Raw genomic sequence first — 46,008 nt, forward strand, 5'->3', positions numbered from 1 at the left:
GGGTCAAGTAGTGCGCTCAGCCTGGTCATGCCGTCGGAGTTCTGAAACCAGGTCAGGGAACGCTTCGATAGGCGGTGTGCCTCCAGGTCAGCCACCGAACCCAAGTCGAGCTGGGCCCGAGCGGTGCGGGCGGCTTTGGCGATGTCTTCCGGTGCCGCCGCACCGATACCCGTGGAAGCGCCCGCGCGGGAAACCAGCACGGTGGCAACAACACCAAGATCGGCACCGGTGACCGTCTCGGAAGGCTTACCCAACCCCGTCATGATGGCCGCAGCGCCGGCTACCGACAGGGTGCCGTCGGTGACCGCGCCGGCCACGGTGGTAAGCCATCCGGCGTTGCCGCTGTGCACCGAGTCGAGAGCTGTCCCGGCGGTGATCATGGCGCGGGCATCGGAGAAGCTGACTCCCGTGAGCTTCTGGATCACTTTCTCGGGCGACGACTGACCCGTGCGTGCCGCTAGTCCCTGCTGGCCGAGGGCACGATCGGATCGTCGAGCTATCTCGCAGGCGATCACGGCAGAACTGGCATCCACCCGCCGACGGGCCGCACCCAACTCGCTCTGCAACGCCAACAACTGCACATCAGCCAGATCGCCGACCCCCGCCACCGACGGCAACACGATGATCGTGTCGCTGACAGAGCTGATCCGGGCCATGCCCAAGGATAGCAGTTATCGAACACAAATACTAGGGATACTGAGAATATTGGGCTATCCTTCGAACATTAATTCTAATTGACACGAACAGAGCCAAGGTTGGGATCCGTTCGGGCGCGACTTCGCTTTGTCGCACATGAGAGTGATATAACACGCATGACAACGGCGATGTCGGGCGCAACGTTCCACACAACCCGCGCTGCATCGTGACAACCGACCGACCCTTCGATCGAGTTCATTTGAATTATGGCGTGGCAGGCCATTTCGGCGTATGCTAAGAAGCTGCCCTCGGGCGGATTGGTAATTCAACAGTGCGATAGTGACCCGTTCGACACTGCGAAAGCAGCCGAATAAAGCATGGGGATGATCGGTTTCGACATTGCCTGCAAAACCGCGAGAAGCGGGTCGAGGACGCACGGTTATCTCGTAAACGATCCGTGCAAAACACAAGTGCCAATTCCAATAGCACTGTTTCTGCCAAGGCAGACCTCGCCCTCGCGGCGTAGTCTCCTCAGCAACTAAAGAAACCGTCAGGCCGGGAATGCTCTCTACCCGGACTCTGGCGTCATTCAGAGAGATTGCTGCGTTCCTGGGTCTCAGGGTAACGCGGGACTTAAACTGAGGCTGGGCCTGTTGACCTGGATGCTCGTTGCAAGGGCCAGGGCCGAGTAGAACGCTTTACGAGCTACACCCGTAGAAGGCGTGGAATTACAGCAGTGGACCGGGGTTCAATTCCCCGCATCTCCACCATGAGGTCACTATCGCATTGCTGGGCTGGCGAAAACTGTACAGACGAGAAAGGGCGCATCCCGCCGGATGCGCCCTTTCCTGCTTTGGCTGGAATCTATTTAGCGGCGCCCTCGAGCGATCCCGTGGTCTTGGCTTCCGGGTCGACGACGAGGCAAAGGATTTCGCGATCGCCCCCACCCCACCCTGCCTCGGTGGGAGTGTAATACGAGAAATCGAGCAGGGAAGTCTCCCAGTCGAGGCCAACGAAGCCGGCGAAGGCTTCGGTGCATCCGCTGACGGCCGCATCTTCGACTGCGGTGTCTCCAGGAAAGTCGCCATCGTCCATAGCGATGCTCTTGAACGCTTCGCTGTCATGGGGTTCGGTGCAGTCCACCGCCTTGACGCTGGTGACTTCGCCTTCGACGGCACTGTCGTTGAGGCAGTCGCCGACCTTCACTGTGAACACGTCGGTGTCGGTGCCCACGGGGGCATCGCTGCTCTCCGTCCCGTTCGACGAACCGTTGCCACCTCCGATGTTGCCGAGGAGGCTGCATCCGGTGAGGGAAGCTCCCGCGATGGCGATGACGGCAATCGCGCGGATGTAGGGCCTATTCATGCCAATCGTCATTGGGGTTCCTCACGTGTGCAAAGCTGCTGTGGTCGGGGTGCATTCTTCTCGATACTAGCGAATCCTGTGCCCTAAAAAGAGGCCACAACTAGTCGTCTGTTCGCGATCCAGCGGCGCCGAGGTAGCGCAGCACAGCGTCGTGCAGCACACCGTTTGTCGCCAGCGCACTCCCGCTCCAGGGCCCGTCAACCCCGTCGATCGAGGTGAACCGCCCTCCGGCTTCCGTGACGATCGGAATGAGCGCGGCCATGTCGTGCGGCTTCAGGTCGAACTCGCCCACGATGTCGATCGCCCCCTCGGCGAGAAGCATGTATGACCACATGTCGCCGATGGCCCTAGACCGCCATACCCGCCGTGTCAGCGCGACGATGTCGTCGAGCCTGCCCTCGCCATCCCAACCGGTGATGCTGTTGTAGCTCAGTGAAGCGTCAGCCAGCTCGCTCACGGCGCTCACACGTATCTGTCGCGGGCCTTCGCCCGTCGCCTGCGTCCACGCACCGTGCCCGGTCGCCGCCCACCAGCGCTTCCCGAGGGCCGGCGAGCTCACCACGCCCACAACGGGCACTCCGTCGACTGCCAGGGCGATGAGGGTGCCCCAGATGGGCACCCCGCGAAGGAAATTCGCGGTGCCGTCGATCGGATCGATGATCCATTGGCGTCGCGAGTCGCCTTCGGAGCCGTACTCCTCGCCCACAATAGAATCGGCGGGCCTCGCGGCTGCTATCCCGCTCCGGATGCCCCGCTCGACGGCCTGGTCGGCATCCGTTACCGGGGTTCGGTCGGGCTTCGTCGTGACGATGAGGTCGACCGCCCGGAAGCGGTCGAGCGAGACGAGGTCGGCTTCACCCGCCAGCGCGAGCGCTAGTGCCAAGTCATCACTCGGCGAGTATTTGGGGGCTGAAGTGTCGGTCACGCCTCCAGCGTATCGGCGGCACTCTAAGCCGCTGTACTCTAAGCCGCTGTGCTGCCGAGTGTGGTGATCAGCCTCTGGAACGAGTCGAGCCTGAGCCTGCCGATCTCTCCCAGGTCACCCGCCATCACGTGTTCGACTATGTTGCAGTCCGGCGCATCCGGCAGGTGGGTGCAGCCCCGAGGGCAACCCTGCGCAAGAAGTGCGAGGTCCGTGAAGGATTTCAGGATGTTGGTGGGGTCGACGTGCCCGAGCCCGAACGACCTGACTCCCGGAGTGTCGACGATCCAGCCGGATCCCAGGCGATACGAGACCGTGGACGATGACGTGTGGCGCCCACGCCCGGTCACGTCATTGACCCGTCCAACGGCCCGATTCGCCTCCGGAACCAGAGCGTTGACGAGAGTTGACTTTCCGACACCCGAGTGCCCTACCGCGACGGTCGTATGCCCGTCGAGAGCATCACGGATCTCGTCGAGCGGGAAGGCATCGGAGCGGCTCTCGAACACCGTTAAATCGAGCCCCGCGAAGTTGGCGAGGAAGTGTGAAGGGTCAGCGAGGTCGGTTTTGGTGATGCACAGGATAGGGGTGATCCCCGCGTCGTAGGCGGCCACCAGGTAGCGGTCAACCAGTCGCGGACGTGGCTCGGGATTGGCGGCGGCGACGACGATGAGCATTTGGTCGGCATTGGCGACGATGATCCTCTCCACGGCATCCGTATCGTCGGCGCTTCGACGCAGCAGGGTGCTTCGCGGCTGGATGCGGACTATGCGGGCCAGACTCCCGTCGTCGCCGGAAACATCGCCCACGAGGTCAACCCAATCACCGGTCACCACAGACACTTTGCCATCCTGGTTCTTGCCGAGCTCGCGCGCTTTCGCGGCGATGAGCTGGCGCTCCTCGGGCAAGCCCTCGGCGACCCACACCCCGTATCGGCCGCGGTCGACGCTGAACACCCGCGCACTGACCGCGTTGGCGTGCTCAGGTCGATTCTTACTTCTGGGCTTATTCCCCTTGGGGTTCGGCCTGACCTTTGCCGACGACTCGTCGTATTCCGAGTAGTCCCCGTCGTCTCCCTCGTCGGTGAGCCAGCTCATGGGGCCGCGCTCACTGGGCAGCGTTCATACTACGTCGATCGATTCGACCGGGCGCTGCGGTGCCCGAAGCATTTCGAACCAGAGTTCTGTGAACTGGGGGAGGGTCTTTGCGGTCGTGCCGATGTCGTCGATCTCGACCCCCTCGATCGCGAGCCCGATGATGGCACCGGCTGTGGCCATTCGGTGATCCTCGTAGCTGCGCCATGCGCCACCGTGCAGGGTCGCCGGGCACATCACGAGGCCGTCCTGCGTCTCAGTCACGTTTCCGCCGAGCCCGTTGATCTCGGCTGCCAACGCGGCGAGCCTGTCGGTTTCATGGCCGCGCAGGTGGGCGATACCGGTTAGCACCGTGTCGGAATCGGCGAGCGCTGCCACGGCCGCGACCGTCGGTGCGAGCTCGCTCGCTTCGTGCAGCGTAATGCCGTGGATGGCGCCTGTCCCGGTGACGGTCAGGTTACCGATACCGTCGCCGGTGGCGGCAAAATCCACCTTGCCACCCATGGTCCGCAGGATGTCCGGCATCCTGGCGCCGACCTGGGTGGTGTGGCGCGGCCAGCCCGTCACGGTCACCGAACCGCCAGCAATAAGCGCCGCCGCAAGAAACGGTCCGGCGTTGGAGAGGTCGGGCTCGATGTCCACGTCGCGCGCGCGGATGGCTCCCGGTCGCACGATCCACAGCCCCGGCTCCGGGCTGTCAACGCTGACGCCTCTCGCGATAAGAGCGGCGACCGTCATCTCGATATGGGGCAGGCTCGGCAGGCTCGGACCGGTGTGGCGAAGGCTCAGGCCGCGGGTAAACCTGGGTGCGGCCAGAAGCAGGCCCGAGACGAACTGGCTCGATGCGGACGCGTCGATCTCGAGGTCGCCTCCCTCAACCTCCCCGGTGCCGTAAAGGGTGAACGGCAGCGCACCGCGACCGTCGTCGCTTACATCGACGCCCAGGGTGCGCAGCGCGTCGATGGTCGTGCGCATCGGGCGCCGGTATGACGACGGGTCGCCGTCGAACGCGACGGGGCCGAGCGCGAGGGCCGCGACCGGCGGAACGAAGCGCATGACAGTTCCCGCCAGGCCGCAGTCGATTGATCCCCCGCCCAGCTCACCGGGGGTGACGAGCAGGTCGGGGCCGAAGGTGTCGGCGCCGGCGACCTCGACGATGGTGGTGCCGAGCGTGCGCAGGGCATCCATCATCAGGGCACTATCCCGTGAATGAAGGGGCGAGCGCAGCAGCGAGGGGCCGTCAGCCAGGGCGGCCAGCACTAGTTCGCGGTTGGTCAGACTTTTCGACCCCGGTAGACGCAGAGTTGCCGAGAGGGGCCCGGATGCCCGCGGCGCGGCCCACGAGCCGTCACCGACCTGCGGCAGGGCAGCATCGTCCCCATAGGGGTTGAACTGGGGTTGGGCTGCCTTCGAAATCGCCATTGGCCCCAGAGTATCTGCTCCCGCAATGGCGGCGGTATCGGAAACGGCAGCATCGACAACGGCGGCGGTATCGGCAGGGCGACAACGGGCCGCCGGAATACCCGCGCGCGCCTCACGGTTGTGCTCGTCAGACGATCACATTCATGTCAATCGAGAGGCACGGAAGCGCAAATGCCGACAGCACTTGCCGAGAGGCCGGTCATCATCCGTCTGGGCGATCTAGAATTGGCTCCGATGTCTAAAGACGAAGTAAAACTCGACGGTGTCACGACGGACGAAGCGACCACAAAGCGTGATCTCTTCGAAGAGCAGGCGCTGCCCTTCATGAACCAGTTGTACGCAGCGGCCATGCGGATGACCCGCAACCCCTCGGATGCGGCCGATCTGGTGCAGGAGACCTTCGTCAAGGCATTCCAGGCGTTCGGGCAGTTCCAGCAGGGTACCAACCTGAAGGCGTGGTTGTACCGCATCCAGACCAACACCTTCATTAACAATTACCGCAAGAACCAGCGCAATCCATACCAGGGCACCATCGACGAACTGGAGGATTGGCAGCTGGGCGGTGCGGAGTCGGTCACGCAGTCAAGTTCGACCCGGTCTGCCGAGGCCGAAGCGATCGATCATCTGCCCGACAGCGCAGTCAAGGATGCACTGCAGTCGATCCCCGAAGATTTCAGGCTTGCCGTCTACTTCGCAGATGTCGAGGGGTTCTCCTACCAGGAGGTTGCCGACATCATGAAGACCCCCGTCGGAACGGTGATGAGCCGACTCCATCGAGGCCGACGGATGCTGCGCGAATCACTCGCAGACTACGCACGCGACCGGGGCATCATTGCTGCTGCCGACGTCGCATCCACCACCAAGAGTCAAAAATTGTTCAGGAGCACGACATGACCGACTGCGGCTGCGACAAGGCTAAGGCCGAGCTAGAGGAATATCTTCACCGCGAGTTGAGCGTCACGGACAGTGCCGACGTCGCGGAGCACATGGAGAATTGCGATGACTGCTCGAGTGAGCACCTCGTAGGTATCGCCCTGACGCTCAAGGTGCGTCAGGCGTGCCAGGAGAAGGCGCCCGAAGAGCTGCTTGAGGCAGTTCGCTTGCGACTCGCCAACGCCTGAGCTAGTCCATTGCCGAGCTTGTCATCGGTCTGAGTTCGCACTGAATCACGCCCGCTGTGGCGCCAATCAGACCCAGGACTCGGTCAAGCTACCTGTGGCACCGTGCCATACGTTGCCGGCGTTCACCCCTCATCCGGTCCGAAATGACGGAGAAACACCTCGTCGTAGGATGACGAGTCGCGGAACTACGTGCCCGGGTGCTCCAGATCTCCGTCATTTCGGACGGCGAGCGGAGCAGCGCGAGCCAGCGGACGGCGAGCCAGCGGAGCGCGAGCCAGCGGATGGCGACGCCGACGGTGCCTAAATCGCCAAGGCGCGCTCGATCAGGTCCGCCTGCTCCTGCGCGCTGCGCTTGGATGATCCACTCGCCGGGGAGGCCGATGCCCTGCGGGAGGCGACTTTGATGGTGCGACCCTTCAGGTAGCGCGCCAATTCGAGGCAGATGAAGGGCCATGCACCCTGGTTCTCGGGCTCGTCCTGTGTCCACACCAGGTCGGCACCCGGATACTGGCTGAGCACCGCATTAATCTCCTGGATCGGGAGCGGATAGAACTGCTCCATGCGCACGACGGCGATAGCCTTCTCCTCGCGCTTATCCAGCTCGGCGACGATGTCGTAGTAGATCTTTCCCGCGGTCAGGATGACCCGTGTGACAGCCGACCTGTCGTCGAGCCTGCTGTCGTCGAGTACCGGTTCGAAACGCCCCTGGGTGAAGTCGCTGATCTCACTGGTGGCGCCCCGCAATCGCAGCATCGCCTTCGGGGTGAACACGACCAGCGGCCGACGCGGGCGCATGTACGCCTGACGGCGCAGCAGGTGGAAATAGGATGCGGGCGTGGAGGGGCGCGCCACGGTCATGTTGTTCTCGGCGCACAGCTGCAGGTAGCGCTCAATGCGGGCAGACGAGTGGTCGGGCCCCTGACCCTCATACCCGTGCGGCAGCAGCATGACGACGCTGGAGCGCTGGCTCCATTTCTGCTCTGCGCTGGCGATGAACTCGTCGATGACGGTCTGTGCACCGTTCGCGAAGTCTCCGAACTGGGCCTCCCAGAGTACAAGCGCATCGGGGCGTTCGACCGAGTAGCCGTACTCGAAGCCCAGGGCCGCGTACTCGCTCAGCAGCGAGTCGTAGATCCAGAGTCGAGCCTGCGAGTCAGACAGATTCGCGAGCGGCAGCCATTCCTGGCCATTCTCGCGATCGTGCAGCACGGCGTGACGCTGCACGAATGTGCCACGCCGGGTGTCCTGGCCGACCATGCGCACGGGAGTTCCCTCGAGAAGCACCGATCCGAGCGCAAAAAGCTCCCCCATGGCCCAGTCGATCGAGCCATTGCGACTCATCTCGAAGCGCTTCTTCAGGAGGGCCTGCAGTTTGGTGTGCACTGTGTACCCGGCGGGCGGGTTGTCGTGCGCGTCACCGATAAGTCGGATGACGGCTTCGTCGACACCGGTGGTTGCGGGTTCTCCTGCGGCCTCTTCGCGCTGCGACTCCGGCTTCTCGAGGTCGGCAACCGCGGCGCCACTCGCGGTGATGATCGGCATGGAGCCGGTCTGCGCGGCGTGGGTCTCAGCGAATGCGCGCTCCAGTCGATCCTGGAAATCCCGGTGGCTGGCCTCGTACTCCTCCTGTGTGATGTCGCCACGACCGACAAGACCTTCGGTGTAAAGAGTGCGCACCGAGCGCTTGGCCTCGATCAGGTTGTACATCAGTGGTTGCGTCATGGAGGGGTCGTCACCCTCATTGTGGCCGCGTCGGCGATAACAGACGAGGTCAACGACAACGTCGCGGTGAAACTCCTGACGGTAGGCGAACGCGAGCTCGGCCACGCGCACCACGGCCTCGGGGTCATCGCCGTTGACGTGGAAGATCGGCGCCTGGATGGTCTTGGCAACGTCAGTGGAGTAGGTGGAGGTGTGACCCTCGGCAGGCGGGGTGGTGAATCCAACCTGGTTGTTGATGTTCACGTGCACGGTGCCGCCTGTGCGGTACGCGCGCAGTTGCGACATCTGGAGTATTTCGACCACGATGCCCTGCCCTGACATGGCCGCGTCGCCGTGAACCATGATGGGGAGCACAGTGAAAGAACCGACCGGCCGTCGATCCTGCTTTGCGCGCACGATCCCCTCGAGCACGCCATCGACAGCCTCGAGATGCGAAGGATTGGCGGCGAGGTAGACAGGGATCTGATTGCCTGACGCGCTCGTGAAGCTACCCTCTGTACCGAGGTGGTACTTCACATCGCCCGAACCCTGGACGGTCTTCGGATCCTGGGTGCCCTCGAACTCGCGGAAGATCTGGCCGTAGGTTTTGCCCGCGATGTTGGTCAACACGCTGAGGCGACCACGGTGAGCCATGCCAATCGCCACCTCTTCGAGGTTTTCGTCCGCTGCTTTCTGGATGACGGCATCCAGTAGTGCAATGGTGGATTCGCCGCCCTCGAGACTGAAGCGTTTCTGCCCTACATATTTGGTTTGCAGGAAGGTTTCGAACGCCTCCGCCTCGTTGAGCTTGCCGAGGATATGCATCTGCTGGTCGTGGCTGGGCTTCGTGTAGGGCTTCTCGACGTGCTCCTGGATCCAGCGACGCTGCTCGGGATCCTGGATGTGCATGTATTCGATGCCGACGGTGCGACAGTACGCGTCGCGCAGCATCCCGAGAATCTCCCGCAGCAGTGCCGAGCGCCGGCCGCCGAAGCCGCCGGTCACGAACTCGCGGTCGAGATCCCAGAAGGTGAGACCGTGGCTGGAAATGTCGAGGTCGGGATGCGAGCGCTGGCGATACTCCAGCGGATCGGTGTCGGCCATCAGGTGGCCTCGCACCCGGAAAGAGTTGATGAGCTCCTGCACCCTGGCGCCCTTGCCGACGCTGTCCGCCAGGTCGACATTGATGTCGGCGGCCCAATGGATGGGGTCATACGGGATGCGCAGCGCAGCGAAGATATCCTCGTAGAAATGCTTCTCACCGATGAGGCGCTCGTGAATCTTCTTCAGGAACTCGCCAGAGCCGGCGCCCTGGATGACGCGGTGGTCGTAGGTGCTGGTGAGAGTGATGGTTTTACCGATGGCCAGCTCGGACAGCGTTTTCGGGCTCGCGCCCTGGAACTCGGCAGGGTATTCCAGCGCACCGGCTCCCACGATCGTTCCCGCGCCGCGCATGAGTCGAGGCACGGAGTGCTCAGTGCCGATGCCCCCGGGGTTGGTGAGCGAGATGGTGTTTCCGGCATAGTCGGCGCCGGTGAGTTTATTGGCGCGGCCGCGGGCGACAACGTCTTCGTAGGCCACCAGGAACTCGCCGAAACCCATGGTGTCGGCACGCTTGATACCGGGAACCACGAGGGATCGGGTTCCGTCGGCCTTCGGGATGTCGATCGCAATACCCAGGTTGATATGTGCCGGCGTGACAACGGACGGCTTACCGTCGGGCTCGTCGTAGAACACGTTCTGGCTGGGGAACTCCTTGAGCGTCTGCACGATCGCCCACGCGATCAGATGCGTGAAGGAGACCTTGCCACCGCGCGTGCGCTTGAGGTGGTTGTTGATCACAATGCGGTTGTCGATCATGAGCTTGGCCGGGATGGTGCGCACACTCGTCGCGGTCGGCACCGTGAGGCTGGAATCCATGTTCGAGGCGAGTGCCTTGGAGGCACCCTTCAGCGTGGCGACAGTGTTCTCAGGTTCGGGCTTCGCCGCTGCGGTTTCCGTAGGCGGGGTGGTCGGCGCCTTCGTCGGTGCGTCGGCAGGGATCGGCTGCGGCTTAGCCTGCACCGAGGTCGTGCGGGCGACGGGCTGGCTGCCCGTGGGTGGGCCGGTGGTCGGGGCTGCGGGGGCCGGAGTGGCGAGTTCGGGGGCGAGGGGTGCCGGGGCTGCTGCGGCGGCCACGTCGGTGTCGGGCTGTGCCTGCGCCGAGGCATCCGGAGTCGCGGTGATGGTGCTGTGGTAGTTCTCGAGAACCGGCCACCAGGACTTGTCGACCAGGTTTTTGTCTTGCAGGTAGAGCTCGTACATCTCGTCAACGAGCCATTCGTTGGCTCCAAATTCACCCGACGAGTCGCCGTCTGCTGCTATTCCGGTCACTTGGCTGGACACGGCTGACCGCCCACTTTCACTTCTTATCGAGGTCATAAATCCTTCGGTACGCGGTGAGGCGCACACCGTGACAAGCCTAATCACTTTTGCGTGGTGCCTGCTGACCCGACTGTGAGGGGTCTAGCGTAAATTTCATGCGCTTTTACGACACCGTGCCACCACACGACCTCACCTATTCCGATGTGTTCCTGGTGCCGTCACGGTCGGCGGTGAGTAGCCGACTCGACGTGTCGCTGGCGCCGAACGACGGCACCACAGCGAGCATCCCGGTCGTCTCGGCGAACATGAATTCGGTCACCGGGCCGCGACTGGCCGCAACCCTCGCCCGTCGTGGCGGACTCGGGGTGCTTCCGCAGGACATGCGTGGTCAGACCATGGATGCCGCGATTCGCTGGGTGAAGTCGCAGCCCATCGCCTTCGATGCTGCGGTCGAGCTCGCGCCACACGACACGGTAGCAACAGCGCTCTCGCTACTGCTGCCGGTGGCGGGAAATGGACTCGTCATCCATGACCAGCACGGAAAGTTTCTGGGCGCGATTCCCGCCGAGCGTCTTGCGCATGCCCTGCCCGGTGCGCCGCTGGGAGACCTGCTTGGCCAGCGACTCACCGCTATCGATGTCGACGAACTCGACGGGCCCCGCGCCGCGTTCGACCTCATGGTTGAGGCCGGCGCCACGTTTGCGACGGTGATGCATCAGGGAAAGGTGGTGGGGACGCTCAGCCGCACCGGTGCCCTGCGGTCGACCCTGTATACGCCGTCGCTCGACGGCCGTGGTCGGCTCTCGGTCGCGGCCGCGGTGGGGATCAATGGTGACGTCGCGGCCAAGGCCAGCGCGCTCGCCGAGAGCGGCGTCGACGTGATCGTCCTCGATACTGCGCACGGTCATCAGGAGGGCATGGTTCGGGCGATCGCCGCTGTGGCTTCCCTCGACCTGGGGCTGCCGATCGTTGCCGGCAATGTTGTCACGGCGGAAGCCGTCCGTGACCTGGTCGGCGTTGGTGCCACGATCATCAAGGTCGGTGTTGGCCCCGGCGCGATGTGCACGACCCGGATGATGACGGCGGTAGGTCGACCGCAGTTCTCAGCGGTGCTCGAGACCGCGGCAGAGGCAACGAGTCTCGGTGCGCACGTCTGGGCCGATGGCGGGGTGCGCTACCCGCGGGATGTCGCGCTGGCGCTGGCGGCGGGGGCCGCATCCGTCATGATCGGGTCATGGTTTGCCGGCACGATCGAAGCCCCCGGCGAGCTGGCGGTGGATGAGAACGGTCGCGCCTATAAGGAGAGCTGGGGCATGGCATCGACCAAGGCAGTGCGTGAGCGATTCGGTCGACTCGACGCCTATGAGCTGGCCCGTAAAACTCTCTTCGCCGAGGGAATCTCCAGCTCGAAGATCTACCTCGACCCGCTGCGACCGTCAGTCGAAGACCTGATCGACATGATCACATCGGGATTGCGCAGTGCGCTGAGCTACGCCGGAGCGACAAGCCTGGCGGGGTTCCACGATCGCGCGTTGGTCGGCATCCAGTCGGCGGCAGGGTACGAGGAAGGAAAGGCACTGCCGGTGAGCTGGTGAACCCGTACCCGTAGGCGTCCGTCTCGCAGTGATCACCGGTACACTTGGCTAGATAATGGACGACCCTCCCAGTAGCCGCCCTGTCGCTGGTCTCATATGAATGAACTGATCCTGCTCGGGGTCGGCCTTCTTCTTACCGTGGGCACGGGATTCTTTGTTGCCTCGGAGTTTGCTCTCGTGAACCTCGATCGCGCCGATCTGGAGGTGCGCGAATCTCGCGGCGAGCGCGGGCTCGGTATGGTCATTTCCGCGCTCAGGAAGACGTCGACTCACCTGTCCAGCGCGCAACTCGGTATCACATTGACGACTCTGCTCACGGGGTACACGCTGGAGCCCGCCTTCAGCGCATTGCTCAGGCCGGTCTTTTCCGGGTTCCTGCCTGAGGCGGCGGTCTATATCGTGTCGACTCTCATCGCCATCCTCATCGCCACCCTGCTGTCGATGATCATCGGCGAGCTGGTTCCGAAAAACCTCGCGCTTGCCCTGCCGCGGGCAACGGGCAAGATCGTGGTGCCGTTCCAGGTGGTGTTCACCACCGTATTCAAACCCGCGGTCAGCCTCCTGAACAACACGGCCAACGGCATCTTGCGCGCGATCGGTATTGAGCCCAAAGAGGAGCTCTCTGGGGCCAGGACTGCCGAAGAACTCACCTCGCTGGTGCGCCGTTCTGCCAGCGAAGGCAGCCTCGACCGTGACACCGCGACTTTGCTTGCACGTACCCTCGCCTTTGCCGACCACACCGCACAGGATGTCATGACACCCCGTCCTCGGCTGGCCAGCATCGATCGCAGTGACACGGCACAGGATGTCATCGACCTCGCCCGCCGCACAGGATTCTCGCGCTTCCCCGTGCTCGACGACAGCATCGACGACGTGGTGGGCTTCGTGCATGTGAAGCAGGCCGTGGCTGTTCCCCGCAAGAAGCGGTCGAAGGTTCCCGTGTCTGCGCTTCAATCAGAGGCACTGCGGGTCCCAGAAACGATGAAACTGGATTCGCTGCTCGCCGAACTCCGGGGTCGGGGCTACCAGATGGCCGTGGTGTTGGATGAATATGGCGGCACCGCGGGGCTTGCCACCCTGGAGGATCTCGTCGAAGAGCTGGTGGGCGAGGTGTCGGACGAGCACGACCGTACCAAGGCAGACGTGGTGCGCTCGCGCGACTGGTTCACGTTCCCCGGCATCCTTCGCCCTGACGAGCTGCTGGAACGCACCTCCGTGGTCGTGCCGGAGGAAGGCCCGTTCGAGACCGTGGCCGGATGGTTGATGAGCGAGCTCGGGCGATTGCCGATGGTGGGCGACACCGTCGACATTGCTGCGGGGACCTTCCGAATCGAGCGACTGGATGGCCGCAGGATCGACCGCGTGCGGTACACCCCCCGAAGCGAATCTGCCGGGGGGGAGCGCTAATGGATGCGTGGGGAATCGTCTGGCTGTTCGTGCTGCTCGGTATCAACGCCTTCTTCGTCGGCGCAGAGTTTGCTGTCATCTCAGCACGACGATCCCAGATCGAGCCGCTCGCCGAAGCGGGCTCCCGCCCGGCGAAGACCGCGCTCTGGGCGATGGAGCACGCGACCCTGATGCTCGCCGCCTGCCAGCTCGGTATCACGGTGTGCTCGCTGCTGATCCTGAATGTGTCAGAACCGGCCATCCATCACCTGCTCGAAATACCGCTGGCGCTCACCGGCCTGCCCGAAGAGGTGATGGGGACCATCGCGTTCATCATCGCCCTGCTCATCGTGTCATTCCTGCATGTCGTGCTTGGAGAGATGGTGCCGAAAAACCTGTCGTTCTCGGTTCCGGATCGGGCGGTGCTGATCCTGGCACCGCCGCTGGTGTTCGTGGCCACCGTGTTCCGACCCATCATCGTTGCCCTTAATGCGACCGCTAACGCCATCCTGCGGCTGGTCGGGGTCGAACCCAGGAACGAGGCAAACAGTGTCTTCACCCTCGACGAGGTGGCGACGATCGCCGCACAGTCGACCAGGGAGGGCGTGCTCAACGATTCCGGCGGCACACTCAACGCCGCATTCGAGTTCACCTCTAAGAAGGTTCGGGATATCGCCATCGCGATGACCGCGCTCGTCACACTTCCCGAGGATGCCACTCCGGCAGACGTGGAGAAGTCCGTCGCGAGGCACGGATTCTCCCGCTACATCCTGATCAATGATGATGGGGAGCCCACCGGTTACCTGCACCTCAAAGACGTTATTGACGTCGACGGTGACGAATACACCGAACCTGTCGCACCGAAGCGCATCCGGCAATTGATTTCGATCTTCCGCGGCACCGACCTCGAAGATGCCCTCGCCACGATGCGCCACTCAGGCGTGCACGTCGCTCGGGCCTTCGATGAGAACGGCGCCACCCGCGGAGTGTTGTTCCTGGAAGACATCATCGAGGAACTCGTCGGCGAAGTGCAGGACGCTACTAGGCGCAACTAGGCCGAATCCTCGGTCGCAGGCTCCCTCGGCGCTGGCACTGCGGTCTTCGCGGCGCCTGCGGAAACGCTGGCGCGTTTCTCATAGCTCCAGCGCGCCCGTTCGTACTGCGGCGGGTAATAACCGAGCTCGACGCCGAGTTCGGCGGCAGCCCGCCATGCGAAATGCGGATCACGCATCATTTCGCGACCCATCATCACCGCATCGGCTTGGCCGGACTCGATAATGTCGTTGGCCTGACGAGCCTCCGTGATCAGTCCGACAGCGCTGACGGGGGCGTCTGCGGTCTTATGCACGAACTCTGCGAACGGAACCTGGTAACCGGGAGTCAACGGGATGCGCACCCCGCTCACCAGGCCACCGGTCGAGATATCGAAGAAGTCGGCGCCTGCATCACGAGCCCAGCCCGCAACGGTCGCGGTCTGCTCTTGGTCCCATCCACCCTCGGCCCAATCGGTAGCGGAGAAGCGGACCAGGAGGGGAACCTCGGTTCCGACCGCGGCACGGATGGCCGCAACGATCTCCAGGAGCAGGCGGGCGCGATTCTCGAGGCCGCCGCCGTACTCGTCGGTGCGGTGATTGGAGAGGGGGGAAAGGAACTGGTGCACGAGGTAGCCGTGTGCCGCGTGGATCTCGATCAGCTGGAATCCGGAATCGAGGGCTCTCAGGGCACTTGCCACGAAGTCGGCGACGATACCTGCCAGCTCGGACGCATCGAGCGCACGCGGAGTGGCGTATCCGTCGAAGGCGATCGCCGACGGGGCGACAGGCTCCCAGCCACCATCCTCGGGCGACCAGGTGCCGCGATGGTGATCCCACTGACGCGCCGTGGACGCCTTACGCCCGGCATGAGCGAGCTGGATGCCTGCCACGGCGCCCTGCGACCTGATGAACGAGACAACGCGAGCCCAGGCGTCGCGCTGGTCGTCGTTCCAGAGGCCGGTGTCCTGCGGTGAGATGCGACCCTCCGGGCTCACCGAGGTGGCCTCGGTCATCACCAGACCGGCACCGCCGAGCGCGAAGGAGCCGAGGTGCACCAGGTGCCAGTCGGTGGGCACGCCATCCCGTTTCTCGACCGAATACTGGCACAGCGGTGCGACCCAGAGCCGGTTGCGAAAGGTGGTGCCACGAAGAGTGAGAGGGGAAAACAGAGAGGTCATGACGAGAGTGAACGCAGGAAGGCCCCAAGACCTTCCACACTCGTGAAATGGTGCACCGTCACTCCGAGTTGAAGCGCCGCATCGGTGTTGATCGACTTATTGTCGACGAAGACCATCTGCGCGAGATCGATACCGAGCCCGTCGGCGACCTCGACGTAAATCGCCGGATCTGGCTTGATCGCATCCATCTCGGCGCTGACAAAAACACGCTCGAAAAATCTGCCCATGGGCGAGCGTCGAAATCCGCTCGCGAAGTCGAAACCGGCATTAGAGAGGATCGCGAGGCGGGTTCCGCCCTCATGCAGTTGCTCGATCAGGTCGACGGTGCCGGGTTGGATGCTCCACCAACTGCGGAAATCGGCCACCCAGAGCTCATGCACTCGGGATGCGCGCCAGCTGACCCCGAGGTCTGCTGCGACGAGCGCCCAATACTCGGGGATGCTGACGGTGCCCTGGTCCAGATCGTCGCGGTGGGCCCAGTACGAGCGCCAGAACGGTTCGGCATCGCAACCGGAGATGGCCAGGAGTGCACTCGTGTCAGCGTCGCTCGGCGAGCGAGAGATCACCTCGCCATAGTCGAAAACGACTACGCGGTTGGGGATGCTGATAGCCACGACTCCAAACTATCGTGAGACCCATGGATGTATACACGGCGTGGACCGCAGAGGACGCCGCAGGGCGAATAGCCGTGCCGCGGGAGGGCGACGATAAGTACTCTCGAGGCGTGCTCGGAGTGATTACCGGTTCACTGATGTATCCGGGTGCCGCCGTGCTCGGAGTGGAGGCGGCGCTGCACACCGGCGTGGGCATGGTGCGCTACCTCGGCCCGCCGCGGGCCGCCGACCTCGTGCTGCAGCGCCGGCCGGAAGCGGTCACCAACGCCGGTCGTGTGCAGGCCTGGCTGATGGGCTCCGGGATGGATCACCTCGAGCGCGACAGCCTCGACCAGATGGTGCAGGCGCTCTCGCAGCCCGTAGCGGTGGTGCTTGATGGGGGAGCGCTGGACCTCCACGCCCAGGCTGCCGGGCCCGTCGTCATGACCCCGCACTATCGCGAACTGGCGCGGCTGCTGGGCGCCGACCGTGCTGCCATCGCGGCCGACCCGGCCGCGTGGGCGCGCACGGCGGCCGACGACCTCGGCGTCACGGTGCTGCTCAAAGGCCACACCACCTACATCGCCGGACCGGGAATCTCGCTCCGTGTCGCGACGGCGCCAACCTGGCTGGCGACGGCGGGGGCAGGTGATGCGCTCGCGGGCATCCTCGGTGCGCTGGTCGCCACTCACGCGCAGCAGATCCAGGATGACCCGGCAGAGCTCGCCCGACTGGCAGCGACCGCGGCAGTGGTGCATGGCCTCGCCGCCGAGCGTGCCTCGAGCGGCGGTCCGCTCACGATCCTCAGCCTTGCGGCCGCCGTGCCCGCGACGATCGCGGAGTTGCTGCGCGACTGACGCGACCTACGTGAGGAAGCGACCGAGGAACTCCTGGGTGCGAGCCTCGCGCGGCGAGCCGAACACCTCGGCGGGGGTGCCCCGCTCGGCGATGATGCCGTGGTCGAGGAAGACGATGGTGTCTGCGACATCCCGGGCGAACGCCATCTCGTGGGTCGCCATGACAATGGTCGCGCCATCGGCCGCCAGCGCACGCACCAGGTCGAGCACCTCGGTGACGAGTTCGGGGTCGAGTGCGCTAGTAATTTCGTCGAGCAGCAGCAGTTCGGGGCTCGTGGCGATGGCTCGCACGATGGCGGCACGCTGCTGCTGGCCTCCGGACAAACGATCCGGAAAGGCCTTCGCCTGCGCGGCCAGCCCCACACGCTCGAGCAGCTCGAGTCCCCGCGCCTCGGCCTCGGCGCGGGGCATCCTGAGCACATGACGCGAGGCGAGTGTGACATTGTCGAGCACGCTCAGGTGCGGGAACAGGTTGTAGCTCTGAAAAACCGCGCCGATGCGGGCCCGAACCGCATCCGATTTGGTCGTCGGGTCGCTGATATCGACACCCTGCAACCAGATTTGGCCGTCGTCGATGTGCTCGAGAAGATTAATGGTGCGCAGCAGTGTGGATTTGCCGGATCCACTGGAGCCGATGACGGCGACAACCTCGTGCGAGTTGATCGAGAGGTCTATGCCGCGAAGCACCGCGGTGTCGCCGAAGGACTTGTGAATGTTGTCGAGCCGCAGCACGGCGGTGTCGTTCATACGATGCCGCCACTTTGCTCGCGGGCCCTGAGTCGTGCCGAAACCCAGTCTGTGAGCCTGATGAGCGGGAGCGCCAGGAGCACGAACAGCAGCCCGGCCACCACATACGGGGTGTAGTTGAAAAAATGTGCGGTCTCGATCTGGGCGCCGCGCACCGCGTCGATGGCGCCGAGCACCGAAATCAGGCCGACATCTTTTTGCATGGCGACAAAATCGTTCATCAGCGCCGGGGTCACCTTGCGCACGGCCTGGGGAAGCACCACGAGTCGCATGGTCTTGCCGTGGCCGAGCCCGAGGGCACGAGCCGCCAGCCTTTGGGATGGATGCACCGCCTCGATGCCCGCCCGGAAGACCTCAGAGACGTAGGCCGAATAGGTGAGAACCAGCGCGACTGTTCCGAGCACTTCCAAGGGGATGCGAGGCCCATCCGCTCCCAGCAGCCCGGGGATGCCGTACCCCACAAGATAGAGCGTGATGATCAGCGGCAGGCCGCGGAACAGGTCTGTGTAGCCCGCCGCGAGGGCTCGGAGCGGGAAGAAGATCGACCCCCGCAGCGTCCTGATCGCGGCGATGATGATACTCAGAACGATCACTCCCACAGCGGCGAACAGCAGCACCCGCAGGTTCAGCAGGAACCCGTCCCAGACCCTGGGGAGTGATTGCAGCGCGACCGACGGGTCGAAGAAGGTCTGCTGTACCCTCGCCCAGCCCGGCGTGTTCACGATAGTTATCCACGCGACGGTCGCAAGCACGATGGTGCTGGCAAGGCTGATCGCCACTGAGGTCATGCCCTGGCGCCGACGGAAGGCCCGACGCCCGAGTTCGACGGAGCTCGGCTGCCGGGCCGGGAGGTCGCTGAAACTCACGCGTCCACGCTAGCCGAGGTGCGGGGCCTACTTGAGCAGGGGTGCGTCAGCCGCATCCGCCAGCCACGTGTCAGCAAGCTTTTGCAGAGTTCCGTTTTCTCGCAGGGCATCGACTGACGCCGTGACGCGCGCGGTGAGCGGGCTGTCTTTGGCGAGAACGAGGCCGAAGGCATCGCCTGAACCCTCCCCCCGGGGCAACTGGCCGATGATGATGCCGTCGGTCAGCTCCACGCCCGTGAGGTAAAAGGCCGTCGGCAGGTCGACGACGATCGCATCGACAGTTCCATTCTCGAGTGCGAGTTTCGCATCGTCGTTGGTGTTGAAAACCTGCGCGCCGGCCGTGGGCGCGATCTGCTGCTCAACGGCGTCAAAGCTGGTGGTGCCGGTCTGGGCACCGATCAGCAGACCTTTCAGATCGGCAATGGATGTCGCATCCGCCGCCTTCGATGCCGCCGTTGTGATGACCACCTGTGTTGTCTCGTAATACGGTGAACTGAAGTCGACGTTGGCCCTGCGCTCCTCGGTGATGGAGAACTGTTGGAGGTTGAAGTCGAAGTCTTTGGCCCCGGGAGCGACGGCCTGATCGAATGTTGAGCGCACCCAGACCACATCTTCTTTGGCGAAACCGAGATCCTCGGCCACGGCGTAGCCCACGGCGGCCTCGAAACCTTCTCCGGTTTCGGGCGCGTCGTCGATCACCCAGGGGTAGTAGGCGGGCAGCCCCGTGCCGATAGTCAGTTTTCCCTCGGTGACAAAGCCAGCGTCAGTTCCGGCAGTCCCTGCGCCCGGGGCGCACCCGGCGACGCCGAGGGCAAGGGCGGCAGCGCCTACTGCTGCGATGATTCGGAGGGTCGTTCGAGGCATGGGGGCTCCTTCGGGCGGCTGTGTTCGACAATCATCGCGCAGCAGTGATGTGTTGCGCGACCCAGGGTCGAATTATTACCGCGTTACGCTGTCGATATGACGGATGCCGCGCCTCGCACTGTCGTGGGCGCTGGCATTGTGCACAGCACTGTGGCCGCGTGGGCCGGTTTCGTGCTGGTGCATGCGTGGCTGGTGGGGCTCTGCCTGTATGGCCCCGGCTCCGGCATGAACGACGTGTCGATCGTGTACCGACAGTGGACCGAGCAGGCCGTCAACGCCGGAATCGTCGTGGGGATCGACGTTGCCTGGGTCTATCCCATTCTGGCTATCGTTCCGATGGTCATTGCGGCGCTGCTTGGCCCGGCGAACTATGTCGTCGCGTGGCTCGGCCTTGTCACAGTATTGAACGCCGGTGCATTCGCCTTCCTCGCGAAGAGAAATCGCATTCCTGCCGCTTGGTGGTGGCTCGCCTTTCTCCTCCTCCTTGGTCCGATCACACTCGCACGAATCGACGCGGTGACAGTCTCGCTGGGCATTATCGGTGTGTTGCTGTTGGCGACGCGGCCGCGAGTCGCTGGCATCGTACTGGCGGTCGCAACCTGGGTGAAGGTGTGGCCCGCTGTGCTCATTGCCGCCGGGCTGGTCACCCTGCGCGGCCGATGGCGCATCCTTTTCTCCGGCGCGCTGGTGTCTGGGGCGATTGTCACGGTGGCGCTGCTGCTGGGAAGCGGCGCGCGGCTGTTCAGCTTCATCACCGAGCAGACCGGTCGGGGGCTGCAGATCGAGGCACCGGTGACTACTTTCTGGATGTGGGCGGCGTTTGCGGGCCAGCCTGGCGCCGCGGTGTATTTCGACTCCCAGATCATCACGTACCAGATGAAAGGAGCGGGGGTGGATGTCGCGGCCAGCCTCATGACGCCGCTGCTGGTCGTCGTGGTGGCTGTCGTCGTGCTGCTCGGCGTGCGGGCGATGCGCGCCAGGGCGCCGGCGGCTGAGGTTCTTCCCTCGCTGTCGCTTGCCCTGGTGGTGGCGCTCATCGCGTTCAATAAGGTCGGATCTCCCCAGTTCATCGGGTGGATCGCGGTGCCGATCGTGCTCGGGCTCGCGACCAGCCTCGGGTCGCCCGACGCGGCAGCGTTCAGGACGCCCGCGATTCTGGCCCTGGCCATCGGGGTCCTCACCCAGCTGCTGTATCCGTATCTGTACGACTATCTGGTCATGCTGCATCCGGCCATGCTGGTCGCCCTTTCCCTGCGAAACCTGCTGGAATTTGTGCTGCTGGGCTGGGCGATACGGTCACTGGTCATGGCGACACGCTTTCGCCGTCGCGTCTCACTATCAAGGAGTTGACATGCTCGTAGCATTTTCGGTGGCACCCAGCGGTTCAGAGGGCGGCGGTGATTCGGTGCACCACGCGGTCGCCGCGGCGGTGACGGTAGTGCGCGAATCCGGGTTACCGAACAGCACCGACTCGATGTTCACCACGATTGAGGGGGAATGGGATGAGGTATTCGATGTGATACGCCGCGCCACCGAGGCGGTCGGTGCCTACGGCACTCGAGTCTCGCTGGTGCTGAAAGCCGACATCCGGCCGGGGTACGTCGGGGAGCTCACCGGCAAAGTGGAGCGTCTTGAGCGGGCCATCGCCGACGCCAACCTCGACTGAGTCGAGCCCTCCAGTGTCTTGCGCCTGAAATTCGCTGGGCAAGTTGTAGGACGGGGTATGCCAAGAATTGGATGTAGGAAGGCTGAACTGATCCTGAGCGATGAGGATCGGGAGCAATTGCTGGGTTGGTCCCGGCGGGCGAAGTCGTCGCAGGCGTTGGCGTTGCGGTCACGGATTGTCCTCGGCCGCGGTGGGGGTCTGGATAACAAGGCGGTGGCCAAGCGGGTGGGCTGCTCGACTAATACGGTCAGCAGATGGTGTGCCCGCTGTGTGCAGGACCGCCTCGATTTCTGGTCGATGAGCCGCGTCCAGAGCGCCCTGCAATGATCACCGCTGACCGGGTCGAGGCGGTCGTCGTGGCGACGTTGGAGTCGACGCCGAAAAACGCGACGCATTGGTCGAGGACGTAGATGGCCGATCGCAGCGGGCTGTCGAAGTCGACGATCCGACGGATGCGACGGAGAATTGGTGCTTTTGTTGGAGTATTTCAAAGGGATGGAGATCCAAAATAGTGAATTTCGCCCAATCAGCGTGCTGTTTGGACACACTGTTGAAACCGAGTCGCTGCTTCCGAAAATTGCAATGAGGCTGTCGGTCGACTACGACGAGATGAGATTGATTGGTGCTGATGCTAAACGCCTCGAGAAAATCCAGACGTCAGAATCGCTCGCAGAATAGGGGAGAGAGCGGACAACCTGAAGATGTTAACGGCAACCTAAAAATTCTCATAGCACCAGAGCGGAACTGGCAAATTGGCGTCGAGCCGCGGACGAACAAGGTCCAATTTGGTTATGACATCATCCCAATCGGTACCGAGGCTCCACACTCTCGAAAGCCCGCGTTATGGCGTCGTCCTCCATGCTTCATCACAAAGATGAGGTGCGAAACAGCGGCGCTCGCATGGACTATCGTCCGGTTGTCTGATAACTTCACGGAGACAGCGCCGTTACCTCATCCTTATTGCACGCAAGCAGCAAGCGCGTCGGACGGCAACGACAGCTGAGAACGAACTGACTAGCGGGAGGACCCAGGATGAAATCCAGATTTGCAGAGCACAAGGGGATCAGGCGGCCCCGCCGCTGGATCCTCGGCATGGTCGCAGTGGTCACCGGCGCGGTGCTCGCGCTCAGTGGGTGCACCACCTCGCCGAGCGCGGTTGACAGCGCTGCTGCCACAGCCCCGTCATTGACATGGGGACTGGCGATAAGCCCAAGAAGTTTATTCGCGCCGTCGAATTATTCCCAAGACGGTTCGAGCGTCATGTCTCTCATTCAGAGCCAGCTTCTGAACATCAGCAATGAAGGCAAGCTTGAGCCGGGTGTAGCCTCCAAGTGGGAAGCCGTAGACAGCACAACTTACGAGTACACGATCGGCAAAGCAGTCTTTTCGAACGGAGACAAGGTCACTGCTGAGGATGTTGCCTTCTCTCTCAATCTGCAGCTCGACCCGAAGGTCGCCTCCCAGGAGGGGGGCCTCTTCAGCAACGTCGATTCGGTGACCTACGACGGTGACGTCGTTACAGTGAAGCTCAAAAAGGCGGACTCGCTCTGGCAGTTCCTTCCTGCGAGCATCACCGGATATGTCTACCAAAAGAAGTCTGTCGAGGCGTCGTTGGCCACGTATGGAACGCCTGAGACTTTGCCCATCGGCAGTGGACCGTACATGGTGTCTGAGTTCGTTCCGGACTCGCAGGTCGTCTTGGTACGCAACCCGAAGTTCATAGGCGACAAGCCGAAGTATGACAAAATCACCTTCAAAATTATCCCGGACCCCCAGACGATGCTTTTGGCAATGAACACGAGAGAAATCGACGGCACCTTTTCTGTACCGTCCGCGTCGATTGGCCTGTGGAAGGCGGCAGCCGACGTTTCCACATTCTCGGGTCTGCGCTGGACAGGTTTGACGTTGGACATGACGCAAGCCCCGTATAGCGACATCCACGTTCGCAAAGCGCTGTATTACGCCACCGATCGCAAAGCAATAGTCGATGGGTTGTTAGGAGGTCTTGGCACAGTGTCCACCACCGCCAACGATCCGAGCATCTTCGCTGCGGCTTTGGATAAGGGAGTAGTAGACAGCTCCTACGAACAAATTGAAACGTTCCCGTACGACGTGAGCAAAGCTAAGCAGGAACTGGCCATGTCATCTGTACCGGATGGCTTCGACCTGACGCTCAACGTCCCTCAGTCAGCGGTACTCGAAGCGATCTGCCAAGCAGTCAAGGCGGACTGGGCGAAGATCGGAGTCAATGTAACCCTCAATCTGATGCAGGGTGGTCCGCGTTTTCAGATCATCATGGACCATGCCCCCAACCTCGGTGTACAGATCATCAGCAACACGCCTGACGCCCCGGATTCTGCACAAATGGCGTGGCAGTACTACAGCAGCGAGCAGGCGGTTCAGAACGGCAACAACTCGTCTAACCTTCGCGATCCGAAAGTCGACGCGCTGATTACAGAGGCGCAAGCTTCCACCGACTCAGAAAAAGGTGCACAGATGGTACTGGAGGCCCAGGTTGCCGCAGCGAAGTTCGTGCCGAGTATTCCTATCGCCTGGGGTCAGTACCCGGTCGCTGTAAAGAAAGGCGGCAACGCGAAAGGCGTCGGTACCTGGTACGCGCAACAGATCTGGACGGACCTAATCTCGCTCAAGTAGGTAATGCGCGGGTGGGGTGACAGCACCCCACCCGCGCACTCGAGAATGGAGGAAAGCCAGCATGCCCTCGAAAGCCATCGGTATCTATCTACTCAAGCGCATTGCGTTGCTGGTCCCTTTGGCCATCGCAGTCACGTTTTTCGTATTCATTCTGCAGAGCCTCATCCCCGGCGGCCCCATCGCTGCGCTCCTTCAGGGCAAGTCGCCCAGTGCGGAGACGATTGCGGCGCTGCAAGCGAAGTTCAATCTCGACAAACCGCTTTACGAGCAATACTGGATATGGTTGAGCCACGCGGCGCGCGGCGACCTCGGTATCTCGATTGCCTCCAGCCAGTCTGTGTCCGCCGGAATCGGGCAAAGGCTCGGGGTCACATTGATCCTCAATCTTGTCGGCATGTGTCTGTGTCTAGTCGTCGGCGTCCCGATGGGCATCATCGCCGCCTATCGGCGGGGCAGTTGGGCCGACCGGTTCGTGGTAGGTCTTAACGTCTTCTGGAGCGGGGCACCGCACTTCGTGATCGCTATCGTGGCGCTGTTTGTATTTGGATATGTGCTGGGATGGTTCCCGATCGTCGGAGTCGGCGACGGAAGCCCTGGGAGCCTGTTTTCCCACCTCGTGCTGCCCTGCTTTGTCATGGCGTTAGGACCCCTGGGCTTCATCACGAGACTAACTCGGGCATCGATGCTGGAGAACCTTTCGGAGGACTACGTCACGTTCGCCCGCGCGCGGGGGCTTGGATTCTGGACCGTGCTGGTGCGGTATGCCCTGCGCAATTCCCTGGTACCCATTATTACGGGCATCGGTTTGGTATTGATCGGCCTCTTGACCGGGACGGTGTTCGTGGAGACGGTGTTTGGTATTCCGGGCCTTGGTGGTTTGCTCGTCAGTTCCGTTGTGAACGTGGACTTTCCGGTTGTGCAAGGGCTGGTGCTCATCATCGCGGCTTGGATCGTCTTCGCCAACCTGATCATCGACGCCATGTACGCGATCGTCGACCCGCGGGTCGGATTCGGGAAGGTGGCTCAGTGACCACCACCGCGAGCCTGATCCGACCCTCCGCTCGAGTCGGACGCAAGAGGCGCCTCCCGATCTCCACGTTTCTCGCAATCGTGTACGTACTGCTTGTTGTCGTGACGAGCATCTTCGGCTCGCTCTTCATGCCGTACCCGCCGTTGCAGCAGGATCTTTACTCAATTGGAACTACGCCCTCCCCTGATCACCTGCTCGGGGCTGACTTTCTTGGCCGCGATGTGTTCAGCCGGATCATCGCCGGATCATCTACGGCGCTGCTGGGGCCGCTCGTCGTCGCGGTCAGCGGCCTGGTCGTTTCCTCGCTGCTCGGTATTTACGCAGGTTATTCAGGTGGTCTCGCCGATTCTGTCATCATGCGCATTGTCGACTTCATGTTCGCGCTGCCGGGCCTTCTCATTGCCATTGTCGTCGTAGCACTACTGGGAGGGGGCTATTGGATGGCGATCGCCGTGCTCAGCTTCCTTAACGTCCAGGGCGACATCCGCATCGTTCGCAGCGCGGCCTTGAGGGAACGAAATCTCGCATACATCGAGGCGGCACGGGCGGTGGGCGTACCCCCTTGGCGGATCATGTTCCGGCACATTTTTCCTAACATTTCACCTATTCTCGTGTCGGACTTGGCGATCGACTTCTCCGGGGCGCTGGTTGCGCTCTCCGGTCTGGCCTTCCTGGGGCTTGGATCTGATATTGGAGCCCCGGAGTGGGGAACACTCCTCGCCGATGGTCAGCAGCTCCTTTTCATTAATCCTTCCGCGGCATTGGTCCCCGCCGTGCTCATCATCCTGCTCGCGGTCTCCATGAACCTTATTGGCGACTGGCTCTACGAAAGATATTCCTCACGGTGACGATCACAACACCCAACCCCAGCCGCTGGGACAGCATTTCCCCGGCGATCGAAGTTCGTAACCTCTCTATGGTGTTCGAAGCACAGGATGGCCCACGTGCGATCCTCGACGACGTCAGTTTCACTGTCGGAATCGGCGAGACAATCGGAATCGTCGGTGAATCCGGTAGCGGCAAATCTATGACCATGAGGGCGATCATGCGGCTACTGCCCCCGCGGGTGACGACGACCGGCAGCATCATGTGGCAGGGTCGAGACCTGTGTAAGTCAAGCCAGCGCGAAATGCAGGGCATCCGGGGCGGAGGGATCTCTCTTTTGCTCCAGGACCCGTTCACGATGCTTAACCCGTTGATGCGATGTGGAGCTCACATCGAAGAGGGACTGCGGCTTGGCCCACTCAAGAGGGCATCCCGACGCGAGGTGCGGGAGGAGACGGTGCGTCGGCTGGCGGAGGTAGGTATTCGAGACTCGCAAGTTGCCGAGCGCTATCCGTTTCAACTCTCCGGAGGGATGCGCCAACGAGTAGCGTTGGCCTCAGCTCTTGCACGAGATCCCGACATCCTCATCGCCGACGAGCCGTCCACTGCGCTGGACGTTACCACCCAAGCCGAGATACTCGACCTGCTCAAGTCGCTACAGGCCTCGCGCCAGATGTCGCTTATTCTGATCACCCACGACCTCAGGGTGGCCTTCTCGATCTGCAATCGCGTTTATGTCCTTTACGCGGGCTCGATCCTCGAGTCTGGGCGTGCCGAGATGGTGGCAAAGGATCCACAACACCCCTACACGCTCGGACTGCTGTTGTCTGACCCACCACTTGACCGTCGCGCAGCCACCCTCACGGCGATTGACGGGTCTGTTCCGCCCCCGGATTCCGTCCACGACCAGTGCGCCTTCGCCGCCAGGTGTCGGTGGAGCCAAGTCGAGTGTGTTGCCGCGAAGCCGCCGCTGCAGTTGGTCGCCCCTCTCCACCACTCGGCGTGCATCAGGCTCGACGAGATACAGACCGAGATGCGCGGGGTGCGCACGCAGAGGTCTGCTGCGGCCCCGGAGCTCGTGCTGGGCGAGCCTGTCGGCACACCGCTCTTGACGGTCAGCGGGCTGACGAAAACTTATCCGCCCGCTCGGCGTGGGCTAGAACCCGTTCGCGCTCTTCGCGGAGTAGACGTCACCGTCGGCAAGGATGAGAGCGTCGGGCTTGTAGGAGAATCCGGATCGGGGAAGACCACGCTGGGGAGATGCATCGTGGGGCTCGAAACGCCAACCTCCGGGACCATACAGTTAGGAGGCATCGCCGCGCACGATCCCGCGACGCTTACTGTCACGATGCGCAGGGCATTACGGCGGACCGCGCAGATTGTCTTTCAGGATCCATACTCCTCTCTCGACCCGCGGCAGACGATTTCCGCAACACTCATCGAGACAATGCAGGTCTCGAAGACATCTGCGGACATGCCAATGCGGAAACGCGTAGATGAACTGCTCGAAATTGTCGGTCTCCCGGCCTCCTACCGATCGCGGCTTCCCAAAGCGCTTTCGGGTGGTGAACGCCAGCGGGTCGCCATCGCGCGAGCACTCGCAGTCGGTCCCAGCCTTCTCGTCTGCGACGAGCCGGTCTCGGCCCTCGACGTCTCAGTTCAAGCCCAGGTGCTGAACTTGCTCCGGTCCCTTCGTGAACGCCTCGGGATCAGCTATCTGTTCATCACTCACGATCTGGCGGTGGTACGACAGGTGGTTGACCGTGTCTACGTCATGCACAATGGCGTAATCGTCGAGCAGGGGCCCGTGTCAGAAGTACTTGACAATCCGCGAGATGAATACACCCGAAGACTTGTGGCCTCCATCCCCCGCAATCCTTTCGAGGGCAACGGCCACAACGCTGAGCACCCTGAGCAGAAAGAAGATGAGCCACGGCAACACGATCCTCTGGTGTGAGGACTCGGTCTGGAAGCGGCTCGGGGCGATTCGAAGGGGAATGGTTGGACGCCTAAGGCAACTGCCGGCGGAGTCCTACTGACCGCAGGCGGGGGCAAGCAAATTCAGTCGGCCGTCGACGTGCTATCTCCGTTCGAAGCCAAGACACCCGACGGAGCTGAAATCGTCATCGCTCGCGAGCGGTCTTGTCAGCGCGTGGCTTAACGCTCCGCTGTGGGTCAGCGATCTCGCGACGCGCGACCCACCTCAGATGTTCGGTCATGGCTTGCTTGGCGCCGTGAGCGTCTCCTTCTTCGATGTGCTCGAACACCTTGCGGTGCTCGAGCACATCGACCTGCCGATCACGCGGCTCGCCATCGATGTCCGGATGGTAACCCCGTTCCCTAACTATTCGCAGCATCGGCTGGAGAAGATCAAATAGTCGAACAATCATCATATTGCCGGCCGCGAAGACGATAGCATTGTGGAAATCAAGATCGGCAGCAACGAAGGAATCGCGGTCGTCGAGCGCCACTTCCATGGCACGGAGGGAGGCGCGCATCTCGTCGAGTTGCGACGGTTCTGCGCGCTCGGCCGCCAGGCTCGCCGCCTGAGATTCGAGAATCGTGCGAAGTTCAATAAAATCTACGAAAAACTCACCGGTAGCTCCCACCTCCACCCGGACCTGAAGGATCTCTGGCGAGAACTCATTCCATGACCTTGCGTCGAGGACGATCGTTCCGCGTCCTTGGTGACTTCGAGTCATTCCAACGCCCGAAACTGTGCGCATCGCTTCGCGGATTACCGAGCGGCTCACACCGAACTGTTCACACAACTCTTCCTCAGTCGGGAGTAGCTGATTCGGCTTCAAGTCACCGAGAACAATCCGTGAAATGATTTGCCGCGCCACGCGCTGCGGGAGGGAATTGCTGGTCACTACGTTAAAGATAAGCGGATCCTCCCAATCAATTCAACGCTCAGACGAATTGATGAGAGTTTCTACCTCATCTAAATTCAGCGGCGTGCCGTCTGTAAAATTTTCGATACCGTGTGCGGTTATTGCGACAGTATCTTCGACGCGTACGTATATCTTCCTATCGCGAACCCACATGGAAGGATCAATAGAGATAACCATGCCCTCTTCGAGCGGACGCCCGAAGTACTGGCCATTGTCGTGGACGGCCATGCCCACCGGGTGGGATAGGTGTCCTCGCCAGCTCAAAGTGTCGAGAACGCCCTGGCGGACGTCGGCGGAGGAGAATGTGTAGGCGTCCACCCTTGAGCGCATTTTTTCGGCGACCTCGTCCATTACGTCATCGGGTGTCCGGCCCGGTCGAATTGCCGCAAGCGTTGTCTGATGGTATTCGACCATGTAACCGTACAATGCTCTTTGCTCTTGGTCATAACGACCGTTGACGGGCCACATTCGCCCCATGTCGCTGGTGTAATAGCCGACGTCAGGGGCCGCATCCATCAGGATCATTTCCCCATCACCAAAAGTACGTGTGTTGCGAGTGTAGTGACCAAAGGGGATTGCTGGCCCCGACGCGATGATCGATCCGTAGCCCTCCGATCTGGCACCGTTTGAGATGAAGGTATACAAGGTCAGGGCGGCGATTTCTCGTTCAGTCTGACCAACCCGAGTCGCGGCCATGGCCGCCGTGGTTGCCTTCGCTGCGAGTGCACCGGCTCGTCGTAGTAGAACGAGTTCAGCTTCGCTTTTGATCAAGCGCATCTCGTCAATTGCCGGACTCAGGTCGCTCACTGTGAACTGCGGGAACCGGTCGCGAAGATGAGCTAGCAGCCGACCCTCCCGGCTTGATTCTCCGTCCCAGGGATCAGAAACAGCTGCAGCTCGCCTCATCAAACAGTCGTCGCGACTGGACTTGGCCAGTTCCGCGGGGGAAAACGGCACAAACAGCCGATTGCTTGCCGGACCTCGGAACAGCGGGCGCGCGATGTCGAAACTCAACTGTTCGACGGGTCGTACCTCATCGACTCCGCTTACCGCTGCGGCCAGTTCCGTGTCCTCATACGCGAGAGACACCCCGTCGGATGCTTCTCTTACGGCGTTGCGGTGCGGCAAATACAACGTGCTTGTCCCTGTCGCCGCGTCAATAAGAAGGTAGGAGTGCGGCACCTCGGTTCCGGTGAGGTAGTAGAAGTCGTTGGACTGCCGGAAGCTTGTCGATCCGGCCTGAACGGGCGCACCGGAGATAAGGGCGCGCGATCCGTCAAGTTTCGCCGCGAGTCGCTGTCGTCGTCCTCGGATTTCCTCGGCTGTGAAGTCGGTCTGCACCAACGGGCTATCGATCACGATCTGATGCTCCTAAGGCTGCTCGTTGGCCGGTCAATCACCGAATTTTGATGCAGACCGCACCAGACCATGAATGGTCTGGTTGTCTGATGATAGCATTCAGGGAACTACAGAGATCTCGCTCTCGCGCGAGTCATTCTCGAGAAGCTCGGTACTCACGGTCGACGCCGCTGGCTTCGAGAGGTGGATGGTCACCTAGCAGTAGTCGACGGTTCGACGAGCTTCATCGGCAGTGATCAGATTCGTATCAATAGGAGATTGACAACATGGATGACAAGTTGCTCGCACGCATCAGTAATGCTCGAGGAATCTCGGGTTTCGAAGACGAGATTCAAGCCGTGGTGACGGATGTCTTGGGTGGCTGCTGCGATGAAGTGAGTCAGGACAGGATGGGAAACGTCATCGGTATCAAGAGGGCGACCAGTGTCCCTGACGGAGCAGTACGTCCGTTACGTGTTGTCGTTGCCGCCCATTCCGACGAGGTTGGAATGATGGTGAAGCACATCAGCCCGGAAGGCTACATCAGGTTCCAGCCCGTGGGAGGCTTGCACGGACCGACAATCATGGCTCAGCACGTGCTGATCTACGGACGTGAGCTGGTGCGAGGCGTGGTCGCACCCACCCAGCACGGCTCGCCCGATCACACGCCTCCGCTCACTGAGATGTACATCGATCTCGGAAGGCCCGCGGAGGAGGTTCGGCGGCTGGTAGAGATCGGAGATCCGATCACGTTTTTAGGCCAACTCGATCGTCTGAACGACAAGGTCGTCACGGGGCGGAACTTCGACGATCGCATTGGGATTTACTGCCTGCTCGAGGCGATGCGCGGTCTCGGCGATATATCCGTCGATGTGTATGCCGTCAGTACGGTACAAGAGGAGGTGGGTGTTAGGGGGATGGTTCCGGCGGCCTACGCGATCGAACCAGATATCGGTATCGCCGTCGATGGCAGCTGCACAAGAGGACCATATCGAAACGCAGATTGGGATCCAACGTGCGATATGGGCAACGGCACGGGTGTGTACGTCATGGACAGCCGAACAATTGGTGATCCGCGGTTGGTGCGATTCCTTCTTGACCTCGCCGAAAGCCACGAGATACCGGTTCAGCGCGATATCGGAGGCGGGACGGACGCGTCGGAGATTCAGAGAACAAAGTCCGGGGCGATGGCGACGACGATCGGCGCCCCAGTGCTTTACATGCATTCCGCGGTACAGCTTTGTCATCAGGATGACATCGACGCAACGGTCTCGCTGATCAGGGCCTTCCTCGAGCACGCACATGAGCTGATGTTGATCGCAAAATGAAGATCACCCAGGTCACTGCTACGCCGATACGCGTACCGATTCCGGCCGCGCCTTACTCCACCGAGAATGCCGGCACGAAAATTGGTTGGGATGGGAAGCGAAGCAGGATCACGCCGAAAAGGCCAACTCCTTGTCTTGACTACATCCTGGTTCACATTGAAACCGATGAAGGATTCAGCGGCGTTGGCGAGGCTCAGGCTGACATGGGATTCTTTGGACAGTCCCTAGAGGAGGTCCAGGCCAGCGTAGAAGACTACTTGGGGCCGCAGTTGATCGGGAAAGATCCGTTTGATCGTGAGTATCTCTCTTCGCTGATCGACTACCTCGGTAACTCCTGCGCGAAAGCGGGAATCGACATGGCGCTCCATGATCTCCTTGGGAAAGCGCTGGGAGTTCCTGTTGCTGCGCTTATCGGTGGACTCCACAAATCGCGTGTGATGGTCGCAATTGAGATAGCAGGAGGCCCTCCCGACGACATGGCCCGTGAATGCTTAGCGTTCATGGAAAAGGGCGTGCGCGCCTTTAAGCCGAAGATCGGTGCTGATCCCGAGATTGACGCGGATCGGCTACGCGCGATTCGCGAGGCTGTCGGACCAGAGGTTTCCCTTCGAGCCGATGCAAACCAGGGTTACACCCCCAAGGAAGCCATCAGGTTCTGCCGCCTCGCCGAGCGTTACGAGGTGGGATTGGAGCTCCTCGAACAGCCGGTGGCGGCGTGGGACCTGCAGGGCATGGCGTCGGTCCGGCGCAGCGTCGATGTCCCAATCGAAGCGGATGAGAGTTGCTTTACCATCCACGATGCAATGCAGATTGTGAGGCACGAGGCCGCCGACGTTCTCAATATCAAGCTCGGCAAGGTCGGTGGCCTCTATAACGCCAAAAAGGTCGCCGCGATTGCGGAGGCCGCGGGATTGCGATGTGTCCTCGGCACCGCGTGGGGGCTCGGGTTGGAGATCGCTGCGAAGCTTCACCTCGCCGCGTCAACCATGACCGTAATAGACGCGGTGGAATTCACGGAACTCGGTCTGCACGGGAATCTGCTTGCAGCGCCGCACGACGCTTTGCTTGCGCTACCGCTCACCGATGGTTGCCTGTCAGTCCCTCACGGACCTGGCTTGGGAGTCACCCTCGACGAGGAACAAGTGAGGTTGCACCGCGAGGCAGGGTAGTGACTCTGTTTCGGGACTGACCGTCGCAGTGCCCATCTGCTCTGAATTTTTAACTCATCCCGACGGCTCGTAAAAGGCGCGCTAGCCGAAGCAGCGAAGGGCAGAGATGCCATCGAATTATTAGTGTGAGGGATTGACGAGGAGCGACGTGGCTAATGATGTGATCATTGTCGGCGCCGACATCATTGGCGCGGCACGCGCTCTCGCCGCGGCAGTTGGGACGTGCCAGTTGTCGATCGCGCCACAGCCGCCGGTGGCACGTCCTCGGCCTGCAAGGGCAACCTCCTCGCGTCCGACACAGGGCCCGGCCATGAACTGGCAGTTACCCAGCACGCATCGTCTCTCTGAAAGGCCACCGTCGCCGAAGGCACCGAACAGCTGCGGCGGGCTTCCGGTAGTCGAGCGAGCATGCCGCCGTGACCAACACAAGCTCGACCAACGAGTCAACCGAAGAACCCACGAAAGGGCCGAAATGAGCAAGCAGGCATTCGATCTCGGCGGCGTCATCGTCGCCACAACCCTCGCATTCAAGGCGGACCCGTCGGCGCTGTCTGGCCTGGCCGTCGACTACGACAAATTTGCGATGCACTGCGACTGGCTGATCAAGAACGGATGTCGCGGTGTTGGCCCGAACGGATCGCTCGGCGAATACTCCTCACTCACTGACGAGGAGCGGCGCAAAGTGATCCAAGTTGCCGTCGAGGTAGTCGACGGCCGCGGACTGGTCGTGGCCGGTGCCCACGGTGTCGGGTGGCACCAGGCGAAATTGTGGGCAGAGTACGCCAAGGAAGACGGAGCCGACGGCGTTCTGCTCCTGCCACCGACCATCTACCGGGCGAACGAGTCGGAAATCATCGAGCACTACCAGCGTGTTGCCGAAGTCGGACTGCCAATCATGGCCTATAACAATCCCCTTGATACCAAGTGCGACCTCACCCCTCACCTCGTCGCAAAGCTGGCTGACATCCCCGAGGTCGTCGCCATCAAGGAGTTCTCCGGCGACATCCGCCGCGTGCTCGAGATCAAGGAACTCTGCGACATCGACGTCATCGCAGGTGCAGACGACCTGCTTTTCGAATCGCTCGTTGTCGGCTCCACCGGCTGGTTCGCCGGCTACCCGAACGCGTTTCCGCGTGAGGCTGTGGAGATCTACGATCTGGTCATGGCCGGCAAGATCGACGAAGCCCGCGAACTCTACACCGCCCTCGTCACGGTATTTCGGTGGGATTCCAAGACCGAATTCGTGCAGGCTATCAAGCTCTCCATCGACATTGCTGGAGGAAGCTACGGCGGCGCCACCCGCCCCCCGCGCGGACCGCTGAGCCCTGCGAACGAAGCTACTGTCCGCGCCGAGACGCAGAAGGCGCTCGACTACATCGCCTCCCGCCGCGCCGCCTAGCCTCGACAGGCCTGGCGACCGATGGGAAGGAGGAGAGAGTGCGTTCCCAACTGATGTTCACCGCCGTAGAGTCGCACACCGAAGGGATGCCCACCAGTGTTACCACCGGCAGTGTGGGATTGATCCCCGGCGCGACGAATGAAGATCGAGCGTACTTCATTGAGCAACTGCACGATATTTGCTGCCTTCTGATGAACGAGTCGCCCGGCAGGCGGCTATGGGCGGCGCCATCTTCCAGCCATCCACCCGAACGGACGCCGACTGGGGGTTGCCTACATCGAGGTGTCCGGATGCCTGCACTGCTTGACCCCAAAAACCCATCTCCGATCTGATCTCAATGTTAGGGCGCGCCATGAACACCTCCGCAGATGAACTCGAACAGATCGCTCGCCGTGCATCGGATGCCGCGCCGGCGTGGGCGGCTATATCGCCGTCTGTGCGTGCTGCGGCACTCGTTGCCGCGGCAGAGGCCCTTGAGGAGGCCGGACCCAGGCTCGTCGCTATTGGGATGGACGAGACTGGTCTTTCACAGGCGAGGCTGACCGGAGAGCTTAAACGCACAGCGGTGCAACTGCGGCTATTTGCGGAGGTCGTCCTCGACGGCGCCTACCTTGACGTGCGGATCGACGAGGCCGACAGCGACTTCGCATTGGGCGTGCGACCAGACCTTCGCCGATATCAAATACCGGTCGGACCGGTCGTGAACTTCGCAGCCAGCAACTTTCCGTTCGCGTTTTCAGTCGCAGGTGGCGACACCGCATCGGCGCTCGCGGCCGGCAACCCGGTCATCGTGAAGGCACACTCTGGGCATCCATCGCTCTCCGCGCACACGGCGAAGGTCGTCGCCGGTGCGCTCGAGGCTGCCGGTGCACCGCTCGGCACGCTGCAGCTGATTTCGGGCCAAGAGGCGGGAGTCGCGATGTTGAAGCACCCTTTGGTCGCTGCGGGAAGCTTCACTGGCTCGATCCGGGTCGGACGCATGCTCGCCGACATCGCCGCCGCCCGCTCAGCGCCGATCCCGTTCTACGGAGAACTCGGCAGCGTGAACCCAGCTTTTGTGACCCAGGCAGCCCTGGTTGAGCAGGCCGCTGCTATCGCTGACGGATTCGTCACGAGCGTTTCAGCATCGGCAGGACAGTTCTGTACCAAGCCTGGTTTCCTGTTCGTGCCAGTCGGTCACGGTATGGGCGAACGGCTGGCCGCCAAGGCGGTCGCTGTTGATGAACACCGGATGCTGAACCCGGGCATTGCTACCGGCTTCCGTGACCGGCGCTCGGCAATTCTAAATACGCCTGGCATCATTATTCTCGCCGAGGGAATGTTGCGCTTCGACGACTTCGGTCAGGGTTGGGCGACGCCCACCATCGTGAGTATCTCCGTGGCGGACCTCCTTGCCCAGCGTGAGACCCTGACGGACGAAGCATTCGGGCCGCTGTCGATTGTGGTCGAATATAACCCCGATGACGATCTCGCAGCGGTGGCTGATCAGCTGTTTGAGGGAAGCCTGACCGGCACGGTCCACATGGGTTCTGGCGAGGATACGGCGCGGCTGCGTTCGCTCATCCAGTGGCTGACCCAGCACGCCGGTCGGGTCCTGTTCGGGGGCTGGCCCACGGGTGTCGCAGTATCGCCAGCAATGCAGCATGGGGGACCGTGGCCGTCCACGACCAATGACACCAGCACATCCGTCGGAACCGCGGCCATCGCGCGGTTCCTCCGCCCGGTCAGCTACCAGGGTGCGCCGCAAGAACTGCTACCCGAGCCACTTCGCGACGATAACCCGTGGGCAGTGCCGCAGCACCGCAACCTCGCCGGAGACTCGCTCACCTGGGGAGACTTCGCGCGACCTGTCGACGTCCATCCGTGATATTGGTCGTGTAATTGATGAGGATCACGGCCACTAACTGTTTTGGCTACGAACTGCATCATGCTTATGGCGAGTACGTCATTTCGGGAAACCGCGCAGCCAGCTCGGAGGTCAGCACGCTCGTGCGTGTGCAGACCACTGAGGGGTTATCAGGCCGGGTCGAGATCACCCCCGTGGGCGACTTGTGCTTGCAGACACTGGTCCGGGATGCGCGCCGTGTTGTATACCCTCGCGCTCCGCCTGATCGGGGCGGACCCCCCCCGAACCTCTGCAGTATCTATCTGCTCATGAACGGGACCCTCTTGGGCGGGGCTTTGCCAAGTCCGCAATCGATGTGGCCCGGTGGGACCTTCTCGGGAAGGCAGCCGGTGCGCCCGTTTTACTACTTCTCTGCGGCGTTTTATAAGGGAGTCCCACTCCACGAGACCGTTCCACCAGGAGCACCGGCGGAGATAGCGGCCTTCGTCTCTCAGTGCAAGAAGGCCGGCAGCCACCGCTTCCAAGTCACAGTGGACCACCCCCACTGCGATGTGGCCAGAACCCGTGCAGTCGTCGAGGTCACCGAACAGGACACGCTGATCATGACCGACTCTGATAGGGGGTTTAAACCTCAGGGCCGTACAGGTTGCAATACGCGGTCTTGCCGGCCTCCCGGTCTTCATCCTGCAGCCGTGCCGCCCAACAGAGGATTGCATCTTTGCCAGGAGGCATTCTGCGCCGCCGCTCATATTGGACGTGTCGATCATGACCCAGCAATACGTCTTCCATGCGAAGAAGGTCGCCGGGGCGGCGTCGATCAACATTGAGATCAGCCGTGTCGGTGGGTTGACCCAGACGGAATGCATGCGCGACCTCATGCAGGAGCTCGACATGATGGTCTCGGTTGAGGATGCACTGGGGCGGTGACATCGTCACCGCCCCAGTGAGCCACCTGGCCGCCAACACACGCCCCGAGAACGTTCGGAAAGCCTCGTCCATGAGTGACTGAACAGACGAGCATGTCGCTGGCTGGCCCCACGCTCTGCCGGTTGTCCCGGATGCGCGCCGGACGGTCCGGGATTGGGCATCAAGGTGAACGCCGAGGGGCTTGGCGTCATGTTCAGCGTGACCGACGGTGTCGAGCTGATGCCTTTCTCTGCTGCCCTTTCAGACCAATCCGGCCGAAGTAGCCGATCCCTTCCGCACGAATATAGGGAGCAGCCCAGTAAGTGAGCCCATCTCCGGGGCGCCCCAACGTGATCCTGACCTTTACATACCGTATGACGTTCTTGACGTTGCCCGATCCGCATTTCCAAGCCTGATGGGCTGCGGCCCTACCTTTACAGTCGGTCGGGGAAATGATGAGGTGTCAAGGCCGCCCTGCAGCGTGGACTGCGCCTGGTCGGGCGCTCTATTGAGGATTCTGTCGCCGATCTCGGTGGGGACGGCCGTCAGGACGAGGCTGGGGTGCGGCACCCCAGTTTCACGACTATCGCCCGGGCGGGACCGGATGCCTTCGCCGGATCCATGGCCGGATGCCCGCGACTGTCACCGAGAAGTTCCGCTCCGATGAGCGGCGCGCTTGTCGGAGCCGGGGAGTCCAGCCGAGATGGTGGGGTGCGCCGACGGCGCTAGCGCCGCGCTAGAACTGGCGCGGCAGATCTGACTCGACGAGGATGCCATCTTCGATGGCCCGCTTGCGAAGGGCAACTTTCGTGCCGACATCGAATCCGGCCACGCGGTACTTCTCGCGGATGCGCTTGAGGTAGCTCTTGGCCGTTTCTTCGGAAATGCTGAGCTGGAATGCCACCGCCTTCACCGGCTCACCACCGCCGTAGAGGGCCATGACCCTGCGCTCCTGCGCGCTCAGCTTCGGTGATCCGCCGACCTCACCCGCGTTGAGAGCAAGGTCGAGTTCGGCAGAGACGAACGACTCGCCCTTGGATGCGGCGCGGATTGCCTCGACGATCATTCCGGCATCCTCGCTCTTGACGAGGTAGCCGAGTGCACCGGCAGCGAGCGCCTCGCGAACGACGTTGGGCTCGGAGTATGTGCTCATCAACACGACCCTCACTCCGGTAGTGCGCAGGGTGTTGATTTTCAGCGACACCGGGATGTTGTCTTTGAGATCGAGATCGAGCAGCACGACATCGACCGGGAACTCCGGATGGGTGATCAGTTCGGGCCAGGTGGGCACGGCCGCGACCATATCGATGTCATCGGCGGCGTTGGTGATCCACTCGGTCAGTGCGCCCAGCAACATTCGGTGGTCGTCAACAAGTGCAACACGGATACGAGTGTTCTGGTCGGTCACGATGAAATCCTCTTGTTCGATTACTGGTCTGCCGGATTATCGACGAGACAGGCAATATCCACCCGTAGCGTCGAATTCTGGGTTGAGTCACTGTACTGCCCCATTTTGCGCAGTGCTTCCCACGTCGCAGGATCGACCCTATTGCGTGCGACCCCCGAAATGGTCAGGGTGAAGGGGATCGTGATCTTGCGACCGTAGCCGGTCTCCACCGACTGCGTTACGGGGCCCACGGAGATCTGCACCGTGCGCCCCGCGCTCTTCGCCGTGTCGCTGATCAGCAGCCACACCGCTGACAGCAGCCCGTCGCGCTGTTGCGGGTCGAGCAGGCCCGCAAGGCTGCCCTTATCGGTGAGGGTGACGACCTTGCCGAGCAGATCTGATTCCGTGATGGCGTGGTACAGCCAGGTCTCGCGTCGACCCTCGATCAGGTGCAATCGAAGTTCGGTGGCAAGGGATGCCGCAACCGAGGCGGTCCTCGGATCGAGGGGCAGTTTCGTGCGGCCGGTCGAGACCGAGTCGAGCAGCTCCTCGGCGGCAAGGTCGAGCCGCGCCAGCTCTTCGGACGCCATCATCCCGACCGCAAATCGGGGAGCCGACACCGTGCTTTGAACAAGAACTCGGTCGAGTTCGACCTGAACGAGCCTGCGAAACCCCCGGACCAGCACGACGCCGATGAAGGCGGGAAGCACGACGAAGGCAAGTGTCGTGACCTGCGGCGCGTAGTTCTGTGGGTCTGGTTCGGTGTTCAACACCATCGCAGTCGCGAATACCAGCCCCATGGCTCCCGCGGCGATCAGGATGTCTGCCGACCGACGAATAGTGACCACGATCACGAGCGCCATTCCGGCTGTCGCCGCCGCCGTGGCGTGTCGGCCGATGTCGCCCAGGGGCCAGATCGCGGCGAAGTCGATGGCGATGGTGGCCGCGAGCCCGGCGAGGAACATCGCGAACATCCAGTGGGGAAGTTCCCCGACGATCGAGCGGGACACCAGGACCATGGCCGTGAGTACGACGATCAATACGACCCAGGCGGCAAGAGCGATGAAGGGATTGGGATAGGTATCCCAGAGGGCGATGAGCCAGACGATCCCGTAGAGGGCGCGCAGGCCGCAGATTACGGTGGCGCCAATACCGATGAACCCGATCCCGAGGCTGGATCGCACAGGAGTGGCGGCCCGGATGACGCGGCGCGTGGCATCCGCCTCCCGTCGTTTGCCTCGACCCAGGATGACGCCGAGCGTATTCTCCTCTGGCGGTGAGTAGGTCATCGTGGCACCTCCAGAACGACCGTGGTTCCCGAGCCTGGCGAAGAGAATAGTCGTGCTCTCCCGCCGACCTCCTTGAGCCTTCCGACGACGGATTCCTTGAAACCGAGCCGCGCCGAGTCGACGTCGTCGAGCAGGAACCCGACCCCCGCATCCGTGATCATCGCCCTGACGGTTGTTTCGTCATCGGTGATCGTCACGTGTGCCTCGGTAACCCCCGAGTGCCTTCGCACGTTCTCGAGGCATTCGGCAAGAGCGAGCAGGAAGGCGTCGAGCACCTCGCTGGGCAGAAGGACCTGCCCGGTTCCGTGCCAGCTCACTTCGAGCCCCATTCGACCGAATCGTTGCTTGACCGACTCGAGGGTGGTGCCAAGCACCGTCTCCTCGACCTTCTCGAGGTTGTAGTCGCCGGACGATTGCGGGGTAGGAGTCGCACCAAGTCTTAACTGGCGCAGCAGTCGCGCGTCGTCTGCGGCCTGCTGGCGCATCGCCTCCGGAGCCACGCCGACGCCCGAGTGCGCAAGAAGCGTCAAGGTTGCAAGCACCGTATCGTGCAGGAGCCTGGCGCCCTGGCGACGCTGCGCCTCGGTTTCACTGGCCTGCCGCTCGGCTCGATGAGCCCGACCTATACTCGCGATGCGCCGAGCAACCTGGGGAACGCCCGCGGTGACCCAAAAGCCGATAACAGCGGCGAGGGTCCACCCGAGCACGATAACCGCAAGAGTGCGCGAGACGGGCTGGAACGTCAGGGTGAGAAGCACCGTCATGATGGTCACGACGACGAACGCAGATACCAGCGCAACACGCCTCACCGCATCCGTCGTGAGCACGATTGCCGATGACGCGAGCGACGCACTCGCGATCTGCATGACGGCAGAAATCGCCGACTGGCCGGGGCTCACCGTCGGCACCGTGGTGATGACCACGATGATGGCCAGGCCGACCAGGTACGCGGCAGCGACCCAGCCGAGAGAGCGGCTGCGGCCGATCCTGAACTGAAGCAACCCCAGCACTGCGTACAGGACCAGGCAGATGATGTATGTGGGCAGGTCGACGGCGCCCGGAAGGCTAAGGCAGATCAACGAGACGACGGTGAAACTCATGCCGAAAACGCGCGCAGTGCGCTGAAGGAGGCGGTCACGCTCCTTGGCTATGAGGTCCATATGGTGCCCATAGTTTCACAGTCTGGCCCCGAAATCGGGGTGGCGCACCGCGAGGGTTTCTGCACGGTGCGAGCGACCTGGCCCAAGGGCGCAGCCTGGCGGGCTCACGTGGCCAGAAGTCTCTCGATCTGAGCGCCGACGAGGCCATTCTCAATGAGGAATCCGTCGTGACCAAAGAGCGAGCCAATCAGGTGCGGCCGGTCTCCGTCGAGGTTCCCCGGCGCGTGTGCGGCGATGTGTTGCTGGTCGGATACGGGGAAGAGTCGGTCACTGTCGATGGCGAGTATGAGGGCGGGCATCGTGACTGCAGCGAGCGCCGCCGCCGTGCCGCCTCTGCCGCGGCCGACATCGTGCGAATTCATCGCCTCGACGAGTGTGAGGTAGCTGTTCGCGTCGAAGCGCCTGGTGAACTTATTGCCGTGAAAGTCGAGGTAACTCTCTACCGCATACCTACCGCCCTCCCCGAGTGGGCTGAGCTCGCTCTGGGCGCTGCGTTCGAAGCGATCATTCAATTCGCTGGATGACCGGTAGTTGAGCAGCGCCATTCGACGCGCCAGCGCGAGGCCGCGGTGTGGCCCGTCACCGTCGGCCGCGTCATAGTAGTCTCCCTCGCCGAAAGCCGGATCCATCCGGACCGCTTCGAGTTGCACCGAGTTGAGGGCGATCTGGTCGGCGGACGACTGGGCGGGCGCGGCGAGCACGGCGACTCGTTCCACTCGCTCCGGATAGCTCGCTGCCCACTCGAGCGACTGCATGCCGCCCATCGATCCGCCGATCACCGCGGCCCAGCGGCCGATACCGAGAGCGTCCGCCAGCGCGCGCTGGGCATCCACCTGGTCCCGAATGGTGATGAAGGGAAACCGCTTGCCCCATTCCGCGCCATCGGGAGCGTAGGAGGCTGGGCCGGTGGTGCCCTGGCAACCGCCCAGCATGTTAGGCGCGACGACGAACCAGCGCGCGGTGTCAATCGCTTTGCCGGGGCCGACCAGTCCGTTCCACCAGCCGGCGGTCGCGTGCCCTGGGCCAGGCAGACCGGCGACATGGCTATCTCCGGTCAGCGCGTGCGCGACCAGGATGGCGTTTGATGCGGTGGGGTTGAGCGTGCCCATCGTTTCGAATGCGATTCGCACCGTGGGCAGCTCGCCGCCGCGCTCAAGGCTGGTTCGGCCGACCGAAACGAACTGGCGTGACCCGGCAGGGTCGCCCTCGCGCCATGCGCCGGAGGCCGGCGGTTTGCCCAACAACGAACGTGCGTTCGCCTCGGTGATGAATGCCGAGGGCACGGTATCTTCGGGAGTCTGCCAATCCATATGAGTACCAGTATCCCGAACAAACAGGAGCGCCGCCGTTTATGACAACGACGACGCCCCGTACTGCTCTCGATCTGTGTGGTGGCGACTATGCAGAGGCGCTGGCCGCGGTGGCGATGCTGCGCGCGGCGGTAAAGCCGAGCTGCAGGTCTGCCTTCAGGTCGTCCACATTCTCGATGCCGACAGACAGTCGCACGAGGCCAGGGGTCACTCCGGTCGTGAGCTGCTGCTCGGGGGTGAGCTGGGAGTGGGTGGTTGATGCGGGGTGGATGATCAGGCTGCGCACGTCACCGATATTCGCAAGGTGGCTGAACAACTCGACGTTCTCGACGAGAGCGCGGCCCGCGCTGACGCCACCCTTTAGCTCGAACGACACGACGGCGCCGACGCCCTTGGGGGCGTACTTATTCGCGGCGGCATACCAGGGGCTCGAGGGGAGGCCGGAATAATTCACCGAGGCGACATCGTCGTGGTTCTCGAGCCACTCGGCGATTTCCTGAGCGTTCTGCACGTGGCGTTCGATGCGCAGGCTGAGGGTTTCGATGCCCTGGATGATGGCGAAGGAACTGTCAGGCGAGAGGGCGGCACCGGTGTCGCGCAGAATGGTGACCCGCGCCTTGATCACGAAGGCGATCGCGTCGCCGAGCACGGTCGTGTAGCTGGCACCGTGGTAGCTCGGGTCCGGTTCGGTCAACCCGGGGAACTTATCGGCATTCGCCGCCCACGGAAACTTCCCGCCGTCGACGATGACGCCAGCAATGACCGTTCCGTGGCCTCCGAGAAACTTCGTGGCCGAGTGGATGACGATGTCGGCGCCGGATTCGAAGGGCCGGATCAGGTAGGGTGTGGCGATCGTGTTGTCGACGATGAGAGGCAGGTTATTCTCATGCGCGATGGCGGCAACCTTCTCGGTGTCGAGGATATTGATCTTAGGGTTACCAATGGTCTCGGCAAAAAACAGCTTCGTGTTGGGGCGCACCGCTGCGGCCCACTCCTCCGCGTCGTCCTGGTCTTCAACGAAGGTGACCTCGATGCCCAGCTTTCCTAGGGTGTACTTGAACAGGTTGTAAGTGCCACCGTAAATCGACGACGACGAGACGATGTGGTCTCCGGCGCCCGCGATGTTCAGCACCGCGTAGGTGATAGCCGATGATCCGGATGCCACGGCAAGGGCCGCGGTGCCGCCTTCGAGCGCGGCGACCCGCTGCTCGAGCACGTCGGTGGTCGGATTCATGAGCCGGGTGTAAATGTTTCCGAATTCGGCCAGTGCGAAGAGGTTTTGCGCGTGCTCGGTGCTGTTGAAGACGTATGAAGTCGTCTTGTAGATCGGTGTGGCACGAGCATTGGTGGTGGGGTCCGGTTGAGCGCCGGAGTGAACCTGCTTGGTCTCGAACTTCCAGTCGCTCATCGGGTTCTCCTTAGATCTGAATCGTGGCAGGCGCCGCAGAGGGGCACCCTGTGTAGTGAGCTTAGGCAGGCCACGTCACTCCGGCAATGGCGGGCGAAACATGGCGTAACTCTCGAGTTGACACACAAAACTAGTCATGCGAGAGTACCCAAGTGTCATCCATTCGACTTTTCGTGCTCGGGTCGCTCGCTGAGCGCGGGCCGATGCACGGTCACGCCCTCAGGCTTCTCGCCGAAGAAGAACATATCGACGAGTGGGCGGACGTCGCCGCCAGTGCGATTTACGGAGTCATCAAGCGGCTGGTGACTGAGGCTCTCATAGCGGGGGTGCGCACCGAGCGTGAGGGCAACTATCCGGAGCGCCAGGTGTTCTCGATCACCGAAACCGGTCTCGAATCTCTTGCCGAGATCCGGCGTCACGCTCTTGAGACGATCGTTCTGAGACCGGATCCGGTCGACCTGGCCATGGCCAGGCTCGACGACGCCAGCCTTGCCGACCTGCCAGCGACCGTGGAGTCCCGGACGGCCACTTTGCGTGCCCGGCTGGACTATTCCGAAAGCCACCTCATCGAGATTTCAGAGCATCTGACCGTAATGGAGCGACATATCATGCGCCACCAGGCGGCACGACTGCGAGGCGAGATCGCCTGGCACGAAGAACTCATCGCGGCACTGCCGGCGATCATCCACGACGAGAAGTCCAGGAAAGGACCGCCATCATGAGCACCACCGAAAGCCCCAGGGACGCGGCATCCGGTCGACCGATCTGGAAACCTCCGGTGGGGGTCAGCGAAAAGCGCGCGTGGGCCGCACTCGCGGTGCTTCTGGTGGGGCTCTTCATGTCGTTGCTCGACACCACGATCGTCAACGTCGCGCTGCCGACGATCCGCGACAGCATCGGAGCCAGCGAGTCGACCCTCGCGTGGATCATCTCCGGCTACGCACTCGCCTTCGGCCTGGTCCTGATCCCTGCGGGCCGTGTTGGCGACAGGATCGGTCATAAATGGGTGTTTTTCGTAGGCCTTGCGCTTTTCACTGCCGCCAGTGTGTTCGCGGGTCTCGCCCAGGACTCAACCCAGCTCATCGTCGCCCGCGTGCTTCAGGGGCTTGGTGGCGGCATCTTCTTCCCGCCCGTGACAGCCTTCATCCAGCTGCTGTTTCCACCGATGAAGCGAGGCAAGGCGTTCGCCATTCTCGGCGCCGTGCTGGGTGTCTCGTCGGCCCTGGGCCCGGTGGTCGGCGGTCTCCTCATCGAAGCGTTCGGCGAAGAAAGCGGCTGGCGCTACATTTTCTTCGTGAACCTGCCGATTGGTGTGGCCGGGCTCATCGCCGCCGCGATCGTGCTGCCGAAGCTGGCCCCCGGAATGAAAGCCTCGATGGACTTCTTCGGGCTGCTTCTGCTTGCCGGATCGCTCGTCGCCATCCTCGTGCCGCTGATCCAGGGGCAGGAGCAGGGTTGGCCCCTGTGGACCTATCTCTCGATCGCAGGGGGACTCGTGCTCCTGGTGCTGTTCGCGGTCTGGGAGAGACATCTGGCGGCTCGGGGTGCATCACCGCTGGTTCCGCCTCACCTTTTCTCGCACGCCGCATTCACGGGAGGCACGATCCTGGCACTGGTGTACTTCGCCGCATTCACGAGCATTTTCTTCACCATTTCACTGCTCTGGCAGGCGGGGCTGGGGCACACCGCACTCGAGTCCGGACTAGTGTCGATCCCGTTCGCGATTGGCAACATTATCGGTGCATCACAGAGCGACCGGATGTCACAGAAGCTCGGCAGGGGAGTGCTGGTGCTCGGTGCTGCACTGGTTTCCTCCGGTCTCGTCGCGCTGTGGCTGATTCTGCTGAACATCCCCGGCGCCGACCTCACCAATTGGATTCTCCTCGCGCCACTGGCCATCGCCGGGCTTGGCAACGGATTCTTCATCGCCCCGAACAGCCGGTTTATCGTGGCCACCGTCGACAACTCCGAGGCGGGTGCGGCCAGCGGGGTGATCGGCACCATGCAGCGCATCGGCAGCGCGATTGGCATCGCCGTGGTGTCCAGCGTGCTGTTCGGGGTCGCTAACCTCACCGGGGTCGCGGCTGAGATTCGGCAGAAAGTCGCGGCGGCACTGCAGGCGGGCAGCTACGACACGCCGCAGCTCGCCGGCGAGGCCATCTCGAAGATGGTTCTGACGGCTCACTTCACCGAGGCGGCCACCGTCGCGATGTTCGTGAGCGCACTCTTCGCGCTCGTGGCCCTTGCCCTGGTGTTCACCCTCCCAAAACGCGTGCAACTGCACTGAACCGCTAGGGCTTCGACAGCCCGTCCTTCGTGACAAACAGCCATGATGCCCTCGGCTCAATGAACGGGCGGAACACCCTGCGCACGATCGGAGTGCCCAGGGTGAGCGAGATCGCGATTGCCGCCAGGATCATGCCCGGCAGCAGCAGCGCGGGTGGGTCGGCCCCTTGCAGGATTCCGGATTCACGGATGGGATACAGCACGAAGGTATGCAACAGGTAGATGTACATGGTCGCCTGACCCCAGGACGTAATCGGGGTGTTCACCCGGGGCACCAGTGCGAGAAACGCGGCGATGAGCACAGTGGCGAGCACAATCACGCCGAGCCGTGCGGCCCCCGCCCACCACGGGTTCGCGTCCATCGCGG

General features: G+C 62.5%; 39 protein-coding genes, 1 other RNA gene and 1 pseudogene. 22 read left to right on the top strand and 19 right to left on the bottom strand.

From position 1 onward, the window contains the following. The coding region (locus RMN95_RS14075) for a DUF222 domain-containing protein (RefSeq protein ID WP_309617539.1) at positions 1 to 656 on the bottom strand (656 nt) is incomplete at its 3' end. Positions 657 to 1,015: 359 nt separating this feature from the next. Here RMN95_RS14075 and ssrA point away from each other — a divergent pair. Further along, positions 1,016 to 1,406, top strand: a transfer-messenger RNA (tmRNA) gene (gene ssrA / locus RMN95_RS14080). Between the two features lie 94 nt (positions 1,407 to 1,500). Here the strand turns inward: ssrA and RMN95_RS14085 are convergent. From RMN95_RS14085 to aroA, 4 genes are all read right to left on the bottom strand, one after another. After that, positions 1,501 to 2,013, bottom strand: a complete 513-nt coding sequence (locus tag RMN95_RS14085; RefSeq protein ID WP_309617540.1) for a septum formation family protein — start codon at positions 2,011 to 2,013, stop codon at positions 1,501 to 1,503. Between the two features lie 88 nt (positions 2,014 to 2,101). Next, positions 2,102 to 2,926 carry an inositol monophosphatase family protein gene (locus RMN95_RS14090; RefSeq protein WP_309617541.1) on the bottom strand — a complete coding sequence of 275 codons (825 nt, stop codon included), beginning with the start codon at positions 2,924 to 2,926 and terminating at the stop codon, positions 2,102 to 2,104. Positions 2,927 to 2,964: 38 nt separating this feature from the next. After that, positions 2,965 to 4,020, bottom strand: coding sequence for a ribosome small subunit-dependent GTPase A (gene rsgA / locus RMN95_RS14095; RefSeq protein ID WP_309617542.1), 1,056 nt, complete (start codon positions 4,018 to 4,020; stop codon positions 2,965 to 2,967). Between the two features lie 24 nt (positions 4,021 to 4,044). Next, positions 4,045 to 5,439 carry a 3-phosphoshikimate 1-carboxyvinyltransferase gene (gene aroA, locus RMN95_RS14100; RefSeq protein WP_309617543.1) on the bottom strand — a complete coding sequence of 465 codons (1,395 nt, stop codon included), beginning with the start codon at positions 5,437 to 5,439 and terminating at the stop codon, positions 4,045 to 4,047. A 234-nt stretch (positions 5,440 to 5,673) separates the two neighbouring features. On the opposite strand from aroA, the gene RMN95_RS14105 reads away from it, so the two are divergent. Next, positions 5,674 to 6,333, top strand: a complete 660-nt coding sequence (locus RMN95_RS14105) for a sigma-70 family RNA polymerase sigma factor (protein WP_309617544.1) — start codon at positions 5,674 to 5,676, stop codon at positions 6,331 to 6,333. Beyond that, complete coding sequence (locus RMN95_RS14110) at positions 6,330 to 6,560, top strand: zf-HC2 domain-containing protein (RefSeq protein WP_309617545.1); 231 nt, start codon at positions 6,330 to 6,332, stop codon at positions 6,558 to 6,560. The genes RMN95_RS14105 and RMN95_RS14110 overlap by 4 nt, the downstream gene beginning before the upstream one ends. Before the next feature lie 300 nt (positions 6,561 to 6,860). Here RMN95_RS14110 and RMN95_RS14115 read toward each other — a convergent pair whose 3' ends face one another. Further along, positions 6,861 to 10,646, bottom strand: coding sequence for a multifunctional oxoglutarate decarboxylase/oxoglutarate dehydrogenase thiamine pyrophosphate-binding subunit/dihydrolipoyllysine-residue succinyltransferase subunit (locus tag RMN95_RS14115; protein WP_309617546.1), 3,786 nt, complete (start codon positions 10,644 to 10,646; stop codon positions 6,861 to 6,863). A gap of 134 nt (positions 10,647 to 10,780) precedes the next feature. Between RMN95_RS14115 and RMN95_RS14120 the strand changes: the two genes are divergently transcribed. From RMN95_RS14120 to RMN95_RS14130, 3 genes are all read left to right on the top strand, one after another. Continuing rightward, positions 10,781 to 12,220: a GuaB1 family IMP dehydrogenase-related protein gene (locus RMN95_RS14120; RefSeq protein WP_309617547.1), complete on the top strand. Its 1,440-nt coding sequence runs from the start codon at positions 10,781 to 10,783 to the stop codon at positions 12,218 to 12,220. A gap of 96 nt (positions 12,221 to 12,316) precedes the next feature. Next, positions 12,317 to 13,627 (top strand): hemolysin family protein, encoded by a 1,311-nt coding sequence (locus tag RMN95_RS14125; protein ID WP_309617548.1) that lies wholly within the window; start codon positions 12,317 to 12,319, stop codon positions 13,625 to 13,627. Continuing rightward, complete coding sequence (locus RMN95_RS14130) at positions 13,627 to 14,661, top strand: hemolysin family protein (RefSeq protein ID WP_309617549.1); 1,035 nt, start codon at positions 13,627 to 13,629, stop codon at positions 14,659 to 14,661. Before RMN95_RS14125 ends, RMN95_RS14130 begins: the two co-directional genes overlap by 1 nt. Here RMN95_RS14130 and RMN95_RS14135 read toward each other — a convergent pair. Together RMN95_RS14135 and RMN95_RS14140 are read right to left on the bottom strand one after the other, a co-directional pair. Continuing rightward, positions 14,658 to 15,818, bottom strand: a complete 1,161-nt coding sequence (locus RMN95_RS14135; RefSeq protein ID WP_309617550.1) for an NADH:flavin oxidoreductase/NADH oxidase — start codon at positions 15,816 to 15,818, stop codon at positions 14,658 to 14,660. The genes RMN95_RS14130 and RMN95_RS14135 overlap by 4 nt on opposite strands. After that, positions 15,815 to 16,432: an HAD family phosphatase gene (locus tag RMN95_RS14140; RefSeq protein WP_309617551.1), complete on the bottom strand. Its 618-nt coding sequence runs from the start codon at positions 16,430 to 16,432 to the stop codon at positions 15,815 to 15,817. Before RMN95_RS14140 ends, RMN95_RS14135 begins: the two co-directional genes overlap by 4 nt. 23 nt (positions 16,433 to 16,455) lie before the next feature. Between RMN95_RS14140 and RMN95_RS14145 the strand changes: the two genes are divergently transcribed. After that, on the top strand, positions 16,456 to 17,268 hold the full coding sequence (locus tag RMN95_RS14145; protein ID WP_309617552.1) for an ADP/ATP-dependent (S)-NAD(P)H-hydrate dehydratase: 813 nt from the start codon (positions 16,456 to 16,458) through the stop codon (positions 17,266 to 17,268). Between the two features lie 6 nt (positions 17,269 to 17,274). On the opposite strand, the gene RMN95_RS14150 is transcribed toward RMN95_RS14145, so the two are convergent. The 3 genes from RMN95_RS14150 to RMN95_RS14160 form a co-directional block, all read right to left on the bottom strand. Further along, positions 17,275 to 18,015, bottom strand: coding sequence for an amino acid ABC transporter ATP-binding protein (locus RMN95_RS14150; RefSeq protein ID WP_309617553.1), 741 nt, complete (start codon positions 18,013 to 18,015; stop codon positions 17,275 to 17,277). After that, positions 18,012 to 18,803, bottom strand: coding sequence for an amino acid ABC transporter permease (locus tag RMN95_RS14155; protein ID WP_397545102.1), 792 nt, complete (start codon positions 18,801 to 18,803; stop codon positions 18,012 to 18,014). The genes RMN95_RS14150 and RMN95_RS14155 overlap by 4 nt, the downstream gene beginning before the upstream one ends. A gap of 105 nt (positions 18,804 to 18,908) precedes the next feature. After that, the gene (locus RMN95_RS14160; protein WP_309617555.1) at positions 18,909 to 19,745 is read right to left on the bottom strand and encodes an ABC transporter substrate-binding protein; all 837 of its coding nucleotides are present in this window, start codon (positions 19,743 to 19,745) and stop codon (positions 18,909 to 18,911) included. 96 nt (positions 19,746 to 19,841) lie between these two features. Between RMN95_RS14160 and RMN95_RS14165 the strand changes: the two genes are divergently transcribed. The 7 genes from RMN95_RS14165 (at position 19,842) to RMN95_RS14195 (ending at position 27,878) form a co-directional block, all read left to right on the top strand. Continuing rightward, positions 19,842 to 21,095, top strand: coding sequence for a glycosyltransferase 87 family protein (locus RMN95_RS14165; RefSeq protein WP_309617556.1), 1,254 nt, complete (start codon positions 19,842 to 19,844; stop codon positions 21,093 to 21,095). Between the two features lies 1 nt (position 21,096). After that, positions 21,097 to 21,411 (top strand): thiamine-binding protein, encoded by a 315-nt coding sequence (locus RMN95_RS14170; RefSeq protein ID WP_309617557.1) that lies wholly within the window; start codon positions 21,097 to 21,099, stop codon positions 21,409 to 21,411. 468 nt (positions 21,412 to 21,879) lie between these two features. Then, positions 21,880 to 22,089 (top strand): hypothetical protein, encoded by a 210-nt coding sequence (locus tag RMN95_RS14175; protein WP_309617558.1) that lies wholly within the window; start codon positions 21,880 to 21,882, stop codon positions 22,087 to 22,089. 354 nt (positions 22,090 to 22,443) lie between these two features. Further along, the gene (locus tag RMN95_RS14180) at positions 22,444 to 24,066 is read left to right on the top strand and encodes an ABC transporter substrate-binding protein (protein WP_309617559.1); all 1,623 of its coding nucleotides are present in this window, start codon (positions 22,444 to 22,446) and stop codon (positions 24,064 to 24,066) included. A gap of 61 nt (positions 24,067 to 24,127) precedes the next feature. Further along, positions 24,128 to 25,096 (top strand): ABC transporter permease, encoded by a 969-nt coding sequence (locus tag RMN95_RS14185; protein WP_309617560.1) that lies wholly within the window; start codon positions 24,128 to 24,130, stop codon positions 25,094 to 25,096. Continuing rightward, positions 25,093 to 25,944 (top strand): ABC transporter permease, encoded by an 852-nt coding sequence (locus RMN95_RS14190; protein ID WP_309617561.1) that lies wholly within the window; start codon positions 25,093 to 25,095, stop codon positions 25,942 to 25,944. The genes RMN95_RS14185 and RMN95_RS14190 overlap by 4 nt, the downstream gene beginning before the upstream one ends. Next, positions 25,941 to 27,878 (top strand): ABC transporter ATP-binding protein, encoded by a 1,938-nt coding sequence (locus RMN95_RS14195; RefSeq protein ID WP_309617562.1) that lies wholly within the window; start codon positions 25,941 to 25,943, stop codon positions 27,876 to 27,878. Before RMN95_RS14190 ends, RMN95_RS14195 begins: the two co-directional genes overlap by 4 nt. A gap of 166 nt (positions 27,879 to 28,044) precedes the next feature. Here RMN95_RS14195 and RMN95_RS14200 read toward each other — a convergent pair whose 3' ends face one another. Both RMN95_RS14200 and RMN95_RS14205 read right to left on the bottom strand, forming a co-directional pair. Then, the gene (locus tag RMN95_RS14200) at positions 28,045 to 28,794 is read right to left on the bottom strand and encodes a FadR/GntR family transcriptional regulator (protein WP_309617563.1); all 750 of its coding nucleotides are present in this window, start codon (positions 28,792 to 28,794) and stop codon (positions 28,045 to 28,047) included. A gap of 33 nt (positions 28,795 to 28,827) precedes the next feature. Further along, positions 28,828 to 30,174 (bottom strand): Xaa-Pro peptidase family protein, encoded by a 1,347-nt coding sequence (locus RMN95_RS14205; RefSeq protein ID WP_309617564.1) that lies wholly within the window; start codon positions 30,172 to 30,174, stop codon positions 28,828 to 28,830. A gap of 266 nt (positions 30,175 to 30,440) precedes the next feature. On the opposite strand from RMN95_RS14205, the gene RMN95_RS14210 reads away from it, so the two are divergent. From RMN95_RS14210 to RMN95_RS14230, 6 genes are all read left to right on the top strand, one after another. Further along, positions 30,441 to 31,481, top strand: a complete 1,041-nt coding sequence (locus tag RMN95_RS14210; protein ID WP_309617565.1) for a hypothetical protein — start codon at positions 30,441 to 30,443, stop codon at positions 31,479 to 31,481. Then, entirely contained in the window at positions 31,478 to 32,650 is a 1,173-nt protein-coding gene (locus tag RMN95_RS14215) for an enolase C-terminal domain-like protein (RefSeq protein WP_309617566.1), read from the top strand. Before RMN95_RS14210 ends, RMN95_RS14215 begins: the two co-directional genes overlap by 4 nt. Before the next feature lie 472 nt (positions 32,651 to 33,122). Next, complete coding sequence (locus tag RMN95_RS14220; protein ID WP_309617567.1) at positions 33,123 to 34,049, top strand: dihydrodipicolinate synthase family protein; 927 nt, start codon at positions 33,123 to 33,125, stop codon at positions 34,047 to 34,049. Positions 34,050 to 34,401: 352 nt separating this feature from the next. Next, a complete protein-coding gene (locus RMN95_RS14225) occupies positions 34,402 to 35,916 on the top strand; it encodes an aldehyde dehydrogenase (NADP(+)) (protein ID WP_309617568.1) in 1,515 nt (504 codons plus the stop codon). Positions 35,917 to 36,250: 334 nt separating this feature from the next. Then, positions 36,251 to 36,322, top strand: a complete 72-nt coding sequence (locus RMN95_RS17195) for a hypothetical protein (RefSeq protein ID WP_397545299.1) — start codon at positions 36,251 to 36,253, stop codon at positions 36,320 to 36,322. 338 nt (positions 36,323 to 36,660) lie between these two features. Further along, complete coding sequence (locus RMN95_RS14230; protein ID WP_309617569.1) at positions 36,661 to 36,822, top strand: hypothetical protein; 162 nt, start codon at positions 36,661 to 36,663, stop codon at positions 36,820 to 36,822. Between the two features lie 715 nt (positions 36,823 to 37,537). On the opposite strand, the gene RMN95_RS14235 is transcribed toward RMN95_RS14230, so the two are convergent. The 5 genes from RMN95_RS14235 to RMN95_RS14255 all read right to left on the bottom strand — a co-directional run bounded on the left by RMN95_RS14235 (position 37,538) and on the right by RMN95_RS14255 (position 43,385). Further along, the gene (locus tag RMN95_RS14235; RefSeq protein ID WP_309617570.1) at positions 37,538 to 38,209 is read right to left on the bottom strand and encodes a response regulator transcription factor; all 672 of its coding nucleotides are present in this window, start codon (positions 38,207 to 38,209) and stop codon (positions 37,538 to 37,540) included. Between the two features lie 20 nt (positions 38,210 to 38,229). Continuing rightward, positions 38,230 to 39,477 carry a hypothetical protein gene (locus RMN95_RS14240; RefSeq protein WP_309617571.1) on the bottom strand — a complete coding sequence of 416 codons (1,248 nt, stop codon included), beginning with the start codon at positions 39,475 to 39,477 and terminating at the stop codon, positions 38,230 to 38,232. Beyond that, positions 39,474 to 40,637 carry an ATP-binding protein gene (locus RMN95_RS14245; RefSeq protein ID WP_309617572.1) on the bottom strand — a complete coding sequence of 388 codons (1,164 nt, stop codon included), beginning with the start codon at positions 40,635 to 40,637 and terminating at the stop codon, positions 39,474 to 39,476. Before RMN95_RS14245 ends, RMN95_RS14240 begins: the two co-directional genes overlap by 4 nt. A gap of 104 nt (positions 40,638 to 40,741) precedes the next feature. After that, the gene (locus RMN95_RS14250) at positions 40,742 to 41,947 is read right to left on the bottom strand and encodes a homoserine O-acetyltransferase (RefSeq protein ID WP_309617573.1); all 1,206 of its coding nucleotides are present in this window, start codon (positions 41,945 to 41,947) and stop codon (positions 40,742 to 40,744) included. Between the two features lie 88 nt (positions 41,948 to 42,035). Further along, on the bottom strand, positions 42,036 to 43,385 hold the full coding sequence (locus tag RMN95_RS14255) for a bifunctional o-acetylhomoserine/o-acetylserine sulfhydrylase (protein ID WP_309617576.1): 1,350 nt from the start codon (positions 43,383 to 43,385) through the stop codon (positions 42,036 to 42,038). A 122-nt stretch (positions 43,386 to 43,507) separates the two neighbouring features. Here RMN95_RS14255 and RMN95_RS14260 point away from each other — a divergent pair, with 122 nt between their 5' ends. Together RMN95_RS14260 and RMN95_RS14265 are read left to right on the top strand one after the other, a co-directional pair. Beyond that, positions 43,508 to 44,077, top strand: a complete 570-nt coding sequence (locus RMN95_RS14260) for a PadR family transcriptional regulator (protein ID WP_309617574.1) — start codon at positions 43,508 to 43,510, stop codon at positions 44,075 to 44,077. Further along, positions 44,074 to 45,642, top strand: coding sequence for a DHA2 family efflux MFS transporter permease subunit (locus RMN95_RS14265; RefSeq protein WP_309617575.1), 1,569 nt, complete (start codon positions 44,074 to 44,076; stop codon positions 45,640 to 45,642). The genes RMN95_RS14260 and RMN95_RS14265 overlap by 4 nt, the downstream gene beginning before the upstream one ends. A 4-nt stretch (positions 45,643 to 45,646) precedes the next feature. On the opposite strand, the pseudogene RMN95_RS14270 reads toward RMN95_RS14265, so the two are convergent. Next, a pseudogene (locus RMN95_RS14270) lies at positions 45,647 to 46,008 on the bottom strand (fucose 4-O-acetylase); the annotation flags it as partial.

The organism is Salinibacterium sp. (assembly GCF_031364185.1).
Classification (GTDB): domain Bacteria; phylum Actinomycetota; class Actinomycetes; order Actinomycetales; family Microbacteriaceae; genus Rhodoglobus.

Excerpts from the sequence above, each read along its gene's own strand:
- RMN95_RS14135 (WP_309617550.1), bottom strand. The coding sequence starts at position 15,818 with ATGACCTCTCTGTTTTCCCCTCTCACTCTTCGTGGCACCACCTTTCGC.
- RMN95_RS14180 (WP_309617559.1), top strand. The coding sequence starts at position 22,444 with ATGAAATCCAGATTTGCAGAGCACAAGGGGATCAGGCGGCCCCGCCGC.
- RMN95_RS14125 (WP_309617548.1), top strand. The coding sequence starts at position 12,317 with ATGAATGAACTGATCCTGCTCGGGGTCGGCCTTCTTCTTACCGTGGGC.
- RMN95_RS14210 (WP_309617565.1), top strand. The coding sequence starts at position 30,441 with ATGGATGACAAGTTGCTCGCACGCATCAGTAATGCTCGAGGAATCTCG.
- RMN95_RS14265 (WP_309617575.1), top strand. The coding sequence starts at position 44,074 with ATGAGCACCACCGAAAGCCCCAGGGACGCGGCATCCGGTCGACCGATC.
- RMN95_RS14165 (WP_309617556.1), top strand. The coding sequence starts at position 19,842 with ATGACGGATGCCGCGCCTCGCACTGTCGTGGGCGCTGGCATTGTGCAC.
- RMN95_RS14110 (WP_309617545.1), top strand. The coding sequence starts at position 6,330 with ATGACCGACTGCGGCTGCGACAAGGCTAAGGCCGAGCTAGAGGAATAT.
- RMN95_RS14215 (WP_309617566.1), top strand. The coding sequence starts at position 31,478 with ATGAAGATCACCCAGGTCACTGCTACGCCGATACGCGTACCGATTCCG.
- aroA (WP_309617543.1), bottom strand. The coding sequence starts at position 5,439 with ATGGCGATTTCGAAGGCAGCCCAACCCCAGTTCAACCCCTATGGGGAC.
- RMN95_RS14230 (WP_309617569.1), top strand. The coding sequence starts at position 36,661 with ATGACCCAGCAATACGTCTTCCATGCGAAGAAGGTCGCCGGGGCGGCG.
- RMN95_RS14130 (WP_309617549.1), top strand. The coding sequence starts at position 13,627 with ATGGATGCGTGGGGAATCGTCTGGCTGTTCGTGCTGCTCGGTATCAAC.
- RMN95_RS14220 (WP_309617567.1), top strand. The coding sequence starts at position 33,123 with ATGAGCAAGCAGGCATTCGATCTCGGCGGCGTCATCGTCGCCACAACC.
- RMN95_RS14250 (WP_309617573.1), bottom strand. The coding sequence starts at position 41,947 with ATGGATTGGCAGACTCCCGAAGATACCGTGCCCTCGGCATTCATCACC.
- RMN95_RS14145 (WP_309617552.1), top strand. The coding sequence starts at position 16,456 with ATGGATGTATACACGGCGTGGACCGCAGAGGACGCCGCAGGGCGAATA.
- RMN95_RS14150 (WP_309617553.1), bottom strand. The coding sequence starts at position 18,015 with ATGAACGACACCGCCGTGCTGCGGCTCGACAACATTCACAAGTCCTTC.
- RMN95_RS14240 (WP_309617571.1), bottom strand. The coding sequence starts at position 39,477 with ATGACCTACTCACCGCCAGAGGAGAATACGCTCGGCGTCATCCTGGGT.
- RMN95_RS14120 (WP_309617547.1), top strand. The coding sequence starts at position 10,781 with ATGCGCTTTTACGACACCGTGCCACCACACGACCTCACCTATTCCGAT.
- RMN95_RS14160 (WP_309617555.1), bottom strand. The coding sequence starts at position 19,745 with ATGCCTCGAACGACCCTCCGAATCATCGCAGCAGTAGGCGCTGCCGCC.
- RMN95_RS14105 (WP_309617544.1), top strand. The coding sequence starts at position 5,674 with ATGTCTAAAGACGAAGTAAAACTCGACGGTGTCACGACGGACGAAGCG.
- RMN95_RS14225 (WP_309617568.1), top strand. The coding sequence starts at position 34,402 with ATGAACACCTCCGCAGATGAACTCGAACAGATCGCTCGCCGTGCATCG.
- rsgA (WP_309617542.1), bottom strand. The coding sequence starts at position 4,020 with ATGAGCTGGCTCACCGACGAGGGAGACGACGGGGACTACTCGGAATAC.
- RMN95_RS14085 (WP_309617540.1), bottom strand. The coding sequence starts at position 2,013 with ATGACGATTGGCATGAATAGGCCCTACATCCGCGCGATTGCCGTCATC.
- RMN95_RS14245 (WP_309617572.1), bottom strand. The coding sequence starts at position 40,637 with ATGGACCTCATAGCCAAGGAGCGTGACCGCCTCCTTCAGCGCACTGCG.
- RMN95_RS14155 (WP_397545102.1), bottom strand. The coding sequence starts at position 18,803 with ATGACCTCAGTGGCGATCAGCCTTGCCAGCACCATCGTGCTTGCGACC.
- RMN95_RS14185 (WP_309617560.1), top strand. The coding sequence starts at position 24,128 with ATGCCCTCGAAAGCCATCGGTATCTATCTACTCAAGCGCATTGCGTTG.
- RMN95_RS14170 (WP_309617557.1), top strand. The coding sequence starts at position 21,097 with ATGCTCGTAGCATTTTCGGTGGCACCCAGCGGTTCAGAGGGCGGCGGT.